The 57,671-nt window shown below is 56.8% G+C and carries 54 protein-coding genes and 1 other annotated feature (2 of these 55 cut by a window edge); of the genes, 31 read left to right on the forward strand and 23 right to left on the reverse strand.

The window, feature by feature from the left end:
* The 7 genes from cobS to dacD form a co-directional block, all read right to left on the reverse strand.
* Positions 1-682, reverse strand: the 5' portion of a protein-coding gene (cobS, locus tag SIK97_RS13415) for an adenosylcobinamide-GDP ribazoletransferase (protein ID WP_014838908.1). It extends 59 nt beyond the left edge of the window; the window shows 682 of its 741 coding nt (coding positions 1-682); the start codon lies at positions 680-682; the stop codon falls past the left edge of the window.
* Between the two features lie 70 nt (positions 683-752).
* Complete coding sequence (locus tag SIK97_RS13420; protein ID WP_004852374.1) at positions 753-965, reverse strand: bifunctional adenosylcobinamide kinase/adenosylcobinamide-phosphate guanylyltransferase; 213 nt, start codon at positions 963-965, stop codon at positions 753-755.
* A 193-nt stretch (positions 966-1,158) separates the two neighbouring features.
* The gene (locus SIK97_RS13425) at positions 1,159-1,494 is read right to left on the reverse strand and encodes a DUF496 family protein (RefSeq protein ID WP_004103624.1); all 336 of its coding nucleotides are present in this window, start codon (positions 1,492-1,494) and stop codon (positions 1,159-1,161) included.
* A gap of 168 nt (positions 1,495-1,662) precedes the next feature.
* On the reverse strand, positions 1,663-2,721 hold the full coding sequence (locus SIK97_RS13430; protein ID WP_004103626.1) for an FUSC family protein: 1,059 nt from the start codon (positions 2,719-2,721) through the stop codon (positions 1,663-1,665).
* A 98-nt stretch (positions 2,722-2,819) separates the two neighbouring features.
* Positions 2,820-3,293, reverse strand: a complete 474-nt coding sequence (sbmC, locus tag SIK97_RS13435) for a DNA gyrase inhibitor SbmC (RefSeq protein ID WP_025107721.1) — start codon at positions 3,291-3,293, stop codon at positions 2,820-2,822.
* A gap of 126 nt (positions 3,294-3,419) precedes the next feature.
* Positions 3,420-4,856, reverse strand: a complete 1,437-nt coding sequence (locus SIK97_RS13440) for a capsule assembly Wzi family protein (RefSeq protein ID WP_047723374.1) — start codon at positions 4,854-4,856, stop codon at positions 3,420-3,422.
* A 153-nt stretch (positions 4,857-5,009) separates the two neighbouring features.
* Positions 5,010-6,176, reverse strand: a complete 1,167-nt coding sequence (dacD, locus tag SIK97_RS13445) for a serine-type D-Ala-D-Ala carboxypeptidase DacD (RefSeq protein WP_014230017.1) — start codon at positions 6,174-6,176, stop codon at positions 5,010-5,012.
* A 180-nt stretch (positions 6,177-6,356) separates the two neighbouring features.
* Here dacD and sbcB point away from each other — a divergent pair, with 180 nt between their 5' ends.
* A complete protein-coding gene (gene sbcB, locus SIK97_RS13450; RefSeq protein ID WP_057173218.1) occupies positions 6,357-7,781 on the forward strand; it encodes an exodeoxyribonuclease I in 1,425 nt (474 codons plus the stop codon).
* A 105-nt stretch (positions 7,782-7,886) separates the two neighbouring features.
* On the opposite strand, the gene fusA is transcribed toward sbcB, so the two are convergent.
* Positions 7,887-9,989 carry an elongation factor G gene (fusA, locus tag SIK97_RS13455; RefSeq protein WP_025107724.1) on the reverse strand — a complete coding sequence of 701 codons (2,103 nt, stop codon included), beginning with the start codon at positions 9,987-9,989 and terminating at the stop codon, positions 7,887-7,889.
* 238 nt (positions 9,990-10,227) lie between these two features.
* Between fusA and SIK97_RS13460 the strand changes: the two genes are divergently transcribed.
* Complete coding sequence (locus SIK97_RS13460; protein WP_014230020.1) at positions 10,228-10,539, forward strand: ArsR/SmtB family transcription factor; 312 nt, start codon at positions 10,228-10,230, stop codon at positions 10,537-10,539.
* Between the two features lie 18 nt (positions 10,540-10,557).
* On the opposite strand, the gene nifJ is transcribed toward SIK97_RS13460, so the two are convergent.
* Positions 10,558-14,073 (reverse strand): pyruvate:ferredoxin (flavodoxin) oxidoreductase, encoded by a 3,516-nt coding sequence (nifJ, locus tag SIK97_RS13465; protein WP_057173219.1) that lies wholly within the window; start codon positions 14,071-14,073, stop codon positions 10,558-10,560.
* 404 nt (positions 14,074-14,477) lie between these two features.
* On the opposite strand from nifJ, the gene nifH reads away from it, so the two are divergent.
* The 14 genes from nifH to nifM all read left to right on the forward strand — a co-directional run bounded on the left by nifH (position 14,478) and on the right by nifM (position 27,760).
* Positions 14,478-15,359, forward strand: a complete 882-nt coding sequence (gene nifH, locus SIK97_RS13470; RefSeq protein WP_004852391.1) for a nitrogenase iron protein — start codon at positions 14,478-14,480, stop codon at positions 15,357-15,359.
* Positions 15,360-15,375: 16 nt separating this feature from the next.
* A complete protein-coding gene (gene nifD, locus SIK97_RS13475) occupies positions 15,376-16,824 on the forward strand; it encodes a nitrogenase molybdenum-iron protein alpha chain (RefSeq protein WP_014230022.1) in 1,449 nt (482 codons plus the stop codon).
* A gap of 55 nt (positions 16,825-16,879) precedes the next feature.
* The gene (gene nifK / locus SIK97_RS13480; protein ID WP_025107726.1) at positions 16,880-18,442 is read left to right on the forward strand and encodes a nitrogenase molybdenum-iron protein subunit beta; all 1,563 of its coding nucleotides are present in this window, start codon (positions 16,880-16,882) and stop codon (positions 18,440-18,442) included.
* Positions 18,443-18,481: 39 nt separating this feature from the next.
* Positions 18,482-18,700 (forward strand): putative nitrogen fixation protein NifT, encoded by a 219-nt coding sequence (gene nifT, locus SIK97_RS13485; protein ID WP_014230024.1) that lies wholly within the window; start codon positions 18,482-18,484, stop codon positions 18,698-18,700.
* A 10-nt stretch (positions 18,701-18,710) separates the two neighbouring features.
* Positions 18,711-19,373 (forward strand): NifB/NifX family molybdenum-iron cluster-binding protein, encoded by a 663-nt coding sequence (locus tag SIK97_RS13490; RefSeq protein ID WP_057173220.1) that lies wholly within the window; start codon positions 18,711-18,713, stop codon positions 19,371-19,373.
* Between the two features lie 251 nt (positions 19,374-19,624).
* Positions 19,625-20,998: a nitrogenase iron-molybdenum cofactor biosynthesis protein NifE gene (gene nifE, locus SIK97_RS13495; protein ID WP_025107729.1), complete on the forward strand. Its 1,374-nt coding sequence runs from the start codon at positions 19,625-19,627 to the stop codon at positions 20,996-20,998.
* Positions 20,999-21,008: 10 nt separating this feature from the next.
* Positions 21,009-22,394: a nitrogenase iron-molybdenum cofactor biosynthesis protein NifN gene (gene nifN, locus SIK97_RS13500; RefSeq protein ID WP_049080158.1), complete on the forward strand. Its 1,386-nt coding sequence runs from the start codon at positions 21,009-21,011 to the stop codon at positions 22,392-22,394.
* Positions 22,381-22,851 carry a NifB/NifX family molybdenum-iron cluster-binding protein gene (locus tag SIK97_RS13505; protein WP_014230028.1) on the forward strand — a complete coding sequence of 157 codons (471 nt, stop codon included), beginning with the start codon at positions 22,381-22,383 and terminating at the stop codon, positions 22,849-22,851. The genes nifN and SIK97_RS13505 overlap by 14 nt, the downstream gene beginning before the upstream one ends.
* Positions 22,852-23,045: 194 nt before the next feature.
* Positions 23,046-23,870: a Fe-S cluster assembly protein NifU gene (gene nifU / locus SIK97_RS13510; RefSeq protein ID WP_014230029.1), complete on the forward strand. Its 825-nt coding sequence runs from the start codon at positions 23,046-23,048 to the stop codon at positions 23,868-23,870.
* A 30-nt stretch (positions 23,871-23,900) separates the two neighbouring features.
* Positions 23,901-25,103 carry a cysteine desulfurase NifS gene (gene nifS, locus SIK97_RS13515; protein ID WP_057173221.1) on the forward strand — a complete coding sequence of 401 codons (1,203 nt, stop codon included), beginning with the start codon at positions 23,901-23,903 and terminating at the stop codon, positions 25,101-25,103.
* Positions 25,104-25,117: 14 nt separating this feature from the next.
* Positions 25,118-26,260, forward strand: a complete 1,143-nt coding sequence (gene nifV / locus SIK97_RS13520; protein ID WP_032693846.1) for a homocitrate synthase — start codon at positions 25,118-25,120, stop codon at positions 26,258-26,260.
* Entirely contained in the window at positions 26,260-26,520 is a 261-nt protein-coding gene (locus tag SIK97_RS13525) for a nitrogenase-stabilizing/protective protein NifW (RefSeq protein ID WP_057173222.1), read from the forward strand. The genes nifV and SIK97_RS13525 overlap by 1 nt, the downstream gene beginning before the upstream one ends.
* Positions 26,517-26,963 (forward strand): nitrogen fixation protein NifZ, encoded by a 447-nt coding sequence (locus SIK97_RS13530; RefSeq protein ID WP_057173223.1) that lies wholly within the window; start codon positions 26,517-26,519, stop codon positions 26,961-26,963. The genes SIK97_RS13525 and SIK97_RS13530 overlap by 4 nt, the downstream gene beginning before the upstream one ends.
* Positions 26,960-27,760, forward strand: a complete 801-nt coding sequence (gene nifM, locus SIK97_RS13535; RefSeq protein WP_057173224.1) for a nitrogen fixation protein NifM — start codon at positions 26,960-26,962, stop codon at positions 27,758-27,760. Before SIK97_RS13530 ends, nifM begins: the two co-directional genes overlap by 4 nt.
* Positions 27,761-27,782: 22 nt before the next feature.
* On the opposite strand, the gene SIK97_RS13540 is transcribed toward nifM, so the two are convergent.
* The gene (locus SIK97_RS13540) at positions 27,783-28,313 is read right to left on the reverse strand and encodes a flavodoxin (RefSeq protein WP_025107735.1); all 531 of its coding nucleotides are present in this window, start codon (positions 28,311-28,313) and stop codon (positions 27,783-27,785) included.
* Between the two features lie 321 nt (positions 28,314-28,634).
* Here SIK97_RS13540 and nifL point away from each other — a divergent pair, with 321 nt between their 5' ends.
* From nifL to SIK97_RS13560, 4 genes are all read left to right on the forward strand, one after another.
* Positions 28,635-30,122 (forward strand): nitrogen fixation negative regulator NifL, encoded by a 1,488-nt coding sequence (gene nifL / locus SIK97_RS13545; RefSeq protein WP_014230036.1) that lies wholly within the window; start codon positions 28,635-28,637, stop codon positions 30,120-30,122.
* On the forward strand, positions 30,119-31,693 hold the full coding sequence (gene nifA / locus SIK97_RS13550) for a nif-specific transcriptional activator NifA (RefSeq protein ID WP_057173225.1): 1,575 nt from the start codon (positions 30,119-30,121) through the stop codon (positions 31,691-31,693). Before nifL ends, nifA begins: the two co-directional genes overlap by 4 nt.
* A 164-nt stretch (positions 31,694-31,857) precedes the next feature.
* Positions 31,858-33,264 carry a nitrogenase cofactor biosynthesis protein NifB gene (gene nifB / locus SIK97_RS13555; protein WP_057173237.1) on the forward strand — a complete coding sequence of 469 codons (1,407 nt, stop codon included), beginning with the start codon at positions 31,858-31,860 and terminating at the stop codon, positions 33,262-33,264.
* Positions 33,264-33,767 (forward strand): nitrogen fixation protein NifQ, encoded by a 504-nt coding sequence (locus tag SIK97_RS13560; protein ID WP_014230039.1) that lies wholly within the window; start codon positions 33,264-33,266, stop codon positions 33,765-33,767. Before nifB ends, SIK97_RS13560 begins: the two co-directional genes overlap by 1 nt.
* An 89-nt stretch (positions 33,768-33,856) precedes the next feature.
* Here SIK97_RS13560 and SIK97_RS13565 read toward each other — a convergent pair whose 3' ends face one another.
* The 4 genes from SIK97_RS13565 to SIK97_RS13575 all read right to left on the reverse strand — a co-directional run bounded on the left by SIK97_RS13565 (position 33,857) and on the right by SIK97_RS13575 (position 37,256).
* The gene (locus SIK97_RS13565; RefSeq protein WP_004103635.1) at positions 33,857-35,215 is read right to left on the reverse strand and encodes an APC family permease; all 1,359 of its coding nucleotides are present in this window, start codon (positions 35,213-35,215) and stop codon (positions 33,857-33,859) included.
* Positions 35,205-35,267 carry a membrane protein YoeI gene (gene yoeI, locus SIK97_RS29700; RefSeq protein WP_096335043.1) on the reverse strand — a complete coding sequence of 21 codons (63 nt, stop codon included), beginning with the start codon at positions 35,265-35,267 and terminating at the stop codon, positions 35,205-35,207. Before yoeI ends, SIK97_RS13565 begins: the two co-directional genes overlap by 11 nt.
* Before the next feature lie 235 nt (positions 35,268-35,502).
* A complete protein-coding gene (locus SIK97_RS13570; protein WP_057173226.1) occupies positions 35,503-36,393 on the reverse strand; it encodes a LysR family transcriptional regulator in 891 nt (296 codons plus the stop codon).
* A 38-nt stretch (positions 36,394-36,431) separates the two neighbouring features.
* Positions 36,432-37,256, reverse strand: a complete 825-nt coding sequence (locus tag SIK97_RS13575) for an SDR family oxidoreductase (protein WP_004852412.1) — start codon at positions 37,254-37,256, stop codon at positions 36,432-36,434.
* 175 nt (positions 37,257-37,431) lie between these two features.
* Between SIK97_RS13575 and hisL the strand changes: the two genes are divergently transcribed.
* The 9 genes from hisL to hisIE all read left to right on the forward strand — a co-directional run bounded on the left by hisL (position 37,432) and on the right by hisIE (position 44,671).
* A complete protein-coding gene (gene hisL, locus SIK97_RS13580; RefSeq protein ID WP_009654477.1) occupies positions 37,432-37,482 on the forward strand; it encodes a his operon leader peptide in 51 nt (16 codons plus the stop codon).
* Positions 37,458-37,580: a sequence feature (His leader region), on the forward strand. (Overlaps the previous gene by 25 nt.)
* A 47-nt stretch (positions 37,581-37,627) precedes the next feature.
* Positions 37,628-38,527 (forward strand): ATP phosphoribosyltransferase, encoded by a 900-nt coding sequence (gene hisG / locus SIK97_RS13585; RefSeq protein ID WP_014230042.1) that lies wholly within the window; start codon positions 37,628-37,630, stop codon positions 38,525-38,527.
* A gap of 39 nt (positions 38,528-38,566) precedes the next feature.
* Positions 38,567-39,871 (forward strand): histidinol dehydrogenase, encoded by a 1,305-nt coding sequence (hisD, locus tag SIK97_RS13590; protein WP_032719822.1) that lies wholly within the window; start codon positions 38,567-38,569, stop codon positions 39,869-39,871.
* Positions 39,868-40,929 (forward strand): histidinol-phosphate transaminase, encoded by a 1,062-nt coding sequence (gene hisC, locus SIK97_RS13595; protein ID WP_014230044.1) that lies wholly within the window; start codon positions 39,868-39,870, stop codon positions 40,927-40,929. Before hisD ends, hisC begins: the two co-directional genes overlap by 4 nt.
* Complete coding sequence (gene hisB, locus SIK97_RS13600; RefSeq protein WP_025107741.1) at positions 40,926-41,993, forward strand: bifunctional histidinol-phosphatase/imidazoleglycerol-phosphate dehydratase HisB; 1,068 nt, start codon at positions 40,926-40,928, stop codon at positions 41,991-41,993. The genes hisC and hisB overlap by 4 nt, the downstream gene beginning before the upstream one ends.
* Positions 41,993-42,583, forward strand: coding sequence for an imidazole glycerol phosphate synthase subunit HisH (hisH, locus tag SIK97_RS13605; RefSeq protein WP_046877512.1), 591 nt, complete (start codon positions 41,993-41,995; stop codon positions 42,581-42,583). The genes hisB and hisH overlap by 1 nt, the downstream gene beginning before the upstream one ends.
* The gene (hisA, locus tag SIK97_RS13610) at positions 42,583-43,320 is read left to right on the forward strand and encodes a 1-(5-phosphoribosyl)-5-[(5-phosphoribosylamino)methylideneamino]imidazole-4-carboxamide isomerase (protein WP_025107742.1); all 738 of its coding nucleotides are present in this window, start codon (positions 42,583-42,585) and stop codon (positions 43,318-43,320) included. The genes hisH and hisA overlap by 1 nt, the downstream gene beginning before the upstream one ends.
* On the forward strand, positions 43,302-44,078 hold the full coding sequence (gene hisF / locus SIK97_RS13615; protein ID WP_014230048.1) for an imidazole glycerol phosphate synthase subunit HisF: 777 nt from the start codon (positions 43,302-43,304) through the stop codon (positions 44,076-44,078). The genes hisA and hisF overlap by 19 nt, the downstream gene beginning before the upstream one ends.
* Positions 44,072-44,671 (forward strand): bifunctional phosphoribosyl-AMP cyclohydrolase/phosphoribosyl-ATP diphosphatase HisIE, encoded by a 600-nt coding sequence (hisIE, locus tag SIK97_RS13620; protein ID WP_004122447.1) that lies wholly within the window; start codon positions 44,072-44,074, stop codon positions 44,669-44,671. The genes hisF and hisIE overlap by 7 nt, the downstream gene beginning before the upstream one ends.
* 83 nt (positions 44,672-44,754) lie before the next feature.
* Here hisIE and SIK97_RS13625 read toward each other — a convergent pair whose 3' ends face one another.
* The 7 genes from SIK97_RS13625 to SIK97_RS13655 all read right to left on the reverse strand — a co-directional run bounded on the left by SIK97_RS13625 (position 44,755) and on the right by SIK97_RS13655 (position 52,828).
* A complete protein-coding gene (locus tag SIK97_RS13625; RefSeq protein WP_057173227.1) occupies positions 44,755-46,074 on the reverse strand; it encodes a glycosyltransferase in 1,320 nt (439 codons plus the stop codon).
* Positions 46,075-46,205: 131 nt separating this feature from the next.
* Positions 46,206-47,351, reverse strand: a complete 1,146-nt coding sequence (locus SIK97_RS13630; RefSeq protein WP_025107744.1) for a glycosyltransferase family 4 protein — start codon at positions 47,349-47,351, stop codon at positions 46,206-46,208.
* Entirely contained in the window at positions 47,352-48,245 is an 894-nt protein-coding gene (locus tag SIK97_RS13635; RefSeq protein ID WP_057173228.1) for a glycosyltransferase, read from the reverse strand.
* Positions 48,242-49,396, reverse strand: coding sequence for a UDP-galactopyranose mutase (glf, locus tag SIK97_RS13640; protein WP_004852435.1), 1,155 nt, complete (start codon positions 49,394-49,396; stop codon positions 48,242-48,244). The genes SIK97_RS13635 and glf overlap by 4 nt, the downstream gene beginning before the upstream one ends.
* 18 nt (positions 49,397-49,414) lie before the next feature.
* Positions 49,415-51,307: a DUF4422 domain-containing protein gene (locus tag SIK97_RS13645; RefSeq protein WP_057173229.1), complete on the reverse strand. Its 1,893-nt coding sequence runs from the start codon at positions 51,305-51,307 to the stop codon at positions 49,415-49,417.
* 13 nt (positions 51,308-51,320) lie between these two features.
* On the reverse strand, positions 51,321-52,061 hold the full coding sequence (locus tag SIK97_RS13650) for an ABC transporter ATP-binding protein (protein ID WP_004852439.1): 741 nt from the start codon (positions 52,059-52,061) through the stop codon (positions 51,321-51,323).
* Positions 52,061-52,828: an ABC transporter permease gene (locus SIK97_RS13655; protein ID WP_004138730.1), complete on the reverse strand. Its 768-nt coding sequence runs from the start codon at positions 52,826-52,828 to the stop codon at positions 52,061-52,063. The genes SIK97_RS13650 and SIK97_RS13655 overlap by 1 nt, the downstream gene beginning before the upstream one ends.
* A 1,305-nt stretch (positions 52,829-54,133) precedes the next feature.
* Between SIK97_RS13655 and SIK97_RS13660 the strand changes: the two genes are divergently transcribed.
* Both SIK97_RS13660 and SIK97_RS13665 read left to right on the forward strand, forming a co-directional pair.
* Entirely contained in the window at positions 54,134-55,138 is a 1,005-nt protein-coding gene (locus SIK97_RS13660; RefSeq protein ID WP_057173230.1) for an NAD-dependent epimerase, read from the forward strand.
* Between the two features lie 471 nt (positions 55,139-55,609).
* The gene (locus SIK97_RS13665; RefSeq protein ID WP_004138729.1) at positions 55,610-55,732 is read left to right on the forward strand and encodes a small membrane protein; all 123 of its coding nucleotides are present in this window, start codon (positions 55,610-55,612) and stop codon (positions 55,730-55,732) included.
* Positions 55,733-56,298: 566 nt separating this feature from the next.
* Here the strand turns inward: SIK97_RS13665 and ugd are convergent.
* Together ugd and rfbK are read right to left on the reverse strand one after the other, a co-directional pair.
* On the reverse strand, positions 56,299-57,465 hold the full coding sequence (ugd, locus tag SIK97_RS13670; protein ID WP_057173231.1) for a UDP-glucose 6-dehydrogenase: 1,167 nt from the start codon (positions 57,463-57,465) through the stop codon (positions 56,299-56,301).
* Positions 57,466-57,627: 162 nt separating this feature from the next.
* Positions 57,628-57,671 carry the final stretch of an O9 family phosphomannomutase RfbK gene (gene rfbK / locus SIK97_RS13675; protein WP_057173232.1) on the reverse strand. 1,327 nt of this gene lie beyond the right edge of the window, so only the last 44 of its 1,371 coding nucleotides appear in the window; its start codon lies beyond the right edge, outside the window — the gene reads right to left on this strand; its stop codon occupies positions 57,628-57,630.

Below are 57,671 nucleotides of genomic sequence, written 5' to 3' on the forward strand. Positions count from 1 at the left end.
CACCGGTTTGCCCGCCCAGGGTACGCTTCAGCGCCTGACCCAGCGCCCAAACCAGCACCAGAGTGATAAGCGCCGCCCGCAGACCGTTGACCCCGAGCAGCAGCGTCGCCAGCGCCAGCGCGATCCCCATGGTAATCAGCATCTGCCGCAGCGTGATTTTGCCGATAAATAAGTTGCCCAGCCCCTCTTCCCGGGCGTAGCGCTGACGATACATCAGCAGCACCGCCATACCGCGGCCGACGGCGCAGGCGGCAGCCAGCGCGGCAAGCGCCGACGTGCCGCGCAGCGCCACTTCGCTGACCACCAGCACTTTTGCAACCAGCACAAAAATCAGCGCCAGCCCGCCGTGAGTGCCCAGCCGACTGTCGCGCATGATTTCCAGCATCCTCTCGCGGCGGCGGGCGGAAAAGATGCCATCGCAGGTATCCGCCAGCCCATCAAGATGGAACCCGCCGGTCAACAGCGCCAGCGCCAGCACGCCGAGCAGCGCGGCGAGCGGGCCGCCGCACCACGGCTGCAGCAGCATCACAACGGCGCCAGCAATCGCCCCCAGCAGCAGCCCCACCAGGGGGAATGTGATGATACTGCGTTGATATTGTTCAATTTCCAGCCCCTGAGATAAACGCGCCGGGACCGGCAGGCGGCTGATAAATGATAATGCGGCAAAAAAAGACTTAATCATTGAGTGATGACTCCTGTCGATAAACCCCGCGGCAGCGGTTATTCACGCCCGCCACCGACCGTGACCTGACTTATCCGCGCGGCTGCCGCGCGGAGAAAGCCTGCCCGCGTTCTTCCAGCCGCCAGTGGGCAAGCCGGGTATCACGGTGGTGTTGAATGCGCGCGGCCATTTGGTTGTCGGAGAGCCGGGAGGTAGCGATGAAGATCGCCGAAACGAAAGAGTTGAGTAAAGATTCGGCGTCACGGCGTTGGCCGCTAAGCGCGTCGCCGGTCATCAGTATCATCGCGGCGGCACCTGTTGCAGGGACAGCATGAGATAAACCCTTCCGATATCAATATGTTTACGGCGGAAGTATACCAAATTCCTGGGTAAAGGTTCAGCGTCGCGCGGGCGGTTTTGCTAAGGAACTGTGAGGTCACGCAAGAGGAAGAAGAGGAACTCCGGCGGCGAGCGCCGCCGGAGCGCATTAACGGGGCTTACTCGGCAGATTTATCTTCGACTTTCGCTTCGCCCATCGCTTTCAGCTTTTTAGAGATATCGCGACGTTCTTTGGAGATCTCGGCGTTTTTGATGATGTAATCGTCAACGCGATCTTCGTAATCGCTCTTCATGCTGGCGATGATGCCCTGAATAGCTTCAACGCTCATGCCCGGCTTGATGTAGTCGCTCAGGTTGTCCAGCAGCAGTACGCGCTTCTGGTTATCACGGATCTTTTTCTCAACGTCCTGAATTTCACGCTGCAATTTGTTCTTACGACGGTACAGGCGAACAAACTCCAGTACGTCCTGGAAAGAAGGCTTAGTTGTTTCCATTTTTATACCCCTAATATTTGAGATTCGGATTCGCTAAAGCGACTGCTACATAGGGCTAACATAACTGTTAGCAGCCGCTGATGACAATGTTTTTTCCTTTGCCGTTATCATAACCCTAAACGCTGCTGAATCGAAGCAAGCGATGGAAAAACCACGTGAGTCTGGTCTTTATTTACGCAACGCACGGCAGATTAAATGCGACAGCAGTTCGAGCTGGCGCGCCAGCTCGATAGTTAACCAGACATAACCGTGGATGGGCGTTTCGGAGAAATTGTCGTCCTGCTGCTCTTTGATGAGCTGGCGCAGTTCGGCCACGATTTCGTTGAGCTTTTCATTGTTGGCAAGAATCGGCTGCGGATTGCCCTCATACAATGCGTGGGCGATAGTCAGCAATGTTTGCTGGGTCATTTGCTGGGTTTCGCGCAGCGTATGGGCGTTAAGCATCACGAAGTGGCCGGGACGCGACGCCCAGTAGGCGTTGATTTGCAGCTCCAGCATACACACCAGGTTACGGCTGACGGTCTGGATCGCCTCAAAGATGGCCTTCTGGATATGCGTCTCTTTGCTGGCGGGGGTAATTAATCCGCGCATTTTCACCACGTCGTTAAGCACCTTCTGCATATGCTTTTCCAGACGCGGACGCTCAACGAGGTTCGGCGAGAAGCCCGCCTGATACAGACGGTTGAAGGCGGTGACGTAGCTGGCCATCTGAATGCGCCAGTGCAGAAAGGCCCGCTGCGGCCAGATACCGGTAAACAGCATCGCCAGCAGGGAACCGAAGATCACGTCGCCGCTTCGCCACAGCGCGGTGGTCATATCGCCCGGCGGCGCGCCGACCACTACCGCCAGGGTGATGCCGATCAGCAGCGCCTGGTAGGGCTTTTTGCCCAGCGCCAGCCAGCCGCAGAGGAACATCGCCACCGCGCACCACAGCAGCATAATGGGCAGAGAGATAAGCTCCAGCTTGAGCGCCACCAGCCCGAGCGCCGAGCCGAGGATCGTGCCGCCGATACGTTCAAACGCGCGCGGTACGACGTTTCCCCAGAAGGAGATAGGCCCCATCACCACCACCAGGGTGATGAGGGGCCAGGTGCCTTCAGGGACGTTAAGCAGGCGCACCAGCACAAAGGTGAGCACAAAGGCCAATGCTATTCGCACGCCATGGACGATGCGGTAATGGCGATACAGCCGAATTTCAAATGGCTTAAGTGATTTATCCGCGCGCACAACCTACTCCGACACAACGAAAAGGCCAATTGTAACTGCTTTTTCGCCGCAAGCATCACGCGAATGTAATAAACCTTGTCAAACGAAGGGACAATGTTCTACTTCACCGCCGGCTCGACCGCGATATACATATCAATATCCCAGTAGCCATCCTGGTTACCATCGTTAAGATAGACTTCAAAACAGGGCTTCATCGCCATCTGATGGGTTTTGCTTTCCATCAGGCTCTCGAAGAACTGGTACCACGGCGTCGCAAAGTCAAAATTCTCGACTCTGGCACGGGCAACCGCATAATCCCCGCCGGCGATTTCGGTCATCATCACGCCTTCGCTACCCTCAGGAATCTGGTAGTCGTCCGCCACCGTGACGGCGGTATCGCAGCGCAGCTTTTCCGCCGGGACTTCGTCCGGGTTGTCGTAGTAAACGGCCACCCACTCCTGCGCCGGCACCTGGCTGTTATCGACCCACATCATCAGCTGTTCAAACCCCTGTTTTACCGTCTGCTCCCAGGGACCGACCAGATGAAAACCAGCAATTTTCTTCTTGCCTACGGATTTAACGTTATAGTCCATGCTGCCTCCACTGTTGATAAAATACTGTATGTATATACACATAAATTAGCAGTACTATCACCCACAGTATGTGCGGCAATTCACAAATCCGCGCGGCAAGAAGATGAAAAAATCGCCGCCATACGATTATAAACTGAACGGTAGCTCAACGCCGATGCTGGCCCCAACATCGTCGCTGGCGCTGTGGTTAGCGTCGGTGTACCACAGGGAGGTATTCAGGCGTACCGTTGGCATAACATCGCCGCTCCAGCCCAGCTGTACGCCCTTCAGCGTATCGGCGCGCGGGAAGGCTTTATTGATTCTCTGGTTTTTCGGATTGACCTCAGCGTAGACCAGCCGCGCGCTCCAGCGCTGATTCTCTTCGGTTACCAGCTCCACCTTACCGGCATATAAACGCCCGTCGCCGCCCATCGCATCGCCCAGCGGATAGCCCTGCTGGTAGTAGCCGTCTTTATAGATAAAGTGGTTATAGATGTAGTTGGTGCGCCCCATGTTCGAGCGGGTATCGTGGGCTTCCAGATACCAGTTAACCGCATTGCTGTTCCACTGATGATGCCCTTCCACGCCGCCAAGATAGAGGTGCGCCGAGGGTAAATATCCGGCTTCGTCCTCGCCGATCATCTGGCCGTAAATGCTCACCGGCCAGCCGAGGGTGGGCGCCAGCTTCAGCTTGAAATCAAAACCGGCCAGCTGGTTGCCGGGATCGTCGGCCGAGTCGCCAGTGTTATCATTGCCGGTGAGGCCGTCCCAGAAGCTGCTGAATGAGGAAGGCCGCCCTTCGCCGCCCCACTGCATAACGCGCGAGGCTCCCAGCTCCAGCGAGGTGAGCGGTGAAAAAGTCAGGCGGCCGCCGAAGATTTTGGTATGCGGTACGGCGGCGTACTGGTTCATCTGGCTGGCGGAAAGCTGGTACTGCCAGGGGCCAATCCAGCTTAGCCATGAGGTTTCCGGCGCCCGCTGTTCGGCGCGCTGCAGCAGAAAACCGGTCATGGGACGCGCGGCATCGGAGCGGATCAGGCTACCTTCATAGCCCGGCCCCCACCACTGGGGGATTTGCCCGAACGCCAGCCACTGGTTCCACAGCTTAACCGCGCCGTATGCGCCGTTGGCGTTCACGCTCGAACCGTTACTGATGCGCTTGTCGCCTTCAACATTGCCCTGCAGGTGCAGATCCCACCATTCGCCGCTGTTGTTCAGGGCGAGAGAAAGCGACTGGTCGGCGGGGTAAGACTGGGCAAACCCCTGCGGCGTGCCCGGCTTATCAGTGGAGCTGTAGCCGGTAACGCGCACGTCAGCTTTCAGCGCGCTTAATCGCTGATTTACCCGACCCAGTACCACCCGCTCTGCGGACGTTGTTGGATGGGCATTTGCCAGCGCGCGCTTAATCTCCTCTTCGCTCAGAGGCCAGGTCGACAGGCTCAACGAGAGGGTTCCACGGTCGGATAACCAGGCTAAATCATTGCGGAATTCGTTATCGGCCAGAACGAGGCCGGAGGCAAAACCAGAAGTGCTAAAAACGGTGAAAAGTCCCAGAGAAAGCGCACTACGCGCAAAGTATTTCATCTTCCCAGCTCCATTTATGGCGCACAAGCGCCAGGCTTTTTCCTGAAGGGTGACCGGGTAAGGTAATGGAGTGAAAGTAAACGAAGCGCCAACCGAAGCGGCATAATAATCAAACAGCTACGAGATGCCGCTCCGGGCGGAGCGGCGGAGAAGTTACAGTTTTTGATGCAGATAATCGCTAAAGCGCGACAGCACGCCGCCCTTGCCAACGCTTTCCAGCGTCACCAGCGGCCAGTGGGCCACCACTTTATCACCATCGTAAAGGGAGATTTCGCCAACCCGCTGGTGGGCGGCGATCGGCGCTTCCAGCACTTTGTTATCCAGCACGTATTTGGCCTTAATGCGCGAGACTTCCGACTTCGGCAGCGCTAACCAGAAGTCCTGATCGGTCCCCAGCTTAATCTGCTCTTTATCGCCATACCAGATACGCTCAACGCCGACCTGCTTGCCGTCCTGCAGGACCTGGACGGTATCGAAGTTTTGCTGCCCCCAGTGCAGCAGCTTCGCCGCCTGCTGTTCACGCCCTTTCGGGCTGTCGGCTCCCATCACCACCGCAATCAGCCGGCGCTGGCCGTCCACCGCGGAGGCAATAAGGTTGAAACCGGCGCCCGAGGTGTGGCCGGTCTTCAGACCATCGACGTTCATGGTCTTATCCCACAGCAGCCCGTTGCGGTTCTGCTGGGTAATGCCGTTCCAGGTCAGGCTCTTCTGGCTGTACATATGGTAGACGTCCGGCTCGCCGTGAATAATCGCCCGCGAGAGCACCGCCAGATCGTAGGCCGAACTGTGCTGACCCGGCGCGTCCAGACCGTGGACGGTTTCAAAATGGGTATCCTGCAAATGCAGTTTTTCCACGTAGCTGTTCATCAGCGCGACGAACTGCGGCTGGCCGCCGGCGACGTAGTCCGCCAGCGCCACGCAGGCATCGTTGCCGGAGTCAACGATCAGCCCGCGACTTAAATCGCGTACGCTGACCCGATCGCCGGGCTTAAGGAACATCAGCGAAGAACCATTAAAGACCGGGTTACCCTGCGCCCAGGCGTCTTTCCCGACGGTGACGATGTCGTCAAAGGTGATGCGGTGGCTGTCGATAGCGCGATCGACCACGTAGCCGGTCATCAGTTTGGTCAGGCTGGCGGGATTGCGCTGCTGATGCTCGTTACCGGCGGTCAGGATCTGGCCGGTGGTGTAATCCATCAGCACCCAGGAACCGGCCTGAATAGAAGGAGGCGTCACGTTGACGGGAAAATCATTGGCGGCAAATGCGCAGGAAACGCTCGCAGCGAGCAAAGATACAGCAATAAAAAAACGGCCTTTCAACGGCATATCCTCTAAATTGACAGATTCGCCGTCCTTTTTACGGAACTTCTCGTTTCAAATCAGGGTTTAATTGCAAGAAAATATGACATCGCCGACGCGAGACAAAGGGGATACCCTTCTGATGGCCCGGCAAATCGTTTACCATGAAGGCTGCTCGCCACCAGGAATAATGAACAGATTATGCAAGATAGCGCCAGCCAGCCCGGATTTTTATTTCACGATTACGAGACCTTCGGCACCAGTCCCTCGCTCGACCGACCGTCGCAGTTTGCCGCCATTCGCACCGATGAAGACCTGAATATCGTCGGCGAACCCGAAGTCTTCTACTGCAGGCTCGCCGATGACTATCTGCCGCAGCCGCAGGCGGTCATGGTCACCGGGATAACGCCGCAGGACGCGAACGCCAGGGGGGACAACGAAGCCGCTTTCGCCCGCCGCGTTCACGATCTGTTCACGGTGCCGAAAACCTGCATCGTCGGCTATAACAACGTGCGCTTCGATGACGAAGTGACGCGCAACATTCTCTATCGTAATTTTTACGATCCCTACGCCTGGAGCTGGCAGCACGACAACTCCCGCTGGGATCTGCTGGACGTGATGCGCGCCTGCTATGCGTTGCGCCCCGAAGGGATCAACTGGCCGGAAAATGAAGAGGGCTTACCGAGCTTCCGGCTGGAGCATCTGACCGTCGCTAACGGCATCGAACACAGCAACGCCCACGACGCGATGGCTGACGTTTACGCCACCATCGCCATGGCGAAGCTGGTGAAAACCCAGCAGCCGCGCCTGTTCGATTATCTTTACGCCCACCGCAACAAGCGTAAGCTGGCGACGCTGATTGACGTGCCGCAAATCAAACCGCTGGTGCATGTTTCCGGCATGTTCGGCGCGGCGCGCGGCAATACCAGCCTGGTCGCCCCGCTGGCGTGGCACCCGGACAACCGTAACGCGGTGATTATGGTCGACCTGGCCGGAGACATCGCCCCCCTGCTGGAGCTCGATGCCGACACCCTGCGCGAGCGGCTGTATACGCCGAAAAGCGAGCTGGGCGACCTGCCCGCGGTGCCGATTAAGCTGGTCCACCTGAATAAATGCCCGGTGCTGGCGCAGCAAAACACCCTGCGTCCGCAGGATGCCGACCGGCTGGGCATCAATATCCAGCGCTGTCTGGAGAACGCCCAGCTGCTGCGGGCCAATCCGCAGGTACGCGAGAAAGCGGTGGCGATTTTTGCCGAAGCGGAGCCGTTTGTGCCGTCCGATAACGTCGATACGCAGCTGTATAACGGCTTTTTCAGCGATGCCGACCGCGCGGCGATGAAAATCGTACTCGAAACCGAGCCGCGCAACCTGCCGGCGCTGGATATTACCTTCGCCGATAAGCGTATCGAGCGCCTGCTGTTCAACTATCGCGCGCGCAACTATCCCGGCACGCTGGATGAAGCCGAGCAGCAGCGCTGGTTAGAGCACCGTCGCCAGGTCTTTACGCCGGAGTTTTTGCAGGCCTACGCCGATGAGCTGCAGATGCTGTACCAGCAGTATGCGGACGATAAAGAGAAGCTGGCGCAGCTGAAGGCGCTGTGGCAGTACGCGCAGGATATTGTTTGATTGGCAGAAATTCCCGGGTTGCGGCTAACGTCTTACCCGGGCTACAAACGATGGCAGGATTCGTAGCCCGGGTAAGACGCCTCGCGTCGCACCCGGGAACGTTGCTTAGCCTTTGGCGCGGCTGGCGATAATCGCCTCAGCCACGTTGCGCGGGGCTTCCGCGTAGTGGTGGAACTCCATGCTGTAGGTCGCCCGGCCCTGGGACATTGAACGCAGCGTGGTGGAATAGCCAAACATCTCGGCCAGCGGCACGTCGGCGCGGATAATCTGGCTGCCGAACCGCTCCTCCATCCCCTGCACCATTCCGCGACGGGAAGAGAGATCGCCCATGATATTCCCGGCGTACTCTTCCGGGGTCTCCACTTCCACGTGCATCACCGGTTCAAGAATAACCGGGTCGGCCCTGCGCGCCCCTTCCTTGAAGCCAAATATCGCCGCCATCCGGAAAGCCATCTCCGACGAGTCGACGTCGTGATACGAACCAAACGTCAGGGTCGCCTTGATATCCACCACCGGATAGCCCGCCAGCACGCCGGTGCCCATCGCTTCGCGCAGCCCTTTTTCCACTGAAGGGATGTACTCGCGCGGCACCACGCCGCCTTTGGTCGCGTCCTCAAACACAAAACCGCTTCCCGGCTCCAGCGGTTCAAGGGTCAGCACCACGTGACCGTACTGCCCTTTACCGCCGGACTGGCGGACAAATTTACCTTCCACCTCTTTGACCGTTTTGCGGATCGTCTCGCGATAGGTCACCTGCGGACGCCCGATATTCGCCTCGACGCCAAACTCACGCTTCATGCGGTCGACGATAATCTCCAGATGCAGTTCGCCCATCCCGGAAACGATCGTCTGGCCTGACTCCTCGTCAGTATGCAGACGAAACGACGGATCTTCCGCCGCCAGCCGCTGCAGGGCGATACCCATTTTCTCCTGATCGGCTTTGGTTTTCGGTTCAATCGCCAGCGAAATCACCGGCTCCGGAAACTCCATCCGTTCGAGGGTAATCACCGCATCCGGGTCGCACAGCGTGTCGCCGGTGGTGACATCCTTCAGGCCGACGCAGGCGGCAATGTCCCCGGCGTGCAGTTCGTCCACCTCATGGCGATCGTTGGCCTGCATCAGCACGATGCGTCCGATGCGCTCTTTCTTACCTTTCACCGGATTCCACACCGCATCGCCTTTTTTCAACGTCCCGGAATAGACGCGGATAAAGGTCAGCTGTCCAACGTAGGGGTCGGTCATCAGCTTGAAGGCCAGCGCCGAGAACGGCTCGTCGTCGCCCGGATGACGTTCAGCGGGCCGCCCTTTCTCATCCACGCCCTGAATCGCCGGGATATCCAGCGGCGACGGCATCAGCTCAACCACCGCATCGAGCATCCGCTGCACGCCTTTGTTTTTAAACGCGCTGCCGCACAGCACCGCCTGGATTTCCCCCTTCACCGTGCGCTGGCGCAGACCGGCGACAATCTCCGCCTCGTCCAGCTCACCGGTTTCGAGATATTTATCCATCAGTTCGTCGCTGGCTTCCGCCGCCGCCGAGACCATTTTCTCCCGCCACAGACGGGCGGTTTCCACGAGGTCGTCAGGCACCGGCGCATAGCTGAAGGTCATCCCCTGGGTGGCGTCATCCCACAAAATGGCGCGCATTTTGATGAGATCCACCACCCCGGTGAAGTGCTCTTCGGCGCCAACCGGGATCGCAATCGGCACCGGATTGGCCTTCAGGCGATCGATCATCATCTGCACCACTCGGAAAAAATCCGCGCCGGGGCGGTCCATCTTGTTGACGAAGGCCAGCCGCGGAACGTGGTATTTATTCGCCTGCCGCCAGACGGTTTCCGACTGCGGCTGCACGCCGCCGACGGAGTCGTAAACCATCACCGCGCCGTCCAGGACGCGCATGGAGCGTTCCACTTCGATGGTGAAATCCACGTGCCCGGGGGTATCGATGATGTTAATCCGGTGCGGCTCGAAGCTGCGGTCCATGCCGGGCCAGAAGCAGCTCACCGCCGCGGAGGTAATGGTGATCCCGCGCTCCTGCTCCTGCGCCATCCAGTCGGTGGTTGCCGCGCCATCGTGTACTTCCCCCAGCTTGTGGCTCATCCCGGTATAAAACAGGATGCGCTCGGTGGTGGTGGTTTTGCCGGCATCGATATGCGCGGAGATACCGATGTTGCGATAACGTTCGAGGGGGATGGGTCGGGGCATGATGCGTCCTTAGTCATTGTGACTGTTAACAGGCGGCCGGAATTGGCCGCCGTTCATATAACGGCATCTATCATAGTACAACTGTACGAGTATATTCGAACTATTTTTGCTATCGTTACTATTGGTGAAGCTGCGACGACCCGCGTGGCTTTAGAAAAGCAGTTTCGGTATATTACCGGCCAGCCGCCGATACGGGCTGCTGCTCACGGAGCTGCGCCGCCGCCGACACAGGAATATTATGATCGCCAATCACCCCGAACGTGAACAAATTCGCCTCGAAAATGTCCTTTTCGCTCTCGGCAACCCGCTGCGGCTTGAGATTATCCGTATCCTTGCCGACGGCAGCGAGCAGAGCTGTAACGCCCTGCGTCATGAAGATGTGGCGAAGTCGACCATGACCCACCACTGGCGCGTCCTGCGCGACAGCGGTGTGATCTGGCAGCGGCCTCAGGGGCGGGAGAATTTGATTTCGCTGCGCCGGGAAGATTTAGACGCGCGCTTTCCCGGCCTGCTGGATACGCTGCTTAAGGTCATGCAGCACGATAGCTAAAGGCCTGCGCGCCGGCCTCTACTCCTCACCGGCCAGCCGCCGATACTGGGCAAAGCGGGCGCGCGCATCCTCCTCGGTTCTGCTAAAAAGCGCATCCGCGAGATGCGGCGTCGTTTTGTGCAGCGAGGCGTAGCGCACTTCGCCAAGCAAAAAGTCGCGGAAGCTCTCCTCCGGCTCTTCGGAATCGAGCATAAACGGCGTCTTGCCCTCCGCTTCCCGCTGCGGATGATAGCGCCACAGGTGCCAGTATCCCGCCTCAACCGCCCGTTTCGCCTCGCGCTGGCTGCAGCGCATACCGGCTTTCAGCCCGTGGTTAATGCAGGCGGCGTAGGCAATCACCAGCGACGGTCCCGGCCAGGCTTCAGCCTCGGCGATCGCGCGCAGCGTCTGATCTTTATCGGCGCCCATGGCGACCTGGGCCACGTACACATTGCCGTAGCTCATCGCCATCATGCCAAGATCTTTTTTCCGCGTGCGTTTGCCCTGCGCGGCAAACTTCGCGATGGCCGCCACCGGGGTCGATTTAGACGACTGCCCGCCGGTATTGGAGTAAACCTCGGTATCAAACACCAGAATATTCACGTCTTCCCCGCTCGCCAGCACGTGATCGAGACCGCCGAAGCCGATATCGTAGGCCCAGCCGTCGCCGCCGAAAATCCACTGCGACCGGCGCACAAAATAGTCGCGGTTCTGCCATAGCTGCTCCAGCAGCGGCACGCCCTCTTTTTCCGCCGCCAGCCGTTCGCTGAGCCGGTCCGCGCGCTCGCGGGTACCCTCGCCTTCATCCTGCTTCGCCAGCCACTGGCGCATCGCGTCGAGGAGTTCGTCGCTGACCGGCAGCGCCAGCGCGGCGGTTATATCATCGGCGATTTGTTGACGCACCGCCTGGCCGCCGAGCATCATGCCGAGGCCAAACTCCGCGTTATCCTCAAACAGCGAGTTCGCCCATGCCGGGCCGTGGCCGCGGTGGTTGGTGGTATAGGGAATCGACGGCGCGCTGGCTCCCCAGATTGAAGAGCAGCCGGTGGCGTTAGCGATCAGCATCCGGTCGCCAAACAGCTGGGTTATCAGGCGGGCATAAGGCGTTTCGCCGCATCCCGCGCAGGCGCCAGAAAACTCCAGCAGCGGGGTTTCAAACTGGCTACCTTTGACCGTCGTCTTCCGGAACGGATTGCTCTTCGGCGTCAGCGCCAGCGCATAGTCCCAGACCGGCGCCATCTGGCGCTGGCTATCAAGAGACTGCATTTTTAACGCCTTGCCGCGCGAAGGACAGATATCCACACAGTTGCCGCAGCCGGAGCAATCCAGAGGCGAAATAGCCAGATGGTAGTGGTACGCCTTCGCTCCCTGAGCGGGTTTGCTCAACAGCCCGGCCGGCGCGGCGTCCTGCTCTTCGCCGTTGAGCAGCGCCGGGCGGATCGCCGCGTGGGGGCAGATAAAGGCGCACTGGTTACACTGCGTGCAGCCCTCCGGCTGCCAGACCGGCACTTCCAGCGCGATCCCGCGTTTCTCCCAGGCGGCAGTGCCCGAGGGAAAGGTGCCGTCTTCCATGCCGACAAACGCGCTTACCGGCAGCTGGTCGCCGCACTGGCGGTTCATCGGCTGCAAAATATCGCGGATGAAATCCGGCATCATGGCTGAAGCCTGCGCCACGGGCTCATCCAGCGTCGCCCAGTGCGCCGGAATGGTCACCTGATGCAGCGAAGCCATGCCCAGCTCGATCGCCCGCTGGTTCATCTCGATCACCGCCGCCCCTTTGCTGCCGTAGCTTTTTTCAACCGCCTGCTTGAGGTAATCCGCCGCGGTCTGCGGGTCGATAATTGCCGCCAGCTTAAAGAACGCCGCCTGCATCAGCATATTAAAGCGCCCGCCCAGCCCGAGCTCGCGGGCGATATCCACGGCGTTCAGGGTATAAAAATGGATATTTTCCCGCGCCAGATAGCGTTTAAAGCCGACCGGCAGATGCTGCTCCAGCTCCGCATCGGACCAGCTGCAGTTGAGTAAAAAGGTCCCGCCCGGCTTTAACCCATCCAGCAGGTCATAGCGCTCCACGTAGGACTGCTGCGAACAGGAGATAAAATCGGCCCGATGGATCAGGTAGGGCGAATTGATCGGCCGGTCGCCGAAGCGCAAATGCGAAACGGTAATGCCGCCGGATTTTTTCGAGTCATAGGAAAAGTAGGCCTGCGCGTAGAGCGGCGTATTGTCGCCGATGATTTTAATCGCGCTTTTATTGGCCCCGACGGTGCCATCCGAGCCCATTCCCCAAAATTTACAGGCGGTGATGCCGGCATGAGAAACCGCCAGCGTCTGCTGGCGCGGGGGCAAAGAAGTAAAGGTGACATCATCGACAATCCCGAGGGTAAACCCGTCCATCGGCAGCGGTTTATTGAGGTTGTCAAAGACCGCCGCGATATCGTTAGGCAGAACGTCCTTACCGCCAAGCGCGTAGCGGCCGCCGACAATCAGCGGCGCATCGTCGTGGTGGTAGAAGGCGTTTTTCACATCCAGGCACAGCGGTTCGGCCTGAGCGCCGGGCTCTTTGGTGCGGTCAAGCACGGCAATCCGCTGTACGGTTTTCGGCAGCTGAGCGAAAAAGTGGGCCAGCGAAAAAGGGCGAAACAGATGCACGCTGAGCAGCCCGACCTTCTCTCCCGCCGCGTTCAGCGTATCCACCACTTCCTGAACGGTGTCGCAGACCGACCCCATGGCGATAATCACCCGTTCGGCATCCGCCGCGCCGGTGTAGTTAAACAGATGGTACTCCCGGCCGGTGAGCGCGCTGATTTGCGCCATATAGCTTTCGACAATATCGGGCAGCGCCTGATAAAAACGGTTACCCGCCTCTCTTTCCTGGAAGTAGATATCCGGGTTTTGCGCCGTTCCGCGGATGACCGGATGATCCGGATGCAGCGCGTTACGGCGGAAGCTGTCGAGCGCGGCCCGGTCCAGCAGCGTCGCCAGCTGGTCATATTCCAGCACCTCGATTTTTTGAATTTCGTGCGAGGTGCGGAAACCATCGAAGAAGTTAACAAACGGGATGCGTCCCTTAATCGCCGCCAGATGCGCCACCGCCGACAAATCCATCACCTGCTGCACGTTGTTCTCCGCCAGCATCGCGCAGCCGGTCTGGCGAACCGCCATCACGTCCTGGTGATCGCCAAAAATATTCAGCGAATTGGTCGCCAGCGCCCGGGCGCTGACGTGAAAGACGCCCGGCAGCAGTTCACCGGCGATTTTGTACATGTTGGGGATCATCAGTAGCAGCCCCTGGGAAGCCGTATAGGTGGTGGTGAGCGCCCCGGCCTGCAGCGCGCCGTGTACCGCGCCTGCCGCGCCGGCTTCCGACTGCATCTCCATTAAGCGCACCGGCTGGCCAAAGAGGTTCTTTTTCCCCTGCGCCGCCCACTCGTCGACGTTTTCCGCCATCGGCGTGGAGGGGGTAATGGGGTAAATCGCCGCGACCTCGGTAAAGGCATAAGAGATCCAGGCCGCCGCGGCGTTGCCATCCATTGTTTTCATTTTTCCGGACATTGTTCAATCCTCGAAGGTGAGAGGCATCTTCGCCGCCTCAAATAAGCGGCAAACCCAGTTGTTGCCTCAAGCACAGCCTGTGCCAGCTCGCGGATGACAGAATAGTTGGCGCGAATTCAACGCGTTATGAAGATAAAGGCAACGCAGCGCGCCGAGAGATTGCGTGGAACAAGACACAGGGGACGACAAGCTGTTGAACAGACGACAAACCGCCACAATGGCCCCGGCAGGCGGAATTGTTCTGTTTCCCACATTTGGTCGCCTTATTGTGCCGTTTTGTTTTACGCCCTGCGCGGCAATGAATTAATAAATCCATAAAAATCAGATAAATAAATAAAAAGGCACGGCTGGTATGTTCCCTGCACTTCTCTGCTGGCAAACACTCAACCACAGGAGAAGTCACCATGACCATGCGTCAATGCGCTATTTACGGTAAAGGCGGTATCGGCAAATCCACCACTACGCAGAACCTCGTCGCCGCGCTGGCGGAGATGGGTAAGAAAGTAATGATCGTCGGCTGCGATCCGAAGGCGGACTCCACCCGCCTGATCCTGCACGCTAAAGCACAGAACACCATTATGGAGATGGCCGCGGAAGTCGGCTCGGTCGAGGATCTCGAGCTCGAAGACGTGCTGCAAATTGGCTACGGCGACGTGCGCTGCGCGGAATCCGGCGGCCCGGAGCCAGGCGTCGGCTGCGCGGGGCGCGGCGTGATCACGGCGATCAACTTTCTTGAAGAAGAAGGCGCCTACGAGGACGATCTCGATTTTGTCTTCTATGACGTGCTCGGCGACGTGGTCTGCGGCGGCTTCGCCATGCCTATCCGCGAAAACAAAGCCCAGGAGATCTACATCGTCTGCTCCGGCGAAATGATGGCGATGTACGCCGCCAACAATATCTCCAAAGGGATCGTTAAATACGCTAAATCCGGCAAGGTGCGCCTCGGCGGCCTGATCTGTAACTCACGCCAGACCGACCGTGAAGACGAACTGATCATGGCCCTGGCGGAAAAGCTCGGGACCCAGATGATCCACTTTGTCCCCCGCGACAATATCGTGCAGCGCGCGGAGATCCGCCGAATGACGGTGATCGAGTACGACCCCGCCTGCCAGCAGGCCAACGAATACCGCACCCTGGCGCAGAAGATCGTCAACAACACCATGAAAGTGGTGCCGACACCCTGCACCATGGATGAGCTGGAGTCGCTGCTGATGGAGTTCGGCATCATGGAAGAAGAAGACACCAGCATCATTGGTAAAACCGCCGCCGAAGAAAGCGCGGCCTGAGCACAGGACAATAATGATGACCAACGCAACGGGCGAACGTAATCTGGCGCTGATCCAGGAAGTCCTGGAGGTGTTCCCGGAAACCGCGCGAAAAGAGCGCAGAAAGCACATGATGGTCAGCGATCCGCAAATGGAGAGCGTCGGCAAGTGCATTATCTCTAACCGCAAATCACAACCCGGCGTGATGACCGTGCGCGGCTGCGCCTACGCCGGCTCGAAAGGGGTGGTATTCGGGCCAATCAAGGATATGGCCCACATCTCGCACGGGCCGGTCGGCTGCGGCCAGTATTCCCGCGCCGGACGACGCAACTACTACACCGGGGTCAGCGGCGTCGATAGCTTCGGCACGCTGAACTTCACCTCTGATTTTCAGGAGCGCGACATCGTCTTCGGCGGCGATAAAAAGCTCAGCAAGCTGATTGAAGAGATGGAGCTGCTGTTCCCGCTCACCAAAGGGATCACCATACAGTCGGAATGCCCGGTGGGGCTGATCGGCGATGATATCAGCGCGGTGGCCAACGCCAGCAGCAAAGCGCTGGATAAACCGGTGATCCCGGTACGCTGCGAAGGCTTTCGCGGCGTGTCGCAGTCGCTGGGGCACCATATCGCCAACGACGTGGTGCGCGACTGGATCCTCAACAATCGCGAAGGACAGCCGTTTGAAACCACTCCTTACGATGTGGCGATCATCGGCGACTACAACATCGGCGGCGACGCCTGGGCCTCGCGCATCCTGCTTGAAGAGATGGGGCTACGGGTGGTCGCGCAGTGGTCCGGCGACGGCACGCTGGTGGAGATGGAAAACACCCCATTCGTCAAGCTGAACCTGGTTCACTGCTACCGTTCGATGAACTATATCGCCCGCCATATGGAGGAAAAACATCAGATTCCGTGGATGGAGTACAACTTCTTCGGGCCGACCAAAATCGCCGAATCGCTGCGCAAAATCGCCGATCAGTTTGACGATACTATTCGCGCGAACGCCGAAGCGGTGATCGCCCGGTATGAGGGGCAGATGGCGGCGATTATCGCCAAATATCGCCCGCGCCTGGAGGGGCGTAAGGTGCTGCTCTATATGGGCGGCCTGCGGCCACGCCACGTTATCGGCGCCTACGAGGATCTCGGCATGGAGATCATCGCCGCCGGGTACGAGTTTGCCCATAACGATGACTACGACCGCACCCTGCCGGATCTGAAAGAGGGCACGCTGCTGTTCGATGACGCCAGCAGCTATGAGCTGGAAGCGTTCGTTAAGGCGCTGAAGCCCGACCTTATCGGCTCCGGCATCAAGGAAAAATATATCTTCCAGAAAATGGGCGTGCCGTTCCGCCAGATGCACTCGTGGGACTATTCCGGCCCGTACCACGGCTACGATGGTTTCGCCATTTTCGCCCGCGATATGGATATGACCCTGAACAACCCGGCGTGGAACGAACTCACCGCGCCGTGGCTGAAGTCTGCGTGATTGCCCACTCACTGTCCCGTCTGTTCACCGATTTGTGGCGCGGGAGGAGAACACCATGAGCCAAACGATTGATAAAATTAATAGCTGCTATCCGCTATTCGAACAGGATGAATACCAGGAGCTGTTCCGCAATAAGCGGCAGCTGGAGGAAGCGCACGATGCCCAGCGCGTGCAGGAGGTCTTTGCCTGGACCACCACCGCCGAGTATGAAGCGCTGAATTTCCAGCGCGAGGCGCTGACCGTTGACCCGGCGAAAGCCTGCCAGCCGCTTGGCGCGGTGCTTTGCTCGCTGGGATTTGCCAATACCCTGCCGTACGTCCACGGCTCCCAGGGGTGCGTGGCCTACTTTCGCACCTATTTTAACCGCCATTTCAAAGAGCCGATCGCCTGCGTCTCCGACTCGATGACCGAAGACGCGGCGGTCTTCGGCGGCAACAACAACATGAATCTGGGTCTGCAGAACGCCAGCGCGCTGTACAAGCCGGAGATCATCGCGGTTTCCACCACCTGCATGGCGGAAGTCATCGGCGATGACCTGCAGGCGTTTATCGCCAACGCCAAAAAAGATGGCTTCGTCGATAGCAGCATCGCCGTGCCCCATGCCCATACGCCAAGCTTTATCGGCAGCCACGTCACCGGCTGGGACAACATGTTTGAAGGCTTCGCCAAAACCTTCACCGCGGACTACCAGGGGCAGCCGGGCAAACTGCAGAAGCTCAATCTGGTGACCGGCTTTGAAACCTATCTCGGCAACTTCCGCGTATTAAAGCGGATGATGGAACAGATGGCGGTGCCGTGCAGCCTGCTCTCCGATCCGTCAGAAGTTCTCGACACGCCCGCCGACGGCCATTATCGGATGTATTCCGGCGGCACCACGCAGCAGGAGATGAAAGAGGCTCCTGACGCCATCGATACGCTGCTTCTGCAGCCGTGGCAGCTGCTGAAGAGCAAAAAAGTGGTGCAGGAGATGTGGAACCAGCCCGCCACCGAGGTCGCGATTCCGCTGGGGCTGGCCGCTACCGATGAACTGCTGATGACCGTCAGCCAGCTTAGCGGCAAGCCGATCGCCGACGCCCTCACCCTTGAGCGCGGCCGGCTGGTTGACATGATGCTCGATTCCCACACCTGGCTGCACGGCAAGAAATTTGGCCTGTACGGCGACCCGGACTTCGTGATGGGCCTCACCCGCTTCCTGCTGGAGCTGGGCTGCGAGCCGACGGTGATCCTGAGCCATAACGCCAACAAACGCTGGCAAAAAGCGATGAAGAAAATGCTTGATGCCTCGCCGTACGGGCGCGACAGCGAAGTGTTTATCAACTGCGATTTGTGGCACTTCCGTTCGCTGATGTTCACCCGTCAGCCGGACTTTATGATCGGCAACTCCTACGGCAAGTTTATCCAGCGCGATACCCTGGCGAAGGGCAAAGCCTTTGAAGTACCGCTTATCCGCCTCGGCTTTCCGCTGTTCGACCGCCACCATCTACACCGCCAGACAACCTGGGGTTATGAAGGGGCGATGAACATTGTGACGACGCTGGTAAACGCCGTACTGGAGAAACTGGATAGCGATACCAGCCAGCTGGGCAAAACCGATTACAGTTTCGATCTCGTCCGTTAACCATCAGGCGCCCCGCGTCACGCGGGGCCAGGAGGGAGTATGCCCATCGTGATTTTCCGTGAGCGCGGCGCGGACCTGTACGCCTATATCGCGAAACAGGATCTGGAGGCGCGAGTGCTCCAGATTGAGCATAACGACGCTGAACGCTGGGGCGGCGCGATTTCGCTGGAAGGGGGACGCCGCTACTACGTCAATCCGCAGCCGGGGCGCCCCGCCTTTCCGATAAGCCTGCGCGCGACGCGCGGCGCGTTGATATAAGGAGCTGGAGATGTCCGACAACGATACCCTTTTCTGGCGCATGCTGGCGCTGTTTCAGTCCCTGCCGGACCTGCAGCCGGTGCAAATTGTCGACTGGCTGGCGCAGGAGTGCGGCGAGACGCTGACCCCGGCGCGGCTGGCGACCCTGACCCAGCCGCAGCTGGCCGCCAGCTTTCCCTCCGCGACGGCGGTGATGTCCCCCGCTCGCTGGTCGCGGGTGATGGCGAGCCTGCAGGGCGCGCTGCCCGCCCATTTACGCATCGTTCACCCTGCCCAGCGAACGCCGCAGCTGCTGGCGGCGTTTTGCTCCCAGGATGGCCTGATGATTAACGGCCATTTCGGTCAGGGGCGGCTGTTTTTTATCTACGCGTTCGATGAGCAAGGCGGCTGGCTGCACGATCTGCGCCGCTATCCCTCCGCGCCCACCCAGCAGGAAGCCAACGAAGTGCGCGCCCGGCTGATTGAAGACTGCCAGCTGCTGTTTTGTCAGGAGATCGGCGGGCCCGCCGCCGCCCGGCTGATCCGCCACCGGATCCACCCGATGAAAGCGCAGACCGGGACGACGATTCATGCGCAGTGCGAGGCGATCAATACGCTGCTGGCCGGCCGTTTGCCGCCGTGGCTGGCGAAGCGGCTTAACCGGGAGAACCCTCTGGAGGCGCGCGTTTTTTAATCCCTGTTTTGTGCTTGTTGCCCGCCGACCCCGCGGGCTTTTTTTCGCGCATGGATGCGTTCCCCACGTTACGGTCAGGCATTATTCCACTTATCTTATTATTCGCCAAAACAAGACACGCCCCGCCATCCCTTGTCCGATTGTTGGCTTTGTCGCAAAGCCAACAACCCTTTTTCTTTAAATATCAAGGCGCCGCTTATGGAGCGCGAATTGCATCCTCCCCCTCATCCCCCACCGTCAACGAGGTCACTATGAAGGGAAATGAAATTCTGGCGCTGCTGGATGAACCGGCCTGTGAACACAACCATAAACAAAAATCCGGCTGCAGCGCGCCCAAACCCGGCGCCACCGCCGGCGGCTGCGCGTTCGACGGCGCGCAGATAACCCTGCTGCCCATTGCCGACGTGGCGCATCTGGTCCATGGCCCCATCGGCTGCGCCGGAAGCTCCTGGGATAACCGCGGCAGCGCCAGCTCCGGCCCCACCCTGAATCGGCTCGGGTTCACCACCGATCTCAACGAACAGGACGTGATTATGGGCCGCGGCGAACGTCGCCTGTTTCACGCCGTTCGCCATATCGTCACCCGTTATCATCCGGCGGCGGTCTTTATCTACAACACCTGCGTACCGGCCATGGAGGGCGATGACCTGGAAGCGGTATGCCAGGCCGCGCAGACCGCCACCGGCGTACCGGTTATCGCCATTGACGCGGCCGGTTTTTACGGCAGTAAAAATCTCGGTAACCGGCTGGCCGGCGAGGTCATGGTGAAACGGGTCATCGGTCAGCGCGAGCCCGCGCCCTGGCCGGAGAGCACGCCCTTTGCCCCGGAGCAGCGTCACGATATTGGCCTGATTGGCGAATTCAATATTGCCGGCGAGTTCTGGCATATTCAGCCGCTGCTCGACGAGCTGGGGATCCGCGTGCTCGGCAGCCTCTCCGGCGATGGCCGTTTCGCCGAGATCCAGACCATGCATCGGGCGCAGGCCAATATGCTGGTCTGCTCGCGGGCGCTAATTAACGTCGCCAGAGCCCTGGAGCAGCGCTACGGCACGCCGTGGTTCGAAGGCAGCTTCTACGGGATCCGCGCCACCTCCGACGCCCTGCGCCAGCTGGCGGCGCTGCTGGGCGATGACGACCTTAGCCAGCGCACCGAAGCGCTGATTGCGCGGGAGGAACAGGCGGCGGAACTGGCGCTACAACCGTGGCGCGAACGGCTGCGCGGCCGCAAAGCGCTGCTCTATACCGGCGGGGTGAAATCCTGGTCGGTGGTCTCGGCGCTTCAGGATTTGGGCATGACCGTGGTGGCAACCGGCACGCGTAAATCCACCGAAGAGGATAAACAGCGGATCCGCGAGCTGATGGGCGAAGAGGCGGTAATGCTGGAAGAAGGCAACGCCCGCACGCTGCTGGATGTGGTCTATCGCTATCAGGCCGACCTGATGATTGCCGGCGGACGCAATATGTACACCGCCTATAAAGCCAGGCTGCCGTTTCTCGATATCAATCAGGAGCGCGAACACGCCTTTGCCGGCTACAAGGGGATCGTCACCCTCGCCCGCCAGCTGTGTCAGACCATCGACAGTCCCATCTGGCCGCAAACCCATGCCCGCGCCCCGTGGCACTAAGGAGTACACCATGGCAGACATTTTCCGCACCGATAAACCGCTGGCGGTCAGCCCGATCAAGACCGGCCAGCCGCTCGGCGCAATCCTCGCCAGCCTCGGGATTGAACACAGTATCCCTCTGGTCCACGGCGCGCAGGGATGCAGCGCCTTCGCCAAAGTCTTTTTTATTCAACACTTCCACGACCCGGTTCCCCTGCAGTCGACGGCGATGGACCCCACCTCGACGATTATGGGCGCGGACGGCAATATTTTCACCGCCCTGGATACCCTCTGCCAGCGCAACGCGCCGCAGGCTATCGTGCTGCTCAGTACCGGGCTGTCTGAGGCTCAGGGCAGCGACATTTCCCGCGTGGTTCGCCAGTTTCGCGAAGAGTATCCCCGGCACAAGGGCGTGGCGATATTAACCGTTAACACGCCGGATTTTTATGGTTCCATGGAAAACGGCTTCAGCGCGGTGCTCGAGAGCGTCATTGAGCAGTGGGTTGCGCCGACGCCGCGCCCGGCTCAGCGCAATCGCCGGGTCAACCTGCTGGTCAGCCACCTCTGCTCGCCTGGCGATATCGAGTGGCTGCGCCGATGCGTCGAAGCCTTTGGTCTGCAGCCGATAATCCTGCCGGACCTGGCACAATCGATGGATGGGCACCTGGCGCAAGGCGATTTCTCGCCGCTGACCCAGGGCGGGACGCCGCTGCGCCAGATAGAACAGATGGGACAAAGCCTGTGCAGCTTCGCCATTGGCGTCTCCCTCCACCGCGCGTCATCGCTGCTGGCCCCGCGCTGCCGGGGCGAGGTTATCGCCCTGCCGCACCTGATGACCCTCGATCGCTGCGACGCCTTTATTCATCAACTGGCGAAAATTTCCGGACGCGCCGTTCCCCCGTGGCTGGAGCGCCAGCGCGGTCAGCTGCAGGATGCGATGATCGACTGTCATATGTGGCTTCAGGGCCAGCGCATGGCGATAGCGGCGGAAGGCGATCTGCTGGCGGCGTGGTGTGATTTCGCCAACAGCCAGGGGATGCAGCCCGGCCCGCTGGTGGCTCCTACCGGCCATCCCAGCCTGCGCCAGCTGCCGGTGGAACGCGTGGTGCCGGGAGATCTGGAGGATCTGCAAACGCTGCTGTGCGCCCAATCCGCCGACCTGCTGGTGGCCAACTCCCACGCCTGCGACCTGGCGGAGCAGTTTGCGCTGCCGCTGGTGCGCGCGGGTTTTCCGATCTTTGACAAGCTCGGTGAATTCCGCCGGGTGCGTCAGGGGTACAGCGGAATGCGCGATACGCTGTTCGAGCTGGCAAACCTGATGCGCGAGCGCCATCACCACCTCGCCCGCTACCGATCGCCGCTTCGCCAGAACACCGAATCTTCACTCTCCACAGGAGGCGCCTATGCCGCCGATTAACCGTCAGTTTGATATGGTCCACTCCGATGAGTGGTCTATGAAGGTCGCCTTCGCCAGTTCCGACTATCGTCATGTCGATCAGCATTTTGGCGCCACGCCGCGGCTGGTGGTATATGGCGTCAAGGCGGATCGGGTCACCCTGATCCGGGTGGTTGATTTCTCCGTTGAGAACGGCCACCAGACGGAGAAGATCGCCAGGCGGATCCACGCCCTTGAGGATTGCGTCACGCTGTTCTGCGTGGCGATTGGCGACGCGGTTTTTCGTCAGCTGTTGCAGGTCGGCGTCCGCGCCGAACGCGTTCCCGCCGACACCACCATCGTCGGCTTACTGCAGGAGATCCAGCTTTACTGGTACGACAAAGGGCAGCGCAAAAATGCGCGCCAGCGCGACCCGGAGCGCTTTACCCGTCTGCTGCAGGAACAGGAGTGGCATGAGGAACCGGACCCGCGCCGCTAGCCGTGTCGTTTGTGTGACAAAGCCCACAAAACATCCCGACACTGTCGGGCGCGTCTTGTCAGGGTAAAATATAACAAATTGAAAATATTGCATTTTATTCTCTGGTATCGCATTTGCTAGTTCGTTAACGCCACCGCACTCCTGCGGTGAACCGCGCCCCGGCGTTTTCCGTCATCATCCCTGGAGCTGACAGCATGTGGAATTACTCCGAGAAAGTGAAAGACCATTTTTTTAATCCCCGCAACGCGCGCGTGGTGGACAACGCCAACGCGGTAGGCGATGTGGGGTCATTAAGCTGCGGCGACGCGCTGCGCCTGATGCTGCGCGTTGACCCGCAAAGCGAAATTATCCAGGAAGCGGGCTTCCAGACCTTCGGCTGCGGCAGCGCCATCGCCTCCTCCTCCGCGCTGACGGAGCTGATTATCGGCCATACCCTGGCCGAAGCCGGGCAGATAACCAATCAGCAGATTGCCGATTATCTCGACGGGCTACCGCCGGAGAAAATGCACTGCTCGGTGATGGGCCAGGAGGCCCTGCGCGCGGCCATCGCCAACTTTCGCGGCGAAAGCCTGGAGGAAGAGCATGAGGAGGGCAAGCTGATCTGCAAATGCTTCGGCGTCGATGAAGGACACATTCGCCGCGCGGTGCAGAACAACGGCCTGACCACCCTTGAAGAGGTGATCAACTACACCAAAGCGGGCGGCGGCTGCACCGCCTGCCACGAAAAAATCGAGCTGGCGCTGGCGGAGATCCTCGCGCAGCCGCCGCAGACGCCGCCCGCCGCGGCCAGCGGCAAAGATCCGCACTGGCAGAGCGTCGTCGAGACCATCGCTGAACTGCGCCCGCATATTCAGGCCGACGGCGGCGATATGTCGCTGCTCAGCGTCGCCAACCACCAGGTGACCGTCAGCCTCTCCGGCAGCTGTAGCGGCTGCATGATGACCGATATGACCCTGGCCTGGCTGCAGCAAAAACTGATGGAACGTACCGGCTGTTATATGGAAGTGGTGGCGGCCTGAGCCGCGGTTAACTGACCCTAGGGGGACAAGATGAAACAGGTTTATCTCGATAACAACGCCACCACCCGTCTGGACCCGATGGTTCTGGAAGCGATGATGCCCTTTTTGACCGACTTTTACGGCAACCCCTCGTCGATACACGATTTTGGCATACCGGCCCAGGCGGCTCTGGAGCGCGCGCATCAACAGACCGCGGCGCTGCTGGGCGCGGAGTATCCCAGCGAGATCATCTTTACCTCCTGCGCCACCGAAGCTACCGCCACCGCCATCGCCTCGGCCATCGCCCTGCTGCCGGAGCGTCGCGAAATTATCACCAGCGCGGTCGAACATCCGGCGACGCTGACGGCCTGCGAGCACCTGGAGCGCCAGGGCTACCGGATTCATCGCATCGCGGTGGATAGCGAGGGGGCGCTGGACATGGCGCAGTTCCGCGCCGCGCTCAGCCCGCGCGTCGCGCTGGTCAGCGTGATGTGGGCGAATAACGAAACCGGGGTGCTTTTCCCGATCGCCGAAATGGCGGAGCTGGCCCATGAACAAGGGGCGCTGTTTCACTGCGATGCGGTACAGGTGGTGGGCAAAATGCCGATTGCCGTGGGCGAGACCCGCATCGACATGCTCTCCTGCTCGGCGCATAAGTTTCACGGACCAAAAGGCGTAGGCTGCCTCTATCTGCGCCGGGGAACGCGCTTTCGCCCGCTGCTGCGCGGCGGTCATCAGGAGTACGGTCGGCGCGCCGGGACGGAAAATATCTGCGGAATCGTCGGCATGGGCGCGGCCTGCGAGCTGGCGAATATTCATCTGCCGGGAATGGCGCATATCGGCCAGCTGCGCGACAGGCTGGAGCATCGCCTGCTGGCCAGCGTGCCGTCGGTCATGGTGATGGGCGGTAGCCAGCCGCGGGTGCCCGGCACGGCGAATCTGGCCTTTGAGTTTATTGAGGGTGAGGCCATTCTGCTGCTGCTCAACCAGGCCGGGATCGCCGCCTCCAGCGGCAGCGCCTGCACGTCAGGCTCGCTGGAACCCTCCCACGTGATGCGGGCGATGAATATCCCCTATACCGCCGCCCACGGCACCATCCGCTTTTCCCTCTCGCGCTACACCCGGGAGAAAGAGATCGATTACGTCGTCACCGCGCTGCCGCCGATTATCGACCGGCTGCGCGCGCTGTCGCCCTACTGGCACAACGGCAAGCCGCGCCCGGCGGACGCCGTCTTCGCGCCGGTTTACGGCTAAGGCGGAGGTGGCTGATGGGACGCGTGCTGATTAACGATACCACCCTGCGCGACGGCGAACAGAGCCCCGGCGTCGCCTTTCGCACCAGCGAAAAGGTCGCCATTGCCGAGGCGCTTTATGCCGCAGGGATTACGGCGATGGAGGTCGGCACCCCGGCGATGGGGGACGAGGAGATCGCGCGGATCCAGCTGGTGCGTCGCCAGCTGCCCGACGCGACGCTGATGACCTGGTGCCGGATGAACGCTCTGGAAATCCGCCAGAGCGCCGATCTGGGCGTTGACTGGGTGGATATTTCGATTCCGGCTTCAGATAAGCTGCGGCAGTACAAACTGCGCGAGCCGCTGACGGTGCTGCTGGAGCGGCTGGCGATGTTTATCCGCCTTGCGCATACGCTCGGTCTGCGGGTATGCATCGGCTGCGAGGACGCCTCGCGCGCCGGCGTCCAGGCCCTGCGCGCTATCGCCGAGGTCGCGCAGCAGTGCGGCGCCGCCCGCCTGCGCTATGCCGACACGGTCGGCCTGCTCGACCCCCTCACCACCGCGGCGCAAATCTCGGCCCTGCGCGAAGTCTGGTCCGGGGAAATCGAAATGCACGCCCACAACGACCTGGGTATGGCCACCGCCAATACGCTGGCGGCGGTAAGCGCCGGGGCCACCAGCGTGAATACGACGATCCTCGGCCTCGGCGAACGGGCGGGCAACGCGGCGCTGGAAACCGTCGCGCTGGGCCTGGAGCGCTGCCTCGGCGTGAAGACCGGCGTGCATTTTCCGGCGCTGCCCGCGCTCTGTCAGAGGGTCGCCGAAGCCGCCCAGCGCGCCATCGACCCGCAGCAGCCGCTGGTCGGCGAGCTGGTGTTTACCCATGAATCAGGGGTCCACGTGGCGGCGCTGCTGCGCGACAGCGAGAGCTATCAGTCGATCGCCCCTTCCCTGATGGGCCGCAGCTACCGGCTGGTGCTGGGTAAACACTCCGGGCGTCAGGCGGTCAACGGCGTATTTGACCAGATGGGCTATCACCTTAACGCCGCGCAAATTAACCAGCTGCTGCCCGCCATCCGCCGCTTCGCCGAGAACTGGAAGCGCAGCCCGAAAGATTATGAGCTGGTGGCTATCTACGACGAGCTGTGCGGTGAATCCGCCCTGCGGGCGAGGGGGTAATGATGGAGTGGTTTTATCAAATTCCCGGCGTGGACGAACTTCGCTCCGCCGAATCCTTTTTCCAGTTTTTCGCCGTCCCCTACCAGCCCGAGCTGCTTGGCCGCTGCAGCCTGCCGGTGCTGGCAACCTTTCACCGCAAACTGCGCGCCGAGGTGCCGCTGCAAAACCGGCTGGAGGAAAACCCCCGCGCTCACTGGCTGCTGGCGCGACGACTGCTCGCGGAGAGCTATCAGCAACAGTTTCAGGAGAGCGGAACATGAGACCGAAATTCACCTTTAGCGAAGAGGTCCGCGTCGTACGCGCGATTCGTAACGACGGCACCGTGGCGGGCTTCGCCCCCGGCGCGCTGCTGGTCAGGCGCGGCAGCACCGGCTTTGTCCGCGACTGGGGCGTTTTTTTGCAGGATCAGATTATCTACCAGATCCACTTTCCGGAAACCGATCGGATCATCGGCTGCCGCGAACAGGAGCTGATCCCCATCACCCAGCCGTGGCTGGCCGGAAACTTGCAATATGGTGATAACGTCGCCTGCCAGATGGCGCTTGCGGTCAACGGCGATGTCGTCGTGGCCGTTGGCCAGCGGGGACGCATCGAGGCGACCGATCGCGGAGAGACCGGCGACAGCTACACCGTGGACTTTAGCGGCCGCTGGTTCAGGGTTCCGGCGCGGGCCATCACCCTTATAGAGGAGAGAGAAGAATGAACGCATGGCAACGTTTTGCCCGGCAGCGGCTGGCGCGCAGCCGCTGGAATAGCGACCCGACTGCCCTGGAGCCGGCCGATACGCCGGCTTTTGAACAGGCCTGGCAACGTCAGTGCCGCATGGAGCAGGCGATCGTCGCGCGGGTCCCGGAAAGCGATATTCCGGCGGCGCTGCTGGAGAATATCGCCGCCTCCCTTGCCGTCTGGCTCGACGAGGGGGAATTTACGCCGCCGGAGCGCGCAGCCATCGTGCTGCATCACGCCCGACTGGAGGTCGGCTTTACCGATATCGCCCGCCAGGCGCCGCAGCCGGATCTCTCCACGGTGCAGGCGTGGTACCTGCGCCACCAGACGCAGTTTATGCGCCCGGAGCAGCGTCTGACCCGCCACCTGCTGCTGACGGTCGATGGCGACCGCGAAGCCGTACACCAGCGGATCCTCGGCCTGTATCGGCAAATCAACGCCTCCCGGGACGCGTTTGCTCCGCTGACTCGCCGCCATTCCCACTGCCCAAGCGCCCTGGAAGAGGGCCGTCTGGGCTGGATTAGCCGCGGGCTGCTCTATCCCCAGCTTGAGACCGCGCTGTTTTCACTGGCGGAAAACGCGCTAAGCCTTCCCATCGCCAGCGAGCTGGGGTGGCATCTTTTATGGTGTGAAGCAATTCGTCCCGCCGCGCCCATGGAGCCGCAGCAGGCGCTGGAGAGCGCGCGCGATTATCTTTGGCAGCAGAGCCAGCAGCGCCATCAGCGCCAGTGGCTGGAACAAACGATTTCCCGTCAGCCGGGCCTGTGCGGGTAGCCTCGCAGCTACCCGTTAACGCCTACAGCACCGCGCGTTTAATCTCCTCAAGCCAGCTCGCCAGACGCGCTTCGGTCTGGTCGAACTGGTTATCCTGATCCAGTACCAGCCCAATAAAGCGTTCGCCCTCCAGCGCCGCAGAGGCGCTGAATTCATAGCCCTCATTTGGCCAGCTGCCGATTATCTGCGCGCCGCGCGCGCGCAGAGCGTCGTACAGCGGACGCATCCCGCTAACGAAGTTGTCCGGGTAGCCTTTCTGGTCGCCGAGGCCGAACAGAGCCACGGTTTTCCCGCTCAGGCTGGCGTCGTCGAGGCCGCTGATGAATTCGCTCCATGATTCGCCTTCGCATCCGGCCTCAAGCCCCGGCAGCTGGCCGTCGCCGAGCGTCGGCGTGCCCAGCAGCAGCACCGGATAGGCCATAAAGTCGTCCAGCGTCGTGCGGTTAATGTTGACCGGGGCATCCGCCAGCTCGCCCAGCTGTTTGTGGATCATTTTCGCGATTTTGCGGGTTTTACCGGTATCGGTGCCAAAGAAAATACCAATGTTCGCCATATTGCGCTCCTGTCGGAAAGGGGGATTGAAAACACGCGTTCTCGCAGAGGTATTGCGAAGGCTGTGCCAGGTTTCTTTGCACTATCGCGGCTCACCCCTGCCCCAAAACGATCGCTTCCGCGCCCGCCCGCCGCCCGCAGCGGGGCCGGCGGGCCGCTTAAAATGAAAAAAGCGCTGGGTTTTCCCCTACCGGATCAATGTTTCTGCTTATCTCGCCGATAAGGGCGCACGCTTTGCATGGTTATCGAGATTCGACAAACGCCGCGGCGTTCTCGTCACGGTGTCGGACAAATTGTCATAACTGCGACACAGGAGTTTGCGATGACCCTGAATATGATGCTCGATAACGCCGTACCCGAGGCGATTGCCGGTGCGCTGACTCAACAACATCCGGGGCTATTTTTTACGATGGTCGAACAGGCATCGGTAGCCATTTCCCTCACCGACGCCCGGGCGAATATTATCTACGCCAACCCGGCGTTTTGCCGCCAGAGCGGATATTCGCTGGCGCAACTGCTCAATCAAAACCCGCGCCTGCTGGCCAGCAGCCAGACGCCGCGCGAAATCTACCAGCAGATGTGGCAAACCCTGCTTCAGCGCCAGCCGTGGCGCGGCCAGCTGATTAATCAGCGCCGCGACGGCGGCCTGTATCTGGTGGATATCGACATCACGCCGGTGCTGAATCCCCAGGGCGAGCTGGAGCATTATCTGGCGATGCAGCGGGACATCAGCGTCAGCTATACCCTGGAACAGCGGCTGCGCAATCATATGACGCTGATGGAGGCGGTGCTCAACAACATCCCCGCCGCCGTGGTCGTGGTGGATGAGCAGGATCGGGTGGTGATGGATAATCTCGCCTACAAAACGTACTGCGCGGACTGCGGCGGAAAAGAGCTGCTGGTCGAGCTCCAGATTTCACCGCGCAAAATGGGGCCCGGCGCGGAGCAAATCCTGCCGGTGGTGGTTCGCGGCGCGGTCCGCTGGCTGTCGGTGACCTGCTGGGCGCTGCCCGGCGTAAGCGAAGAAGCCAGCCGCTATTTTGTCGACAGCGCCCCGGCGCGCACGCTGGTGGTGATCGCCGACTGCACCCAGCAGCGCCAGCAGCAGGAGCAGGGCCGTCTCGACCGTCTGAAGCAGCAGATGACCGCCGGAAAGCTGCTGGCCGCCATTCGCGAGTCGCTGGACGCGGCGCTGATTCAGCTTAATTGCCCGATCAATATGCTGGCGGCGGCCCGTCGGCTGAACGGCGAAGGCAGCGGCAACGTGGCGCTGGACGCGGCGTGGCGCGAAGGCGAAGAGGCCATGGCGCGACTGCAGCGCTGCCGCCCTTCTCTCGAGCTGGAAAGCAGCGCCGTCTGGCCGCTTCAGCCCTTCTTTGACGACCTGTACGCCCTCTACCGCACCCGCTTTGACGACCGCGCGCGGCTGCGGGTTGACATGGCATCGCCGCATCTGGTCGGCTTCGGCCAGCGTACCCAGATGCTGGCCTGCTTAAGTTTATGGCTCGATCGGACGCTGGCCCTCGCCGCTGAACTGCCCTCCGTACCGCTGGAGATCGAGCTTTATGCCGAAGAGGACGAGGGCTGGCTCTCGCTGTATCTCAACGACAATGTACCGCTGCTGCAGGTGCGCTACGCCCACTCACCCGATGCCTTAAACTCTCCCGGCAAAGGGATGGAGCTGCGGCTGATCCAAACGCTGGTCGCCTACCACCGCGGCGCGATTGAACTGGCTTCTCGACCCCAGGGAGGCACCAGCCTCGTTCTGCGATTCCCGCTCTTTGATACCCTGACCGGAGGTGAGCAATGATCCATAAATCCGATTCGGACACCACCGTCAGGCGCTTCGATCTCTCCCAGCAGTTTACCGCCATGCAGCGGATAAGCGTGGTGCTGAGCCGCGCCACCGAAGCGAGCAAAACCCTGCAGGAGGTGCTGAGCGTTTTACATAACGATGCGTTTATGCAGCACGGGATGATTTGCCTGTACGACAGCCAGCAGGAGATCCTGAGCATCGAAGCGCTACAGCAAACGGAAAACCAGACGCTGCCCGGCAGTACGCAAATTCGCTACCGGCCGGGGGAAGGATTGGTCGGTACCGTGCTGGCGCAGGGCCAGTCGCTGGTGCTGCCGCGCGTCGCCGATGACCAGCGCTTTCTCGATCGTCTGAGCCTGTACGACTACGACCTGCCGTTTATCGCCGTTCCGCTGATGGGCCCTCATTCCCGGCCCATCGGCGTACTGGCGGCGCAGCCGATGGCGCGTCAGGAAGAGCGGCTACCCGCCTGCACGCGCTTTCTCGAAACCGTCGCCAATCTGGTGGCCCAGACGATTCGCCTGATGATTCTGCCGACCTCCGCCGCGCAGCCGCCGCAGCAGAGCCCCCGAGTTGAGCGCACGCGCGCCTGTACCCCTTCGCGCGGTTTCGGCCTGGAGAATATGGTCGGCAAAAGCCCGGCGATGCGGCAGATTATGGACATTATCCGTCAGGTCTCCCGCTGGGATACCACGGTGCTGGTGCGCGGCGAGAGCGGCACCGGGAAAGAGCTGATCGCCAACGCCATTCATCATAATTCCCCGCGCGCCGCCGCCGCATTCGTCAAATTTAACTGCGCGGCGCTGCCGGACAATCTGCTGGAGAGCGAGCTGTTCGGCCATGAGAAAGGCGCGTTTACCGGCGCGGTGCGCCAGCGGAAAGGCCGCTTTGAGCTGGCGGACGGCGGCACCCTATTCCTGGATGAAATCGGTGAAAGCAGCGCCTCGTTTCAGGCCAAGCTGCTGCGAATTCTGCAAGAAGGAGAGATGGAGCGCGTCGGCGGCGATGAAACCCTGCGCGTCAACGTGCGCATTATTGCGGCGACCAACCGCCATCTGGAAGAGGAGGTGCGGCTGGGGCATTTCCGTGAAGACCTTTACTACCGCCTGAACGTAATGCCTATCGCGCTGCCGCCGCTGCGCGAGCGCCAGGAGGATATCGCCGAACTGGCGCATTTTCTGGTACGTAAAATCGCCCACAGCCAGGGGCGAACGCTGCGCATCAGCGATGGGGCAATTCGCCTGCTGATGGAGTACAGCTGGCCGGGAAACGTCCGCGAACTGGAAAACTGTCTCGAACGTTCGGCGGTGATGTCGGAAAGCGGCCTGATCGACCGGGACGTGATTCTGTTCAACCATCGCGATAACCCGCCGAAAGCGCTGCCCAACGGCGGCCAGACGGAAGACGGCTGGCTCGACAACAGCCTCGACGAGCGCCAGCGGCTGATTGCCGCCCTGGAGAAAGCGGGCTGGGTGCAGGCCAAAGCGGCGCGGCTGCTCGGGATGACGCCGCGTCAGGTGGCGTATCGCATTCAGATCATGGATATCACCATGCCGCGGCTGTGAAGCGTTATGTGAGATTCAGGACATTGTCGCCAGCGCGGCGGAATTACGACAATTTTACCTGGCCGGCCGTCAGTTAAAGCGTTTATTTTTCATAGCGTTGTAAAAAATCCCTCTGGTATAGCATTTGCAGCAGGAAGGTATCGCCCAACCACGAAGGTATGACCATGACTTCCTGCTCCTCTTTTTCTGGCGGCCCAGCCTGCCGCCCGGCGGATGACAGCGCCCTGACGCCGCTTGTGGCCGATAAAGCTGCCGCGCACCCCTGCTACTCTCGTAATGGGCATCACCGTTTCGCGCGGATGCATCTGCCCGTCGCGCCCGCCTGCAATTTGCAGTGCAATTACTGTAATCGCAAATTCGATTGCAGCAATGAGTCCCGCCCCGGCGTATCGTCAACGCTGCTCACGCCTGAGCAGGCGGTCGTCAAAGTGCGTCAGGTCGCACAGGCGATCCCGCAGCTTTCGGTGGTCGGCATCGCCGGCCCCGGCGATCCGCTCGCCAATATCGCCCGCACCTTCCGTACCCTGGAGCTGATCCGCGAACAGCTGCCGGACCTGAAGTTATGCCTGTCGACCAACGGGCTGATGCTGCTCGACGCGGTGGACCGCCTGCTGGACGTCGGGGTTGACCACGTCACGGTCACCATTAATACCCTCGACGCGGAGATTGCCGCGCAAATCTACGCCTGGCTATGGCTGGACGGCGAGCGCTACAGCGGACGCGAAGCGGGAGAGATTCTGATTGCTCGTCAGCTGGAGGGCGTGCGCAGGCTGACCGCCCAGGGCGTGCTGGTGAAAATAAATTCGGTGCTGATCCCCGGCATCAACGATAGCGGCATGGCCGACGTGAGCCGCGCGCTGCGGGCCAGCGGCGCGTTTATCCATAATATTATGCCGCTGATCGCCAGGCCGGAGCACGGCACGGTGTTTGGCCTCAACGGCCAGACGGAGCCGGACGCAGAGACGCTCGCCGCCACCCGCAGCCGGTGCGGAGAAGTGATGCCGCAGATGACCCACTGCCACCAGTGCCGCGCCGACGCCATCGGGATGCTTGGCGAAGATCGCAGCCAGCAGTTTACCCAGCTTCCGGCCCCGGAGAGCCTCCCGGCCTGGCTGCCAATCCTCCACCAGCGCGCGCAGCTGCACGCCAGCATTGCCACCCGCGGCGAATCTGAAGCCGATGACGCCTGCCTGGTCGCCGTGGCGTCAAGCCGCGGGGACGTGATTGATTGCCACTTTGGCCACACCGACCGGTTCTCTATCTACAGCCTCTCGGCCGCCGGCATGGTGCTGGTCAACGAACGGTTTACGCCTAAATATTGTCAGGGGCGCGAAGAGTGCGAGCCGCAGGATAACGCGGCCCGGTTCGCGGCGATCCTCGAACTGCTGGCGGACGTTAAAGCCGTATTCTGCGTGCGTATCGGCCATACGCCGTGGCAAATGCTGGAACAGGAAGGCATTGAACCGTGCGTTGACGGCGCGTGGCGGCCGGTCTCCGAAGTGCTGCCCGCGTGGTGGCAGCAGCGCCGGGGGAGCTGGCCTGCCGCGCTGCCGCATAAGGGGGTCGCCTGATGCCGCCGCTCGACTGGCTGCGGCGCTTATGGCTGCTGTACCACGCGGGGAAAGGCAGCTTTCCGCTGCGCATGGGGCTTAGCCCGCGCGACTGGCAGGCGCTGCGGCGACGCCTGGGCGAGGCGGAGACGCCGCTGGACGGCGAGGCGCTAACCCGCCGCCGCCTGATGAGCGAACTCAACGCTACCCGCGAAGAGGAGCGCCAGCAGCTGGGCGCGTGGCTGGCGGGCTGGATGCAGCAGGAGGCCGGGCCGATGGCGCAGATTATCGCCGAGGTTTCGCTGGCGTTTAACCATCTCTGGCAGGATCTTGGTCTGGCGTCGCGCGCCGAACTGCGCCTGCTGATGATCGACTGCTTTCCGCAGCTGGTGGCGATGAACGAACACAATATGCGCTGGAAAAAGTTCTTTTACCGTCAGCGCTGTTTGCTCCAGCAGGGGGAGGTTATCTGCCGGTCGCCAAGCTGCGACGAGTGCCGGGAGCGCAGCGCCTGTTTTGAGTAGCGGTTACCCGGGCTCCTGCCCGGCCTGCGGAACGCCAGAAACAAAAAAGCCGGAGGTCTCCCTCCGGCTTTTCACATCACCAAACGCGATCAGGCAACGTCTTCGTACTGCGGTACCGGGTTGCGGAAGCTTTTGGTCACGCAGGCCAGGTAGACCAGACCAATACCGCCCCAGATCAGGCCGAGAACCATGGAGCTCTCTTCCAGATTGATCCACAGTGCGCCAACGGTCAGCGCGCCGCACACCGGCAGAACCAGATAGTTGAAGTGGTCTTTCAGCGTTTTGTTGCGCTTTTCACGGATCCAGAACTGGGAGATCACCGACAGGTTAACGAAGGTGAACGCCACCAGCGCACCGAAGTTAATCAGCGCCGTCGCCGTGACGAGGTCGAATTTAATCGCCAGCAGCGCAATCGCGCCGACCAGCAGTACGTTCCACGCCGGAGTCCGCCATTTCGGATGCACGTAGCCGAAGAAGCGCGTCGGAAACACGCCGTCGCGGCCCATCACGTACATCAGACGGGAAACGCCCGCGTGCGCGGCCATGCCGGACGCCAGTACGGTGACGCTGGAGAAAATCAGCACGCCCCACTGGAAGGTTTTGCCCGCCACGTACAGCATGATTTCAGGCTGCGATGCGTCCGGATCCTTAAAGCGCGAGATATCCGGGAAGTACAGCTGCAGGAAGTAGGAAGCGCCGATAAAGATCAGGCCGCCAATCAGCGCGGTCAGGAAGATAGCCTTCGGGATCACGCGCTCTGCGTCTTTGGTCTCTTCAGACAGCGAAGAGATACCGTCGAAGCCGAGGAACGAGAAGCACAGGATGGTCGCGCCGGTAATCATCGGCACCACGTGCGCGCCTTCAGACCAGAACGGACGGGTGCTGGTCAGCGTGCCCGCGCCTTCGCCGTGCATAACGCCGTAGATAATCAGGCCAACAATCACCGCCACGATGCCCATCTGCAGGATAACGATCAGGGTATTGAAGTTCGCCACGGTCTTGATGCTGCGCAGGTTGGAGATGGTCATAAAGGCCACCAGCGCGACAACGAAGATCCACGAAGGAATAGAAGGCACCAGCGCTTCAAAGTAAATTTTGGCCAGCAGAATGTTGATCATCGGCATGAACAGGTAGTCCAGCAGCGATGACCAGCCAACCATAAAGCCAACGGCCGGGCTAATGGATTTCTGCGCGTAGGTATAAGCGGAACCCGCCGACGGGAAACGGCGAACCAGTTTACCGTAGCTCAGCGCCGTGAAAAGAATGGCGATCAGCGCGAAGGCGTAAGCCGTCGCAACGTGACCATCAGTCAATCCAGAGACGATACCAAACGTATCGAACAGCGTCATCGGCTGCATATAGGCCAGGCCCATCATGACAACCGGAATTAACGTAAGCGTTTTACGTAATTCCACGCGAGAGGTTTTTGGAGTAGCGTTATGCGACATAGTTATCCCCTTTTACGGTGAACGCCAGCGCGTAAGCAAAAAATTGCCCCATTTCTTTGTATTCCTCAGCGACAACCACTGTCGGTTTTTAGTAAATATCTATCCGGTACGAAGCCCGGCCTCTTGGTATTGAATGATGTGTCTTTCAACCAAAAAAATAACCGACACTTTAAAAAAGCGTCGGCCAGTTTCTGATTTTCAGGACGCGTATTTTGCAACAACTACTGGCACGATGACAAGATGTTACAAGGCTTAATAATTACGGCGATTCTCTAACAGATTAATATTCATACGATTTTAGTATTATAGACCTGATGGATAGCACTATTTGCTAATATCTCCTTTCGCCACCACTCGCCCGCCTGCCCGCAAATATCTTCATTCCAGCCTATCCACGCGCGATTGACCGGTTCAGGCACCGTCGTTTTTAATATTTGTAGCTCGCCGCGGGCGATGAAAGGCTGTACCTGAAATAGCGGCAAATAGCCCCATCCCAGTCCGGCGCACAGCAGCGTCAGCCGGGCGGAAAGATCGAATACCGCCAGGCTATCCTGAGCGTCAATCTGCGGCCACGCGCCGTCGGCTACAATCGTCCGATGACGGCGCAACGTCCGCCAGCCCAGCGGGCCGGCAATCTGCGCAAGCGGATGCCGGGGCGCAACAACAAACGCCTGCGCCACCTCTCCCAGCAGAACAGAGCCGCAGCCGCTGAGCGCCGGCGGGTCGCCCAGCACGCCGAGCAGAAGATCCGCCCGCCCTTCCATCAGCATCTGCCAGTTTGCGCCCGGGGTATCGCGGCGGAATTCAAGGCGGGTAGCGTGATGCTGGTGATAGAACGCCGCGATCGCGGGAGCCAGCAGCGGGAACGGAAAGGTGGCGTCGACGTTGAGTATCAGCGCATTTTCCCAGCCCTGCTGCAGCCTGACGGCCTGCTTTTCCAGTTCGCGGGCGGTGTGCAGCACGTCGCGCCCCTTTTCCAGCAGCATCTGCCCGGTACGGGTAAAGCGCGCCCGGTGGCCGCTGCGGTCAAGCAGTTGAATATTGAGATCGCTTTCCAGCTTATGAATGGTGTAGCTCAGCGCCGACGGCGTTTTATAGAGCTTCGCCGAGGCGGCGGCAAAACTGCCCTCTTTGTCGAGGGCATCAAGAATGACGAGCACATCCAGCAGTGGTTTCATCGCTACCCCCTTACGGTACGCGATTCACCGCTGGCGCATTACTCCATCGGCATGACCAGCGGATCGGGGTACTGGTACTCAAACCCCAGTTCGTTGCAAATACGGCTGCCATCTACGATCTTACCGCTACCGTTCTCCGGGTTATCAGAGAATACGGGGACGGGAAGCCCAAGCTCGCGGGCCATCTGCGGATAAAAGACGCCGCGCGCGGGATGCTTAGGCGCACATATATTATAGATGCGCCCGCCTTTCGGAGCCTGCAGTAACAGTTCGATCGCGGCAATCACATCCTGAAGATGCACCAGATTGACGCCGTGCTGGCCGTCCGGCGCGGATTTTCCGGCAAAAAAGCGCCCCGGATGACGGGACGGCCCCACCAGACCGGCGAGGCGCAGAATGTCCACCGAGGTGCCGGGAAGGTTATGCAGCCAGTCCTCCAGCTCTTTCAGCACCCGCCCGCTGGCGGTTTGCGGGTTGCGGGGCGAGTTCTCTTTCAGCGTGCCGCTGGCGTTGCCGTAAACCGACGTTGAGCTGGTGAATATGATGCGCGGCACGTGATGCGCCAGCGCGGTATCGACGATCTCCTGTACCGCCTGAAGATAAAAGTCCTCTCCCGGTCCGGTTCGCCGCGCCGGTAAGGTAATGACCAGCGCGTCAACGTTCATTAAGGCATCCAGATCTTCGGTGTCGCAGACCAGCTGCGGCTCCAGACGCAGCGGATAGCCGTCGATGCCGCACATCCGCGCCGCCTCGACGCCATCCTGCGTGGTCTTACTGCCGGTCACCTGCCATCCCCGCGACATCAACGACAGCGCAAGCGGCATACCCAGCCATCCTAAACCTACAATTGCGACCTTTTTCATCCCCTTGCTCCTGAATTTTCGCTGTGCTGACTTAAGGCTACGCCAGCCGGCGGCAGCTGACAATTTCTTAGGTCAATATGAAATCAATTAATGATAGAAAAAAGCCCTTGCTTTATGCGAGTGAAGTGGTTTAGGTTAAAAGGCATCAAATGCATAGTCATTCACAGAGAATTTTATGAACAGCGTTCAATTTAAAAACCACCATCATCACCATCATCCTGACTAGTCTTTCAGGCGATGTGTGCTGGAAGACGTTTGGATCTTCCAGTGGTGCATGAACGCAAAGAGAGCCCCCGGAAGATTCACTTCCGGGGGCTTTTTTTTGGACCGAATTCGGACAGATTCAGACAGGGTTACAGAGGAAAATAAGAATGTTAGACAACAGCCGTTTACGCATAGCTATTCAGAAATCAGGGCGTTTAAGCGAAGATTCACGCGAATTACTCAGCCGCTGCGGCATCAAAGTGAATCTGCACACCCAGCGCCTGATCGCGCTGGCGGAAAATATGCCCATCGATATTCTGCGCGTGCGTGATGACGATATTCCGGGCCTTATCATGGACGGCGTGGTCGATTTGGGGATTATCGGCGAAAACGTGCTGGAGGAAGAGCTGCTGAGCCGCCGCGCTCAGGGCGAAGACCCGCGCTACTTCACCCTGCGCCGTCTCGACTTCGGCGGCTGCCGCCTGTCGCTGGCGACCCCGGCGGATGAACCCTGGGACGGCCCGGCAGCGCTGGACGGCAAACGCATCGCCACCTCCTACCCGCACCTGCTGAAGCGCTACCTTGACCAGAAAGGCATCTCGTTCAAATCCTGCCTGCTGAACGGCTCGGTTGAAGTGGCTCCGCGCGCCGGTCTGGCCGACGCGATTTGCGACCTGGTATCAACCGGCGCGACTCTCGAAGCGAACGGCCTGCGCGAAGTGGAAGTGATGTTCCGCTCCAAAGCCTGCCTGATCCAGCGCGACGGCGAGATGGCCGATAGCAAACAGCAGCTGATCGACCGCCTGCTGACCCGTATTCAGGGGGTGATTCAGGCCCGCGAATCAAAATACATCATGATGCACGCGCCGACCGAGCGCCTGGAAGAAGTGGTCGCCCTGCTGCCCGGCGCCGAGCGCCCGACTATTCTGCCGCTGGCGGGTGACAAGCAGCGCGTGGCGATGCACATGGTGAGCAGCGAAACCCTGTTCTGGGAAACCATGGAAAAACTGAAAGCGCTGGGCGCCAGCTCCATTCTGGTCCTGCCGATTGAGAAGATGATGGAGTAAACCGGCGGGTCGGTCACGGGATAAACAGGGGAAACAACCATGAGCTTCAACACAATTATCGACTGGAACGGCTGTAGCGCAGAACAACAGCAACAGCTCTTAACGCGCCCGGCCATTTCCGCCTCCGAGAGCATCAGCAAGACGGTGTCGGAGATCCTGAATAACGTTAAAGACAACGGCGATGCGGCCCTGCGCGAATACGGCGCGAAGTTCGATAAAACCGACGTCAAGGCGCTGAAGGTCAGCGACGAAGAGATTGCCGCCGCCGGCGCGCGCCTGAGCGACGAGCTCAAGCAGGCGATGGCCGTGGCGGTCAAAAATATCGAAACCTTCCACAACGCGCAGCGGCTGCAGGCGGTCGATGTGGAAACCCTGCCGGGCGTACGCTGCCAGCAGGTGACCCGCCCTATCGCCTCCGTCGGCTTATATATTCCCGGCGGCTCGGCGCCGCTGTTCTCCACGGTGCTGATGCTCGCCACGCCGGCGCGCATCGCGGGCTGCCAGCAGGTGGTGCTATGCTCGCCGCCGCCGATTGCCGATGAAATCCTCTATGCCGCCCAACTGTGCGGCGTGCGCAATATCTTTAACGTCGGCGGCGCGCAGGCGATTGCCGCCCTGGCGTTCGGCACCGAATCGGTGGCGAAGGTCGATAAAATCTTTGGCCCGGGCAACGCCTTCGTGACCGAAGCCAAGCGCCAGGTCAGCCAGCGTCTTGACGGTGCGGCTATCGATATGCCCGCCGGGCCGTCGGAAGTGCTGGTGATCGCCGACAGCGGCGCCACCCCGGATTTCGTCGCCTCTGACCTGCTTTCCCAGGCGGAGCACGGCCCGGATTCGCAGGTGATCCTGCTGACGCCGGATAGCGAGATGGCCACCCGCGTCGCGCAAGCCGTTGAGCGCCAGCTGGCCGCGCTGTCCCGTGCGGAAACGGCCCGCGGGGCGCTCTCCGCCAGCCGCATCATCGTGGCGCGCGATATCGCCCAGTGCGTGGAGATTTCCAACCAGTACGGTCCGGAGCACCTGATTATTCAGACCCGCAACGCCCGCGAACTGGTCGACGGCATTACCAGCGCCGGTTCGGTATTCCTCGGCGACTGGTCGCCGGAGTCCGCCGGCGATTACGCCTCCGGCACCAACCACGTGCTGCCGACCTACGGCTACACCGCCACCTGCTCCAGCCTCGGCCTGGCGGATTTTCAGAAACGCATGACCGTGCAGGAGCTGTCGCGCGACGGGTTTGCCGCCCTCGCCTCAACGATTGAGATTCTGGCCGCCGCCGAGCGTCTGGACGCCCACAAAAACGCCGTTACGCTGCGCGTCGCAGCCCTTAAGGAGCAAGCATGAGCATCGAAGATTTAGCCCGCGCCAACGTTCGCGCGCTGACGCCGTATCAATCTGCTCGCCGTCTGGGCGGTAAAGGCGACGTCTGGCTGAATGCCAACGAATTCCCGACCGCGGTCGCGTTTCAGCTGACCGAGCAGACGATGAACCGCTATCCGGAACCGCAGCCGAAAGCGGTCATTGAACGCTACGCGCAGTATGCGGGCGTCAAGCCGGAGCAGGTGCTGGTCAGCCGCGGCGCCGATGAAGGCATTGAACTGCTGATCCGCGCCTTCTGCGAGCCGGGCCAGGATGCGGTGCTCTACTGCCCGCCGACCTACGGCATGTACAGCGTCAGCGCCGAAACCATCGGCGTGACCTGCCGTACGGTGCCCACCCTCGCCGACTGGCAGCTGGATCTGCCGGGCATCGCGGCCAATCTTGACGGCGTGAAAGTGGTGTTCGTCTGCAGCCCGAATAACCCGACCGGGCAGATTATCAACCCGAAAGATTTTCGCACCCTGCTGGAGATGGCGCGCGGTAAAGCTATCGTGGTCGCGGATGAGGCCTATATTGAGTTCTGCCCGCAGGCCACGCTGGCGACCTGGCTCAACGAGTATCCGCACCTGGTAATTCTGCGTACCCTCTCCAAGGCCTTCGCCCTGGCCGGACTGCGCTGCGGCTTTACCCTCGCCAACGCCGAGGTGATTAACGTGCTGATGAAGGTTATCGCACCTTATCCGCTCTCGACGCCGGTCGCCGACATCGCCGCCCAGGCGCTCAGCGCGGAAGGCATTGCCGCCATGCGGGCACGCGTGGCGCAGATCCTCGGCGAACGCGATTATCTGGTCAGCCAGCTGCGCAGCATTGCCTGCGTTGAAGAGGTGTTCGATTCCGAGAGCAACTACGTTCTGGCGCGGATCACCGCCTCCAGCGCGGTATTTAAATCTTTGTGGGATCAGGGCATTATCTTACGTGACCAGAATAAACAACCTTCATTAAGCGGCTGTTTGCGTATCACTATCGGTACCCGTGCAGAGAGCCAGCGCGTCATTGACGCTTTGACTGCGGAGAATGTATGACCCAGAAGTTTCTCTTTATTGACCGTGACGGTACGCTGATTTCCGAGCCACCGGTTGATTTTCAGGTAGACCGCTTCGATAAGCTGGCGTTTGAGCCGCAGGTGATCCCGGCCCTGCTGAAGCTGCAGCAGGAAGGGTACAGGCTGGTGATGATCACCAATCAGGACGGGCTGGGAACCGCCAGCCTGCCGCAGGACGAGTTCGACGGCCCGCACAACCTGATGATGCAGATTTTCGCCTCGCAGGGCGTCAACTTTGACGAGGTGCTGATTTGTCCGCATCTCCCGGCGGATAACTGCGACTGCCGCAAGCCGAAAACCAAACTGGTGCTGCCGTGGCTGGAGCAAGGGGTGATGGACACCGCCAACAGCTACGTGATTGGCGACCGCGCGACCGATATCCAGCTGGCGGATAACATGGGCATTACCGGCCTGCGCTATGACCGCGAAAAGCTGGACTGGCCGACCATTTGCGAACAGCTAACCCGCCGCGACCGCTACGCCCACGTTGAGCGCATCACCAAAGAGACCCAGGTGGATGTGAAAGTGTGGCTGGACCGCGAAGGCGGCAGCAAAATCTCCACCGGCGTCGGCTTTTTCGATCATATGCTTGACCAAATCGCCACCCACGGCGGCTTCCGCCTGGAGATTAACGTCGGCGGCGATCTTTATATCGACGATCACCACACCGTGGAAGATACCGGGCTCGCGTTGGGCGAAGCGCTGAAGCTGGCCCTCGGCGACAAGCGCGGTATCGGCCGTTTCGGCTTTGTGCTGCCGATGGACGAATGCCTGGCCCGCTGCGCGCTGGATATCTCCGGCCGTCCGCACCTCGAATACAAAGCCGACTTTACCTATCAGCGCGTTGGCGATCTGAGCACCGAGATGGTGGAACACTTCTTCCGCTCGCTCTCCTATACCATGGCGGTCACTCTGCACCTGAAAACCAAGGGCAAAAACGACCACCACCGCGTAGAGAGCCTGTTTAAGGCCTTCGGCCGCACGCTACGCCAGGCGATTCGCGTCCAGGGCGACACGCTGCCGTCTTCGAAAGGGGTACTCTGATGAACGTGGTGATCCTCGATACCGGCTGCGCCAACCTCAATTCGGTGAAATCCGCGGTGAGCCGCCACGGCTACGAGCCGCAGGTCAGCCGCGACCCGGATGTGGTGCTGCGCGCCGATAAACTGTTTCTGCCGGGAGTGGGCACGGCTCAGGCGGCGATGGACCAGCTGCGCGAGCGCGATTTGATCGAGCTGATTAAAGCCTGTACCCAGCCGGTGCTGGGCATTTGCCTCGGCATGCAGCTGCTGGGAAAACGCAGCGAGGAGAATAACGGCGTTGACCTGCTGGGCATTATCGACCAGGAGGTGCCGAAAATGACCGACCACGGCCTGCCGCTGCCGCATATGGGCTGGAACCGGGTATACGCCAAAGCGGGCGATCGTCTGTTTCGCGGCATTGAAGACGGGGCGTATTTTTACTTCGTCCACAGCTACGCGATGCCGGTCAACGTCAATACCATCGCCCAGTGCAGCTACGGCGAGGCCTTCACCGCGGCGGTGCAGAAAGATAACTTCTTTGGCGTCCAGTTCCACCCTGAACGCTCCGGCAGCGCCGGGGCGCAGCTGCTGAAAAACTTCCTGGAGATGTGATGATTATTCCTGCTTTAGATTTAATTGACGGCACGGTCGTCCGTCTCCATCAGGGCGATTACGCTCAGCAGCGCGACTACGGTAACGACCCGCTGCCGCGCCTGCAATCCTATGCCGCCCAGGGGGCCGAAGTGCTGCACCTGGTCGACCTGACCGGGGCGAAAGATCCGGCAAAGCGCCAGATCCCGCTGCTGAAAACGCTGGTTGCCGGCGTGAACGTGCCGGTGCAGGTTGGCGGCGGCGTGCGGACGGAAGAAGACGTGGCCGCCCTGCTTGATGCAGGCGTGGCGCGCGTGGTGGTGGGTTCGACGGCGGTGAAGTCGCCGGAAGTGGTGAAAGGCTGGTTTACGCGTTTTGGCCCGCAGCATCTGGTGCTGGCGCTTGACGTGCGGATTGACGCGGAAGGCAGCAAGCAGGTGGCGGTCAGCGGCTGGCAGGAGAACTCCGGCGTAACCCTGGAGGAGCTGGTGGAGAGCTATCAGTCCGTCGGCCTGCAGCACGTGCTGTGTACCGATATTTCCCGCGACGGGACGCTGGCCGGGTCTAACGTCTCGCTGTATGAAGAAGTTTGCGCCCGCTATCCACAGGTCGCGTTTCAGTCTTCCGGCGGCATTGGCGATCTGCATGATATCGCCGCGCTGCGCGGAACCGGAGTGCGCGGGGTGATTGTCGGCCGGGCGCTGCTGGAAGGTAAATTTAACGTAACGGAGGCCATTCAATGCTGGCAAAACGGATAATCCCCTGTCTCGACGTTCGCGACGGCCAGGTAGTGAAAGGCGTGCAGTTCCGTAATCACGAAATCATCGGTGATATCGTCCCGCTGGCAAAACGCTATGCCGACGAAGGCGCGGATGAGCTGGTGTTCTACGATATCACCGCCTCCAGCGACGGCCGCGTGGTGGACAAAAGCTGGGTATCGCGGGTCGCGGAAGTGATCGACATTCCGTTCTGCGTCGCCGGCGGCATTAAGTCGCTGGACGATGCGGCGCAAATCCTCTCCTTCGGCGCGGATAAAATCTCCATCAACTCCCCTGCCCTGGCGGATCCGACGCTGATTACCCGCTTGGCCGACCGTTTCGGCGTGCAGTGTATTGTGGTGGGCATCGATACCTGGTTTGACGCCGCGAGCGGTAAGTATCACGTCAACCAGTATACCGGCGATGAGAGCCGGACGCGGGTGACGCAGTGGGAAACCCTGGACTGGGTGCAGGAAGTGCAAAAGCGCGGGGCCGGCGAGATCGTCCTCAATATGATGAACCAGGACGGCGTGCGTAACGGCTACGATCTGGCGCAGTTAAGCAAGGTCCGCGCCGTGTGCCACGTGCCGCTGATTGCTTCCGGCGGCGCGGGCACCATGGAGCACTTCCTGGAAGCCTTCCGCGACGCTAACGTCGACGGCGCGCTGGCCGCCTCGGTGTTCCACAAGCAAATTATTAATATTGGTGAACTGAAAACGTACCTGGCAGCACAGGGCGTGGAGATTAGGGTATGTTAAGTGAACAGCTGGATTGGCAAAAAACCGACGGTCTGATGCCGGTCATCGTGCAGCACGCCGTTTCTGGTGAAGTGCTGATGCTGGGCTATATGAATCAGGATGCGCTGGCGAAAACCGAAGAGACCGGCAAGGTGACCTTTTATTCGCGGACCAAACAGCGTCTGTGGACCAAGGGGGAAACCTCGGGCAATTTCCTCAACGTGGTGAGCATCACCCCGGATTGCGATAACGATACCCTGCTGGCGCTGGTTAATCCGATTGGCCCAACCTGCCATAAAGGCACCTCAAGCTGCTTTGGCGAAACCGGCCATCAGTGGCTGTTCTTATATCAGCTGGAGCAGCTGCTGGCGGAACGCAAACACGCCGATCCGGAGAGCTCCTATACCGCGAAGCTGTACGCCAGCGGCACCAAACGTATTGCGCAGAAGGTGGGGGAAGAAGGCGTTGAGACCGCGCTGGCCGCAACGGTGCATGACCAGTTCGAACTGAAGAATGAAGCGTCGGATTTGATGTATCACCTGCTGGTGCTGCTGCAGGATCAGGGGCTGAATTTAACGGATGTGGTGGAAAACCTGCGGAGCAGGCATAAGTAAGTGATCAAAGGGAGGCGGCATGACGCCTCCCTTGCAATATCAACATCGCCAGCGCGCTGGTTGATATCACCGGTTTATCGACGTCATGACTTTTTTCGTGCGGTTATTTCTTTAACTAGCCTCAATGGTTTCGTCATTTTCCATGACAAAGATGAGACTAAATCTGTATAGCGCTGAGTCAGCTCATGGTACGCATTTTCAATGCTGAGCAATTTCTGTTGCTGAGTTTGATACTCGTCCTCTAAACGCGCATTCCGCTGTTCAAGCTCGTGGATAATGGTGGTTTTATCGCTAACCTGCGCCTTCAGAACATCAATTTCACTTCGCTGAGATACCGTCGACTGTTTAAGAGAAGTCATTTCTTCCTGCAGCGTTGAGTTCAACATTTGTGCATGTTCAAGCTCGCGTAATGCTCTGTCTTTCAGAGAAAAAATATACTCTTCCGCTGACTGATTAACGATCCGGCCATACGCAGCTTTGATAAAGTCATCATAAAAGTCATCACAGTCGATTTCTAAAGATAAGATGAACGACTTTACTTCATTAAACAACGGGTTAAACGTACCGCCAGAAATCGTATTGAGATGCCACTCAAGAAAAACAACGGCGTAATTATTAAAATCACGACTTCTGGACGCCAGTAAATCACGATCTTGCATAAACAAACGTAGCGAAGTTAATGCCTGCAGCGCGCAGTGCCACGAATTTTCTCTGGTGGAGGAAAGCGACTCAGCGCGGTGGATAGTATGAGAGATTAAGATCTCATCAACCAGAGAGATGCGATTTGCTAACAGCATGAAACAACTCACAAAGTACAGGTCGTTTGTGGTTCTCAGCGGTTGAAACTCCAGGCCCATTGCCAGGATAGCCTCGCGTCTGAAGAGCTTATCCCATGGCCACCATATAAAGGCTCTGAAAAAATCGTCAGCAATTTCCCGTGAAGAGAAGACCTCTTTTTCAGGCAGTAAATCCTCACGCGCCGACAAAGGCATGGGAGAACGGGTATTGGTTTGCAAATCGACTGACTGGCACCGGCAGATAACAACATCCGTTTGCAGGGCCGTAGCCCGGTCGGACATTCTCTTTAACATCTCTTTATCGGCGTAATCGTCATCGTCGAGGAAAATGATGTATTCGCCGGTCGCTACACGTAGGCCGATATTTCGCGATTCGCCGCCACCAACGTTGCTCGGGTTGGTGATAACCCGGACTCGCGAATCTTCACTGGCTATTTTAGCGACAATATCCAGAGTATTATCCGTTGAGCTATCGTTAACAAGGATAATCTCAATCTCTTTTAAAGACTGGGCTAACACCGTAGTAAGCGTCTCAGCAATATACTCCGCGGCGTTATGGACAGGGATAATAACGGATACAATAACGTTACTTGATTCATCAGACATTCAATCACCTTCAAAATAAGAGGCACGCAATCATTAAACTCATCATGCGTTTGCTGAGCAGTTACATAGCTTAAAATGTAACCGCTTCGGAGGTGTTTGATTTACATGAAGCTGTAATCTCTTGCGTTACATCATCCCTGAACCACATCATGATAAGTCTTTAAGGTCTTGCTAATGATCATACCGCTAGAAAACTTATCCTGAACGCGTTGCCGTCCTTTGATACCCATCTCTACTCGTGCTTTGGGATTGGCTAACAAGAATTCAAGCTTATCGGCCAGCTCCTGCGGAGAGTTACTTTTCACGATAATGCCGTTATCGTTATTAATGATCAGGCTATCGCAGCCGCCAACATCGTAGGCAATGCAGGCCCGGCCAACCGAGGAAGCCTCAAGCAGAATACGCGGCACGCCTTCGGAATAGATCGAAGGTAATGCCACAATGTTCGACTCCTCGATCAAGTCGCAAACGTTAGAGCTGTGACCCAACCAGTTAATCAGGCCTTCTTTATGCCATTGCTGGATCACCGCAAGGGATATAGCATCCTTATCGTTTTCAACGAGTATCCCGGCAACGTTTAGCGTAAAATGAATATTTCTTGCTTCGAGGATTTTCTTGGCTTCAATTAAATCCCCGAGCCCTTTACTCCAGAGCATTCTGCTGGCAAACAGCACAACCGGAACGTCACGCTCCTGCTCCAGAGAATATTTATAGATCTCCGGATTGATACCCGCGCCATCGATGACAATAGTCTGCTGATAGTCAATCCCGACAAAACCTGCCAGTTTTTTACGATCTTTATCGTGCTCAAACATAAATATACTGCGCTTATTACTGGCAATATATTTGTAGGCCATGATGGTGATATTGCGCAATAGCTTAAGCAAACCCGTATCACCTGAAAATACACGGCCCAGACCGACAAAACTCACGATGACGGGACGGTTGTTTGTCCTGGACAGGAGCCCACCGATCAGACAGGGTTTAATAGTGATACAGTGTAAAAGGTCGGGATTAATTTCTTTAATGAGCTTTCGGGAGGCAAAAAAGGCCCGAAAGAAAGTTAATGCATTAAATGATTGAGCATCAAGTGGGACATTATGACACTTAAAACCGAATGTTTTAAATTTATTCAGCACTTTACCGTCGACAAAATGACTGATGATGTGAATCTCATAACCAGCATCTCGGGCGGCGATCGCACGATCAATCCAGTGCAAATCAAAATACCAATCCGAGTTTATGAAATAACACAGTTTTTTCATTGCTATATCCACTTAATGATTCTTACCGCTGATTCCTTTTACACCATGGATAATTCCACGACGCAAGTATTTAAAATATAACAATTTATTGCGTTGCCATGGCAATATTGATACATATTTAATCAACCGTAAAAGGATTGAGAGACGGCTAAAAATGGCAACTCGCGGAAAAATTCTCTTCGCCAAAATAAGATTTCGACAAAGATAATAAACCTTCCATTCGGGAACAATACATTTCCCCTGGATACTCACATCATGGGTAAAGATGACCTCGGGAGAATAGCGAATAGCTTCGCCATCTAATGTCAGCTGATAGCCAAAATAGAGATCGTCAAAATATAAAAATAACTCGTCGTGAATACTGTGGAGACGCTTTTGCAGCACATCTCGTTGAATAATCATACCGACAAAGGAAACCGTCTGTACCGCACACGCCCGGGAAACTGACGGAAGAAACTCCGCAGGATTTCTGATGTAGCGTAATGTGTCCATAAACGACGACGGAACTTTGGCAAAAGGCATGTTCATCGGACAGGGTTGCCCCTGAAGATCCTTGACCAAAGCGGTGAACACTCGACAGTTAGCCTTTTCTAGCTGGGCAAATTTTTCCAGCGCATCGCTCTCGGGCCAGGCGTCATCATCGTAAAAGAAAACCCAGTCGCTATCGACGTTGTCGCATAAATATTGACTCCCGGCCTTAAAGCCACCCGCGCCACCGCTGTTGGATGGCAGATTAAGGACAATCACTCGCGTGTCGCTAAGGGTGGCTAACCAGGCCTGGGTTCCATCCGTGGACCCGTTATTGACAACAACAATCGCGGTAAAATTTAATTTCACCGTGTTGGCAATAGTCAGCTTTAACTTCTCTAAACGATTATACGTGACTATTAATGCGGAGCAATTCATCGCACAGAAACCGTAAATACTGGCATAGACTCATTACTGCTAAGGGAGGACAAGTACTTATCGGCTGTATTTAATGCTTCAGCGATAGTGACATCCATATCCAGATATCGATAGGTTCCAAGGCGGCCAACAAACGTCATATTCTTTTCATTTTCCGCGAGGGACAAATATTTATCGAGTAAAGCCATCTCTCCCATCTGACGAATCGGATAATAAGGGATATCCTTTTCACCACATTCGCGGCTGTATTCCTTGTAACAGACCGATCCCTCATGGGATTCCCAGGGCGAAAAGTACTTATGTTCAGTGATACGGGTATAAGGAACATCCAGCGAGCAGTAATTCATTACCGCGCAGCCCTGATAATCGCCCTGCCAGGTGAATTTTTCAAAATCCAGAGTACGATAGCCCAGGCGACCATATTGATAGGAATAAAAAGCATCCAGCGGCCCGCTATAGAACACGTGATCGTACTGTTCTCTCTCTTCAGCGTTAAACGATTGCTGAAGTTCGATGGTAATATTTTCATGATTGGCGATTGACTCAATCATTTTCGTATAACCCAGTTTCGGCATGCCCTGAAATCTGTGGTTAAAGTAATTATCATCGTAGTTAAAACGAACCGGCAGACGCTTAAGAATCGACGCCGGAAGCTGCGAGGGCTCCATCCCCCACTGCTTGATGGTATAGCCCTTGAAGAACGCCTCATAGAGCTCTTTGCCGATAAAACGCAGAGCCTGTTCTTCAAAGGTCTTCGGTTCCAGGATCGAACTATCCCCTTTTTCGGCAATCAGCGCCCGGGCCTCATCTGGCGAACAGGTCTTCGCAAAAAACTGGTTGATGGTATGCAGGTTGATCGGCAGAGAGAACACCTGGCCATTAACCGTTGCTTTGACACGGTTCACATACGGCATCATTTCAGCGTGCTGAGTCACATAGTTCCACACTGTTTCATTATCAGTGTGAAAGATATGCGGGCCATAAACGTGAACCATAACGTCAGTTTGCGGATCGCGCGCATCATAGGAGTTACCGCCTATGTGGTCACGCTGGTCAATAATTCTGATGTGATGACCTTGTTCAGCGAGCTGGCGTGCGATAACCACACCGGAAAAACCCGCTCCGACGATGAGAATATTTTTACTGTTCATAATATAACTCCAGCAGCCTTAACCAAGAATTGAGCGTCTAACTTTATAGTAGTATTTTGTTATCGTGTTTCGCCTCGGTGAACCGACAGGAGCATATTTATTAAGGAAAGGCATCAACGCTTTTTTGATCTTAGTCTGAAGCAGAACTGGCGTTTGTCCTGCAGTTTGCGCAGGACTTGATGAATTTACCGGAGATAACTGACGGAAATAGGTCTCTTTTTCCCATGGCGTATTGATGACGTTTTCCAGGAAATCGTCATAAAAGTCAACCTTGTCCGTATTCCACGGTTTATTCTCCCCGGCATAGTGAATCATATTCGGGTTCTTTCTGGCTTTTAAAAAGCGCATATATGTTGCGAACTGGAGATTGGGGAAAAAGTCATCCGTATTGCCATTACCGTGATAGACATTCCACTCCAGCGGTAAAAACTCAACCCGGCCATAGAAGACTTTGTTCATGATGTCCTGGTCGAGGAACCAGTACTTCTTCTCTTTGAGCGTCTTAATCAGCGCGGAGAAGGTATCTTCCTGCACCATCTGGGCAACGTTAAAAACGATAATTCCCGCCTGGAAATACTCATCCGGATTGGTCATTTTAAGCGTTTTTTGCAGATACTCGCCGGCGGGCATCACGCCATCTGCCGACTCCGACATCGCACCAAACTTGACGAAGCCTTCCATCACGATATCTTTAACGGCGGCAACAAGGTTTGTGCCGAGGTCGACATTAAGCAAAGTCGCAAGATCGGCCTTCACCACAGTATCGGAATCGATAAAAATGACCTTCTCATATTCACGGAAAAGCTGCGGAATAAACAAGCGAGCATAGGTTGATGCGCTAAAGTGCGCGCGGGTATGTACGCCATTCAATTCAGTAAAGGCATTCACATCAAAGAAACGCAGTGAAAAGTTTGTATGGGCCGAGACCAGTTTTAGTAAGCGCTGCTTGTTAAGGTTACTCACCTTATTTTCCAGCACAACAATATCATAATGGGTGTTTTTATCAGAATGACGAACAATGGAGTTGATTAAGGCTCCACCGCTGATGGCATAGTTGTCATCAAAACTGATGACTATCGGCGCAGCGTGAGGAAAAACCGGTTCCAGCTTGCCGTTGAATGTCTCATTCGTCACGAAAGTGCGCTGAAGTTCTTTAACTTTCAGGGCCCGGTCTTGCTGCTGCTTAATAATATAAATGTTAAAAAGACGCTCAGCAATATGTCCAATAACACGCTTTTCTTGCGCGTTATAATTATTCATAGAGATGCGGCTTTCAAGATTAGTCAAAATCGCGAAGAGCCATTCTGAATAATCCACGAACATATCTTTGTGCATCACAAACATGTTCGTGTAATAGCCATCTTTGGCATTGTTAAACTGCTGAATAGCCGCTTTATAATCCGGATAAAGCTCTTCGACAACCTCCAGGGCAGCCAGATAGTCCTTTATATGTAAAAACTCACCTTTCTCATAATGATCGAGGTTATTTTTACTGCCGGCAGAGGTCACAGACCACTTCTTTGGTAACAGCAGATCAAACCCTGAAATACAATCCTGGATTGCCGTGTCGGTTAAACCAAACTGTTTTTCATACTCTGCATCAATAACGGGTGAATTAACAACGCCCCAATTATCTTCGGGAAAGCTCTGGTCTGAGGAAAAGTTCAGATGTCGGCGATAATGCATAAAGCCGACATAATCAGAAAGAGATTCATTTTTCCAAACCCAATAATGTGCTGTTAACTCACAGTAAAAAGGGTTTTTAAACGAAATATTATCACCTGTATCATCGCCAATACAGCCGATATCATTATAGGAGTTGGCTTTACCTACATGCAATGGTTTGATAATCGATGCATTAAGGAATGCGCTCGGCTTATGATGACAGGTATAGATCTTAATACTATTCATTTAATTACCAGATTTAGGCCATTGCTTGTTTATACAGTTCGATGATTCTTTCAGCAGAACCGATTTCCCGCAGACGATGATTTTCGATCCAGACAACCCGATCGCATATCTTTTCCACATCACTCATGTTGTGGCTAACAAACAATATTGTCACGCCACGATTTTTGAACTCTTTAATCGTCTTGATACATTTGGCCTGAAAAGAAATATCGCCGACGGCAAGCACTTCATCGATAATCAAAATATCAGGCTCAACTTGACTGATAACAGAAAAACCAAGCTTCGCTAGCATACCGCTAGAATAGACGCGGATCGGCTCATCGATAAATTCTCCTAATTCGGAAAATTCAATGATGCGCTCCATTCGCTGCTGCACCTCTTTACGGCGTAACCCAAGAAGTGTGGCATTAAGAAAAATGTTCTCGCGCCCCGTCAATTCTGGATGAAAGCCGCCGCCCAGCTCAAGCATTGAAGCGACTCGCCCACGCGTGGTGACCGATCCTTTTGTGGGTTTTATCACGCCGGCAACCAGCCCCAAAGATGTGCTTTTACCTGCGCCATTTCGCCCGATGAGCGCAACGGCCTCTCCTTTACCGACCGTAAAAGAAACATCCTGAATAGCAAGATATTTGCGGCCCTTCAGTAATTGAAATGCTCTTTTGGGATGAAATATTAAATCTTTAATACCTGAGCCAATATGATGGTAAAGTGGATACTCTTTTGTCACATTATTAAAATCAATTACTGGTTCCATCACAAGATCTCTGCAAAGCGATATTTTAATTTATTAAAAATACTCAGACCGATAACCGTCAGCACTATACCCGTCAAATATAATACTGAAATATGCTCATAGTTTAAAACCCCATCCATAAATAAGTTGCGCCAGCTTAAAATCATACTCGCCAGAGGGTTATAGTCAATAACCCAGCTATATTTTGCCGGAATCATATCGGATGCGTATAAAATGGGCGTACAGTAGAACATTAACATAATACCGAGAGTCACAAATCTTTCCAGATCTCTAAAAAATAGATTCAACGTTGAAAAGATTATGGATATGCCAAAGGTGAATATCACCTGCCCGATAGCAATGAGCGGTATTCCCCACAGCCACGAAAGCGAAGGACGCATACCGTATACAAAAAGAAAAGCGACGATGACAGGAATGGTACACAAGAAGTGTAACCCTTCCATCATGACATTACTGAGCGGGATAACTGAGCGCGGAAATACAGTTTTTTTAATAATTTGCGCATTAGCAATAAATGAAAAAAGTGAATTTGTTGCTGAGCTTGCAAACCACTGCCAGGGAAACAGCCCCGTTATTAGAAAAAGGGTATAATTAGGTATCTGAACACGCATGATCAGTTTGAAAATAAAATAGTAGATCATCGCAAAAAGCAAAGGATTGGCAATTGACCATAAATAACCAAACACGCTACTTTTATACCGTACCTTTAGATCTTTATTAGTGATAACAACAAGCAGGTCAAATAAATACCCTAGATTATACTTCATTTTTATACTCATAAATTATTCTACGAAATTTTAAGCATTTTGTTATGCACTTTAGATTTCGCGTTGTAGCTGACTAAACCCCCGTCAGCTGCGATAGCTCTAACGCCCGAACTTATAGATTGCCGGTAGATACCGTGACTTGAGCATACGAGCTGAAAACCTAAGCACATAGATTAAAGCAAGATTTTCCCGAGTTTTGTCTCCGCTTTAATGCATTGGCAGCAGCCGACCATTGTAGATCTTGCATACCGAACTGGGACAAGTGAGATGCTGACCTGGAGATGACCAGTTAATGTGCTGTTTCATGGCAAACAGTAAAAACTGCTATTTTACAGTCAGATACCCCCTCCCCTTAATGTTATGAGATAGCTTTAAATCACGCTACCGCCCTTGGCTGTCGCAACCAAACTGCGTAATGATTCATCTATCTTGTCTGTCAACATCTCCAGCGCCGGTTATTACAACCACAGCGCACTGGCTCAACGCCGTCCTGACGTTAAACAGCGGCTGTCGAAAAAGTGGCCGCCCGTGACACCGGGTGTTGCTCGCTTGAAAACGATAAAGATTCAAGCAGGGGCACACTCTCGCTGTTTGCTTTCGCCTCATCCATCAGGAATTTCTCAATTCGCTCTTCCGACAAGCCTGTTTTTCATGCGTCACAGGGCTCTGTCTCCGTTATCTACCCATTCATCTTCTGATGAATCAGCGCAAACTGTGCTCCAATATTGATTGAAATGACGCCAACAATCAGTTTAGTGTCATATTTAATGCTGCGCACAGGATAGCTGATTAAGCTGACAACACAATGGTCATGCAAATGAGCAGCAGCATTATAGCGCTGGTCTATAGGAATAAAAATGAAAATACGTTGCCAATCAATTCATATTGCAAATGATTCAGGGGGTAAACATAATTTAAACAAAATACAGCAACTAAAATAACCATTTGATTTTAAAAGGAAAACTTTAAAAACCCACCTTCAATGTGAAATAATTGTAAACTCAAACATAAAATCAATTTTAATCTGCGTTATTTCTCCGGGGCATAAACCGTTCTGGCAGCACAGGGAATCCTAAGTACACGATCAAACCATACGCAATCATTATCTTGCTAATCATAAAGCACAGATAATGAATTTCATTCAAACTACAGAACGCCAGTACAACCCCATTGATATCCGGACGCCAGCGCTTCCCCAACGAACACATGAACATAATCAGCAACGGTAAAGCAGGTGATCCACGCGGCAAGCCAGTGTAAAATCAACGAATAGATAGCGGGACACAGTCACCCCAGAGGATGAATATGAAATTTTTAGTAACTGGAGCCGCAGGATTCATCGGCTTTCATACCTGCAAGCGCCTTCTGGAGGCGGGTCATGAGGTTGTCGGCCTCGACAACTTGAACGACTATTATGACGTCAATCTTAAGCAGGCCCGTCTGGATTTACTGCAATCTCCACTGTTCAGTTTTCACAAAATCGATCTCGCGGATCGTGAAGGTATTGCCCGGCTTTTTGCTAACGAGAAATTTAACCGAGTGATCCATCTCGCCGCGCAGGCAGGGGTTCGCTTCTCCCTGGAAAACCCGTTCGCTTACGCTGATGCTAACCTGATTGGTTATCTGAACATTCTTGAAGGCTGCAGACACAACAACGTTGAGCATTTGCTCTATGCCTCATCCAGTTCGGTCTATGGCCTGAACCGTAAAATGCCGTTCTCTACGGAGGATTCGGTTGATCATCCGGTTTCGCTGTATGCCGCCACCAAGAAAGCAAATGAACTGATGGCGCATACCTACTCGCATCTTTATGGCATCCCAACCACCGGACTGAGATTCTTCACCGTCTATGGCCCGTGGGGCCGTCCGGATATGGCGCTGTTCAAGTTTACGAAAGCCATGCTTGAGGGTAAGAGTATTGATGTCTACAACTACGGCAAGATGAAGCGCGACTTCACCTACATTGACGATATCGTTGAGGCGGTTGTAAGGATGCAGGACATTATCCCGCAGCCTAATCCGGAATGGACCGTTGAAACGGGTTCACCAGCGGATAGCTCGGCGCCATACCGGGTGTATAACATCGGGAATAGCTCACCGGTTGAGCTCATGGATTACATCACTGCTCTGGAAGAGGCTCTGGGGATGGTGGCGGAGAAAAATATGATGCCGATACAGCCCGGCGATGTGCTGGAAACCAGCGCAGATACCAGGCCGCTGTATGATGCGGTGGGATTCAGGCCGCAAACGACGGTTAGCCAGGGGGTGAAGAACTTCGTTGACTGGTATAAAGCCTATTACAAGGCGTAGTCATATCAGGCATTGTGGATTTAGCCGCAGCAGAACGCTACTGCGGCTTTTTTATATCGGAAATGGTCATTGGATAAACTTATCCATCCAGCTGCGAGTTGAGAGACGCCATTTATTCATGGCCTGCCGCTGAAACCACACAATACCTAAACGCAGATTTAACACGAAGCAAACAAAACCTTCAACAAACTATCATCTAAGCCACTTCCATTACCCTCACTGAAGAGCATTACCTTATAAAGGAAACAATCCCCAGCTCATCAGTCTGCCAGCAAAGTCGGCCACAGCGCTATTGTTCAACGTAACGGCAATGAAAAAGTTTTTTCCACTTTTCTCAAAAAAAAACCACAAATACCATATAGGAATTTTCTTAAATTCAGGCTATGTTAAGCAGGCAAAGGCATGCTTTTGCAGAGATATTAGTTCGCAGGCAAATGGATTTATAACATTCCTTTCATTCTGGTACGCATTATGGCAAACATAATTTTCTTAGCAGTTGCTGCCATCCTGTTGATTGTTTCAGTCTATTTTCTGATTTCTTATATCAAAGATCAGAAAAAGACCAAGCTGACTTTTAACAAACGAAAGTGGTGAAAAGAAAACTTAATATAATTATAATACAGGCATAGGAAATAATAATATAAGAATAAAACACTGCCAGCGGTGGGGATACGCATAGTCTTTACAGCTGGCATTGGATATCTTTTAAAATGTCATATTAAACTGATACTATACCCTTAGTATCAGCACGCTATTCTCACGGCCATGAATGGCTTGCGTTTGCTATGCCTGCGCCCTTCCCTTGAAAGATCCCGTCCCTCCCCGTGTAAATATCAATCAGCGCCTCACTGCAACGCAGTACGCCTGAGAACCCGGGATCCAGAAACAACAAAAGCCTGCAAGCAGGCTCTGTTTTACCTTCCGGCGCTTATCTCCAGCGTCTACATCACAGTGACGGTAGCTCTTCACAAGGTGAATTTAACATATCCGACCTCAATGGTTGGGACAAGATGATCGATTGAAGAATTTAAGCGAGGTCACGTTTTTTAGGGAGTTGGGCCGGGGAAGAGGGGCAATATGATTCGTCAGGCGAATAGCTGACCCCTTCAGGAAAGAGGAAAATTCTGGCCGACAGCGCATCTCCCGGCCAGAGGGGGGATTTAGTCACTACCGAACAAATCGCGGGTATACACTTTGTCAGCGACATCCGACAGCTCTTCAGCCATTCGGTTTGAGACAATCACGTCAGCTTCTTGTTTGAACGCGTCGAAATCGCGAACCACGCGGGAATTAAAGAACTCATCTTCCTGCATAACCGGTTCGTAGATAATGACCGGGATACCTTTGGCTTTGATACGCTTCATGATGCCCTGAATTGAGGAAGCGCGGAAGTTATCGGAGCCACTCTTCATGATCAGGCGATAGATACCTACGACTTTAGGCTTGCGCGCCAGGATAGAGTCAGCGATAAAATCTTTACGCGTGCGGTTAGCATCGACGATGGCACCGATGATGTTATTCGGTACAGATTCGTAGTTTGCCAGCAGCTGCTTGGTATCTTTCGGCAGGCAGTAGCCGCCATAGCCAAAGGATGGATTGTTATAGTGATTACCGATTCGCGGATCGAGACACACGCCTTCGATGATCTGTTTACTGTTCAGACCCTGGCTTTCAGCATAGCTGTCCAGCTCATTAAAGTAGGCTACGCGCAGCGCCAGGTAGGTATTGGCGAATAACTTAATCGCCTCAGCTTCGGTAGAGTCAGTAAACAGCGTCGGGATATCCTGCTTAATCGCGCCTTCTTTCAGCAGATTAGCAAAACGCTCCGCGCGTTCTGAACGTTCGCCAATGACGATACGAGACGGGTGCAGGTTATCGTAAAGCGCGCGGCCTTCACGCAGAAACTCAGGAGAGAAAATGACGTTATCAATGCCCAGGCGCTCTTTAATATCACGCGTAAAGCCAACGGGAATGGTGGATTTAATAATCATTACCGCGTCTGGGTTAATCTCGGTGACATCACGAATAACGGCTTCAACACTTGTAGTATTGAAGTAGTTCGTTTTCGGATCGTAGTCAGTGGGCGTAGCGATAATGACATAATCTGCATCACGATAGGCATCATGCTTGTCAGTTGTCGCGCGAAAATTCAACGGTTTTTCCGCCAGATATTCCTGGATCTCCTTATCGACAATCGGAGAAATCTTTTGGTTAATCATATCAACTTTGGATTGAATGATATCCAGCGCTACCACTTCGTGGTTTTGCGCAATCAGGATGCCATTCGATAAACCAACATAACCGGTACCGGAAATAGTAATTTTCATTCGATCACACTTTAATCAGTTAACTGGACGGCGGCATATTAGCCACCCTGGTAATCAACGCTTGTGGCGGTTTTACTCTCAGAAAGATGGGAAGTCAAGAAAGAGCCATAAGGTTATGCATAATTCCATACATCAACCCTATGGCTCTAAGCAGAATAATTTCTATTTCAGTAAAGCTAATATTTCTTCTGTTTTAGCCTTCATTA

The sequence above is a fragment of the Klebsiella sp. JN_Kp126 genome (genome assembly GCF_033843325.1).
Taxonomy (GTDB): Bacteria; Pseudomonadota; Gammaproteobacteria; order Enterobacterales; family Enterobacteriaceae; genus Klebsiella; species Klebsiella michiganensis.

Bases quoted from the DNA above. Each gene is read 5' to 3' on its own strand.
- hisF (WP_014230048.1), top strand. From the start codon at position 43,302: ATGCTGGCAAAACGGATAATCCCCTGTCTCGACGTTCGCGACGGCCAG.
- SIK97_RS13575 (WP_004852412.1), bottom strand. From the start codon at position 37,256: ATGAAAAAGGTCGCAATTGTAGGTTTAGGATGGCTGGGTATGCCGCTT.
- nifA (WP_057173225.1), top strand. From the start codon at position 30,119: ATGATCCATAAATCCGATTCGGACACCACCGTCAGGCGCTTCGATCTC.
- hisC (WP_014230044.1), top strand. From the start codon at position 39,868: ATGAGCATCGAAGATTTAGCCCGCGCCAACGTTCGCGCGCTGACGCCG.
- nifD (WP_014230022.1), top strand. From the start codon at position 15,376: ATGACCAACGCAACGGGCGAACGTAATCTGGCGCTGATCCAGGAAGTC.
- hisH (WP_046877512.1), top strand. From the start codon at position 41,993: ATGAACGTGGTGATCCTCGATACCGGCTGCGCCAACCTCAATTCGGTG.
- hisA (WP_025107742.1), top strand. From the start codon at position 42,583: ATGATTATTCCTGCTTTAGATTTAATTGACGGCACGGTCGTCCGTCTC.
- nifN (WP_049080158.1), top strand. From the start codon at position 21,009: ATGGCAGACATTTTCCGCACCGATAAACCGCTGGCGGTCAGCCCGATC.
- SIK97_RS13665 (WP_004138729.1), top strand. From the start codon at position 55,610: ATGGCAAACATAATTTTCTTAGCAGTTGCTGCCATCCTGTTGATTGTT.
- nifV (WP_032693846.1), top strand. From the start codon at position 25,118: ATGGGACGCGTGCTGATTAACGATACCACCCTGCGCGACGGCGAACAG.
- SIK97_RS13425 (WP_004103624.1), bottom strand. From the start codon at position 1,494: ATGGAAACAACTAAGCCTTCTTTCCAGGACGTACTGGAGTTTGTTCGC.
- SIK97_RS13570 (WP_057173226.1), bottom strand. From the start codon at position 36,393: ATGAAACCACTGCTGGATGTGCTCGTCATTCTTGATGCCCTCGACAAA.
- SIK97_RS13440 (WP_047723374.1), bottom strand. From the start codon at position 4,856: ATGAAATACTTTGCGCGTAGTGCGCTTTCTCTGGGACTTTTCACCGTT.
- hisIE (WP_004122447.1), top strand. From the start codon at position 44,072: ATGTTAAGTGAACAGCTGGATTGGCAAAAAACCGACGGTCTGATGCCG.
- sbmC (WP_025107721.1), bottom strand. From the start codon at position 3,293: ATGGACTATAACGTTAAATCCGTAGGCAAGAAGAAAATTGCTGGTTTT.
- SIK97_RS13650 (WP_004852439.1), bottom strand. From the start codon at position 52,061: ATGGAACCAGTAATTGATTTTAATAATGTGACAAAAGAGTATCCACTT.
- SIK97_RS13505 (WP_014230028.1), top strand. From the start codon at position 22,381: ATGCCGCCGATTAACCGTCAGTTTGATATGGTCCACTCCGATGAGTGG.
- nifB (WP_057173237.1), top strand. From the start codon at position 31,858: ATGACTTCCTGCTCCTCTTTTTCTGGCGGCCCAGCCTGCCGCCCGGCG.
- nifL (WP_014230036.1), top strand. From the start codon at position 28,635: ATGACCCTGAATATGATGCTCGATAACGCCGTACCCGAGGCGATTGCC.
- SIK97_RS13655 (WP_004138730.1), bottom strand. From the start codon at position 52,828: ATGAAGTATAATCTAGGGTATTTATTTGACCTGCTTGTTGTTATCACT.
- SIK97_RS13540 (WP_025107735.1), bottom strand. From the start codon at position 28,313: ATGGCGAACATTGGTATTTTCTTTGGCACCGATACCGGTAAAACCCGC.
- sbcB (WP_057173218.1), top strand. From the start codon at position 6,357: ATGCAAGATAGCGCCAGCCAGCCCGGATTTTTATTTCACGATTACGAG.
- SIK97_RS13490 (WP_057173220.1), top strand. From the start codon at position 18,711: ATGTCCGACAACGATACCCTTTTCTGGCGCATGCTGGCGCTGTTTCAG.
- hisD (WP_032719822.1), top strand. From the start codon at position 38,567: ATGAGCTTCAACACAATTATCGACTGGAACGGCTGTAGCGCAGAACAA.
- hisB (WP_025107741.1), top strand. From the start codon at position 40,926: ATGACCCAGAAGTTTCTCTTTATTGACCGTGACGGTACGCTGATTTCC.
- SIK97_RS13660 (WP_057173230.1), top strand. From the start codon at position 54,134: ATGAAATTTTTAGTAACTGGAGCCGCAGGATTCATCGGCTTTCATACC.
- SIK97_RS13565 (WP_004103635.1), bottom strand. From the start codon at position 35,215: ATGTCGCATAACGCTACTCCAAAAACCTCTCGCGTGGAATTACGTAAA.
- SIK97_RS13645 (WP_057173229.1), bottom strand. From the start codon at position 51,307: ATGAATAGTATTAAGATCTATACCTGTCATCATAAGCCGAGCGCATTC.
- nifE (WP_025107729.1), top strand. From the start codon at position 19,625: ATGAAGGGAAATGAAATTCTGGCGCTGCTGGATGAACCGGCCTGTGAA.
- SIK97_RS13625 (WP_057173227.1), bottom strand. From the start codon at position 46,074: ATGTCTGATGAATCAAGTAACGTTATTGTATCCGTTATTATCCCTGTC.
- nifK (WP_025107726.1), top strand. From the start codon at position 16,880: ATGAGCCAAACGATTGATAAAATTAATAGCTGCTATCCGCTATTCGAA.
- nifM (WP_057173224.1), top strand. From the start codon at position 26,960: ATGAACGCATGGCAACGTTTTGCCCGGCAGCGGCTGGCGCGCAGCCGC.
- hisG (WP_014230042.1), top strand. From the start codon at position 37,628: ATGTTAGACAACAGCCGTTTACGCATAGCTATTCAGAAATCAGGGCGT.
- ugd (WP_057173231.1), bottom strand. From the start codon at position 57,465: ATGAAAATTACTATTTCCGGTACCGGTTATGTTGGTTTATCGAATGGC.
- SIK97_RS13530 (WP_057173223.1), top strand. From the start codon at position 26,517: ATGAGACCGAAATTCACCTTTAGCGAAGAGGTCCGCGTCGTACGCGCG.
- nifJ (WP_057173219.1), bottom strand. From the start codon at position 14,073: ATGTCCGGAAAAATGAAAACAATGGATGGCAACGCCGCGGCGGCCTGG.
- SIK97_RS13460 (WP_014230020.1), top strand. From the start codon at position 10,228: ATGATCGCCAATCACCCCGAACGTGAACAAATTCGCCTCGAAAATGTC.
- fusA (WP_025107724.1), bottom strand. From the start codon at position 9,989: ATGCCCCGACCCATCCCCCTCGAACGTTATCGCAACATCGGTATCTCC.
- SIK97_RS13560 (WP_014230039.1), top strand. From the start codon at position 33,264: ATGCCGCCGCTCGACTGGCTGCGGCGCTTATGGCTGCTGTACCACGCG.
- SIK97_RS13635 (WP_057173228.1), bottom strand. From the start codon at position 48,245: ATGAATTGCTCCGCATTAATAGTCACGTATAATCGTTTAGAGAAGTTA.
- nifU (WP_014230029.1), top strand. From the start codon at position 23,046: ATGTGGAATTACTCCGAGAAAGTGAAAGACCATTTTTTTAATCCCCGC.
- glf (WP_004852435.1), bottom strand. From the start codon at position 49,396: ATGAACAGTAAAAATATTCTCATCGTCGGAGCGGGTTTTTCCGGTGTG.
- SIK97_RS13525 (WP_057173222.1), top strand. From the start codon at position 26,260: ATGATGGAGTGGTTTTATCAAATTCCCGGCGTGGACGAACTTCGCTCC.
- nifS (WP_057173221.1), top strand. From the start codon at position 23,901: ATGAAACAGGTTTATCTCGATAACAACGCCACCACCCGTCTGGACCCG.
- nifT (WP_014230024.1), top strand. From the start codon at position 18,482: ATGCCCATCGTGATTTTCCGTGAGCGCGGCGCGGACCTGTACGCCTAT.
- SIK97_RS13420 (WP_004852374.1), bottom strand. From the start codon at position 965: ATGATACTGATGACCGGCGACGCGCTTAGCGGCCAACGCCGTGACGCC.
- nifH (WP_004852391.1), top strand. From the start codon at position 14,478: ATGACCATGCGTCAATGCGCTATTTACGGTAAAGGCGGTATCGGCAAA.